Raw genomic sequence first — 57,671 nt, forward strand, 5'->3', positions numbered from 1 at the left:
TGGTTAACTTGTTAAAGAGCGTTTGAGCTGCTGCTCAATCAAGGCCGCGCATTCTACATCGTTCCGCCGCCTTGTCAACCGTTGATTTCGAATAATTTCTGAAGCAATTTTTCGAATACTTTCAATCGGTTATCGCTGAGGCTTTGCTCCGTTTCCGGCGTCGCCCCTCAAGCGAGATGCGCATTCTACAGACCTGGCCGCAGGAGTCAACGGCCAATTTGAAAAAAATTCAGACTGGCCGCCCCATCCCTATTCAGGCAACAATTACCACCCGCGCGATTTTCTTCTTGCCCGCCTGGATAACGCAGTCATCGCCTTCGGCAAACATCCGCTCGCCTTCAAACCGGGCACCATCTATATAAACAGCACCGCGACCCAACACATCCCGAGCGGCCGCGCCGTTCTTGACCAACCCTGCCAAACGCAGCACCGCCGGCATCGGCAGACCTTCCTGCCCTTCCAGCGAAACTTCGACCACCGGAACATTTTCCGGAATCTCGCCCAGCGCCACCCGGTTGCCCGCCGATTTATGCGCAGTTTTTGCAGCTTCCTCATCGTGGAAGCGAGTGATCAACTCTTCGGCCAACACCTTCTTGTAGCCCTGGGGATTGGCCCCTGCCGCTACAGCAGCACGATATTCTTCAATTTCCGCCATCGGGCGGAAGCTGAGCAATTCGAAATAACGCCACAGCAATTCATCCGGCATGGACAACAGCTTGGTGTACATCTCACCCGGAGAATCACTCACACCTATATAGTTGCCCAGAGACTTGGACATCTTCTGAACGCCATCAAGCCCTTCCAGAATAGGTACTGTGAGAATCGCCTGCGGTTTCTGGCCATAGTGCTTCTGAAGAATCCGACCCATAAGAAGGTTGAACTTCTGGTCGGTACCACCGAGCTCGATATCGGCCTTTAACTCGACCGAGTCATAGCCCTGAATCAGCGGATACAGGAACTCGTGGATTGCAATCGGCTGCTCAGAACGGTAACGCTTGGTGAAGTCGTCCCGCTCCAGCATCCTGGCAACGGTATACTGACCCGCCAGCCGGATCATGTCAGCCGCAGACATCTTGCTCATCCACTCGGAGTTGAACACAACCCGGGTCCTGGCGGGATCCAGGATCTTGAACACCTGCTCTTTATAGGTGATCGCATTCTGGCGCACCTGCTCTTCGGTGAGCGGCGGGCGGGTTGCACTTTTTCCGGTCGGGTCACCGATCATGCCGGTGAAGTCGCCGATCAGGAAAATCACCTCATGGCCCAGGTCCTGGAACTGACGAAGCTTATTGATAAGTACAGTATGGCCAAAATGGAGGTCCGGCGCAGTGGGGTCAAAGCCGGCCTTTACCCGCAGGGGGCGACCTTCCTTTAACTTTTCAACCAGTTCCTCTTCGGGAATCAGCTCGTCAATACCGCGCTTGATGATAGCCAACGCTTCGTCTAATGATGCCATGAACCTTTTGTCCCCAGTTTTTAGGTGCAACAGGGCCCGCCGGTTACAGAGATCTACAAAAGAAATCTGCGTGTTACCGGCTCCCTTGGTAAAGTAGCCATTGATCACAAATCGATCAGACTGAATATAATAAGGCCGGCATTATATCAGCGGCATAGCAGGTTGTACGACCAACCAAAGGCGCGAACTGTAATGTTGCGCACTGTCCTGTTTATGTCATATGCGGTAATCTGATGGTCTATACTTGAACTGGCGCTTTAATTAGCCGGCACAAATTACTGGAATACCGATTAAAACGGGTGAGCCACGTGCTGAAAAAATTTCCCAAGACACATATTACTCTGGCTGCAGCCGCCACAGTGGTTGTTACCACCGCTGCGCTCATGAGCCCAAGCGCCGACGTTGAAGCCCGGCGTATGTCTTACACTATCGACCTTGAACAGGGTGCCGCACTGGGCAACCCGGTTCCCATCAATCAAGCCATCAAACAACCGGAGCCTGCTGAAGCTGCCGCAGAAACCGCGGCCGAGACAGCCGAACTGCCGGCCGCCAGCGAAGTGCCCGCGGTTGTTGACGCCGAGCCAACGCTGAACTGGAAAGAGTTTGATATCAAATCCGGCGAGACGCTGTCGTCACTGTTCAAAAAAGCAGGCTTTAACGATGGCGTGATGCTTTCAGTCATTCACGGTGACGGCGAAGCCGACAAGCTTCAGCGCCTGTACGCCGGTGAACATATCCGCTTCGGCATCGATGACGAAGGCAGCCTGGCCGCTATCGAATTGCAACGCAGCCTGCTGGAAACCCTGAAGATTGAAAAGACCGATTCCGGCTTTATTGGCGAAACCGACATCCGCGAACCGGAAGCCCGTCCGGCGTTTGCAACCGGCGTTATCGACGGCTCCCTTTACCTGGCAGCCCGCGATGCCGGCCTTGATGACCGCCTGACCATGGAACTGGCCGGTATTTTCGGCTGGGATATCGATTTTGTTTACGATGTTCGCAAAGGCGACAGCTTTGAAGTGGTCTACGAAGAGCTGTATGTAGACGGTGAAATGTTCAATACCGGCCGCATTCTGTCTGCCCGCTTTATCAACCGGGGCAAAGAAAACGTTGCCCTGCTGTACACCGACACCAACGGTGACAGCGACTATTACACGCCGGAAGGCCAGAGCATGCGCAAGGCGTTCCTGCGGGTACCGATCAACGCCCGGGTATCGTCGCCCTTTAACCTGCAGCGCCGGCACCCGGTTCTGGACGTGGTGCGCCCCCATGAAGGCACAGACTATGCTGCGCCTCCGGGCACACCGATCAAAGCCGCCGGTAACGGTCGTGTTCAGTTTGCCGGTTGGAAAGGCGGCTATGGCCGCACCGTTGTTCTCCAGCATGGTGACAACATTTCCACCCTGTACGCCCACATGAGCAAGCTGGGTAAAGGCATCAAGAACGGAACCCGTGTAAAACAGGGTCAGACCATCGGCCACGTTGGCTCATCCGGCATGGTTACCGGCCCGCACCTGCACTACGAGTTCCGGATCAATGGCGTAGCCAAGAACTCCCGGACCGTAAAACTGCCAGACGCCCAGCCGGTGCCCAGCACCGAGATGGCCCGCTTCAAGCAGTTTACCGAACAGCGCCTGGCGCAGTTCAATGTGTTCCGCGAAAGTGGCCGCCAGCTGGCATTCGCTTCGGATAACTGATCATGACATTCTGGCTCGGCCTGATGTCAGGCACCAGCATGGACTCAGTCGATGCTGTGCTGGTGTCCTTCGGCGAGCCCGGCGCGAACATCCACAGCACGCTCTCCCTGCCCTATCCTGAGCAGCTTCGCCACCGCCTGCTGCAGGCGGTGCGCAATCAGGCCGACCCGGATGAAATTGGCGAACTGGACACCCTCACCGGCCAGCACTTTGCCAAGGCCGCCAGCGACCTTATCCACCAGTCCGGAGTCACCCCGCAAGAGATCCGCGCCATCGGCAGCCACGGGCAGACTATCCGCCATCAACCGTCCGGCGCCGCGCCTTTCTCCATGCAGATTGGCAATGCCGCCTGGATTGCCGAGGCCACCGGCGTAACCACCGTTGCCGATTTCCGTTCGCGGGACATGGCTGCCCATGGCCAGGGTGCCCCCCTGGTTCCGGCCTTTCATCGCTGGCTGTTCGGTTCGGCGCAGCAGGATCGCTGCATTTTGAATCTTGGGGGCATTGCGAACATCACCTGGCTCCCTGCCGGGCAACGCAAACCGGTGATCGGTTTTGATACCGGGCCGGCGAACGCACTGCTCGATGCCTGGTGTCTGGACCAGACCGGCCGCCACTATGATGAGAACGGACACTGGGCCCATGAAGGTGCCACTAACCCGGATCTTCTGGCCAGCCTGTTATCAGATGCCTATTTCAGCAAGGCTCCGCCCAAGAGCACCGGCAAGGAACGCTTCAACCTGGACTGGATTCACACCCACCTTCAGCGTTTTCCGGATTTGCCACCGGAAGACGTGCAAAGAACCCTGCTACAACTGACCACAACCACCATCCTCCAGCAACTGCCCCAGGAGAATGCCGATATGGCCGTGTTCGCCTGCGGCGGCGGCACCTTCAATCCGGTATTGATGAATGAGTTGAGACTGGGTTTGGGGTCGGTACACCTGGCCACAACGGCAGAGCTGGGGCTGGATCCGCAATGGGTGGAACCGGTAGCGTTTGCCTGGCTGGCCTGGCAAACCATAGCCGGCCTGCCGGGAAATCTGCCTGAGGTAACAGGCGCTTCAGGGGAAAGAATTCTGGGCGCGATTTACCCGGCCTGAATGCTCAGATAGAGAAGGAACTACCACAACCGCAGGTGGAACTGGCGTTCGGGTTTTGTACCACGAACTGAGAGCCCTGGAGCCCTTCCTGGTAATCGATGGTTGCGCCAACCAGGTACTGGTAGCTCATGGAGTCCACCAGCAGTTTCACGCCGTCCCGCTCGATCACCGTATCGTCGTCTTCCTGGTTCTCATCAAACGAGAAACCATACTGGAATCCGGAGCAACCACCGCCCGTAACAAACACGCGCAGCTTGAGACCAGGATTCTCTTCTTCCTCGATCAGCTCACGCACTTTGGCAACGGCGTTGTCACTGAAGAACAACGGGGTGGCCATTTGTTGGACTACACTCAAGATCTGCCTCCGGCAACGTATGACTGACTGACGATTATGGTATTCCTGACTAAAACAATCAACTATTCGGATTTACCCTCATCGGCTTCGGCCTTTGCGCCGTCATGGGTCAGCAGGCCACTGTTTTCCGTTTCCCGAACCAGGTTACCGTTTACCGAAGCCCCCATGGCCATTTCGACCAGCTTGTAATAGACATTACCGGTAATCGACGCTTTTTCGGCCAGCTCAAGGTGGGCAGAGGAACGCACGTCGCCGTTCACCTCGCCATTGATGATGATGTGCGGGGCAATCACATCGCCGGTAATCTCGCCAACTTCCGATACCCGGACTACCGCGTCGCTGCCTTCCTCGGCAATGACCCGGCCGCGAATCTTGCCGTCCACATGCAGGCCACCGGAAAAGTGCACATCACCTTCGATGGTGGTCCGGGACGAAATCAGGGTATCGAACTGCCCGGTCGCGCGGCGCGGTTTCTGTTTCTTCTTGCCCATCATCTATTCAGTACTCCGCTATCTGTTGCCAGTCGAAGGTGCGTTCAGCCTGTGACGCCTTGCGCCCTTCAGCCTGAGCCACTACCTGGATTTCAAGGGGTTCAAAGTTTTCAGGAAGCATCAGGCTACCTTCCACATCCTGAAAATACCGGAACCGGAACGCCACGCCGAGGTCTTCGATTTCATCGGACAGGTCCCGCAGCGCGATCACTTCTTTTTCGCCGTCAAGGTTACCGATAACATTCACCGCCACAACCCCGGAAATGTAGCTTTTGTTATCTCCCACCTGGGTCAGCACCAGCTTGAAATCGAAGGCCCGGTTGTCCCGCCCGGGCAGCAGGGTAAAGCGGTCTACCTGCAGGCCCTCAGCCGTTTCTGAGGGTGCCATGATATTGCGGTAAAAGGTCAGGTCCGCTTCCAGTTCGGAAATCCGGGTTTCCAGGTTGACCATAGTGTTCCGGGCTTCCCGGAGCGCGTGTTCGTCAATCGCCCGTCCCCGCTCCAGGTTGACCATGTTCTGCCGGGCCTCACGATATTGGCCCCGCAACGTCTCTACTTCTTCCACCAGTTGTTCGCTGGATGTCTCGACCGAAGACAGCCGAAAGCCGCCCTGCGCCAACCCGGCCACGTAGCCTGCCACGGCAGCAACCACGGTGAAGGTGAGCAGAATCACCGTCCGGCGCAGGCGGTGGCCCGGCCGGTGGCGGATAACAACATATTCTTCGGAAGGTTTGCGTGTATCGCTCACAACTCAGCCTCAGGGCAGCAGAGCAGGTGCTTTCAGCCCCAGGGTTTCATCCAGGCCAAACATGATGTTCATGTTCTGGATCGCTTGCCCGGCAGCGCCTTTAACCAGGTTGTCGATCACCGAGGTTACGATCACGATGTTGCTCTGTTCCTGGCGGTGAAGGGCCATGCGGCAGCTATTGGCGCCGCGCACACTGCGGGTTTCCGGGTGGCTGCCGAAGGGCATGACATCCACGAACGGCTCGTTGCGGTACCGCTCTTCATACAGCGCCTGCAGGCGATCGAAATCAGCGGCATCAGACAACTCGGCGTACAGTGTTGCTTCAATACCGCGAATCATCGGCACCAGGTGGGGTACAAAGGTAACACCCACGCCGGTTCCTGCGGCCTGGCTCAGGCCCTGGCGGATCTCCGGCAGGTGACGGTGCCCGGAAGCACCATAGGCCTTGAAGCTTTCCCCGACTTCACCATGCAACATGCCGATCTTGCCCTGCCGGCCGGCACCGCTGGCACCGGACTTGGCATCGGCAATCAACCGGGACGGATCCACCAGCCCGGACTCCAGCAATGGCAGGAAGCCAAGCTGCACGGCTGTCGGATAACAACCGGGATTAGCCACCAGCTGCGCCTGGCGGATATCATCACGAACCACTTCCGGCAGGCCGTAAACAGCTTTCTCTGCCCACTCCGGGCTTTCATGAGGCATGCCGTACCAGTCGGCCCAGACATCCAGGTCTTTCAGGCGGAAATCCGCCGAAAGATCCACCACCCGCACGCCGGCTTTCATCAGCTCTGGCACTGCGCGCATGGCTACACCGTGGGGCGTGGCGAAGAAGACCAGGTCGCACTCCGCCAGTACCGCGGGGTCCGGCTCGGAGAAAGCCAGGTCATAGTGACCACGCAGGTTGGGGTACATATCAGCCACCGGCATACCGGCTTCTGAACGGGAAGTGATGCAGGTAACTTCCGCTTCCGGATGAACTGCGAGGATTCTCAGCAGTTCCACACCTGTGTATCCGGTACCACCCACAATGCCTGTCTTTATCACACTAACCTCCAAGGTGTTCTGGCCAGAATTTGCCTGTAGTCTACCATGATAATCCAAGGACTTATTGCAGCCTTCAGACCCGGAGCTACAATGTCCGCCCAAACCCATTGACCAAGCCGTGTCAGAAACCGGAATCCCGCGCCAATGCGAAGTATCAGGCAACAGATTACCGAACACCTGATCCCCGTTTTCCGACGGAGACTGTCCGGTGTGGATGCCCTGCCCCAACTGGCAGTTCTGGGCCTGTTATCCGGCATTGTCACCGGTGTGGTCATCCTGCTGTTCCGCCTCGCCATCGAATGGCCGCTGGAGCACTTCCTGCCGGGGACCGGTTCCGAGAACTTCGAGCAACTGGATATCCTTACCCGGGGCCTTCTGCCCCTGGCCGGCGCGCTGGGGCTCGGGCTGCTGCTGCACCGGCTCGCCATCCACGATCGCAAGGTCGGGATTGTGCACATCATGGAGCGCCTGAATTACCACCAGGGCTACATTTCATTCCGCAGTGCCGTGGTGCAGTTTGTCGCCGGGGTGGCGACCGTGGTCAGTGGCCAGTCCGCCGGCCGGGAAGGCCCGGCGGTGCACCTGGGGGCTGCGTTTTCCAGCCTGCTCGGCCAGTGGATGCGCCTGCCCAACAACAGCATTCGCACCCTGGTGGCCTGTGGCTGTGCAGCGGCCATTTCCGCCTCGTTCAACACGCCCATTTCCGGCGTTATCTTCGCCATGGAAGTGGTGATGATGGAATACACCATTGCCGGATTTACCCCCATCATCCTGGCCGCGGTGAGCGCCGCCATTGTCACCCAGGTGGTGTACGGTTCCGAACCGGCGTTCAGCGTGCCTGCCCTGACCATGAACTCGATGCTGGAAATTCCCTGGATTATCGCCATTGCGGTGATTATCGGCATTGCTGCAGCAGCGTTTATCCAGCTGGTGGACAGCATGGGGCGCTTCCATCACCGGCCGGTGCTGTTACGCATTGCCATGGCCGGCCTGCTGATGGTGCCTTTTGCTGTATTCATCCCGGAAACCATGGGCATCGGCTACGACACGGTCAGCCAGACCATTCACGGCGAACTGGCGTTCTGGCTGCTGCTCGGAGTGGGTGCCGCCAAGCTGATCATTACCGGCATTTCCATCGGCCTGGGCATGCCCAGCGGGGTGATCGGCCCCACGGTGTTTATGGGCGCCACCCTCGGCGGTGCCATGGGGCTGATCGGGGCCCAGATTTTTCCGGAGCAGGCATCATCTGTGGGTTTCTACGCCATGCTGGGAATGGGCGCCATGATGGGCGCCGTGCTGCAGGCTCCGCTGGCGGCCTTGATGGCGCTGATGGAACTTACCCGTAACCCGAATATTATCCTGCCCGGCATGCTGGCGATTACCACCGCCAGCCTGGTAACCAGTGAAGCGTTCGGAAAGAAATCCCTGTTTCTTACCATCCTTAAAAACCAGGGCCTCAGTTACCAGAACTCCCCGGTTATCCAGGCCCTTCGCAGGGTGTCTGTTGGCGCCATTATGGACCGGAGCATCTTGCGGACAGAGCGGGAGCTTACCGTCGAAGAGGCGAAGAAAGCCCTGAAATCCGAACCCAAGTGGTTGCTGGTGGATGGCAGTCATGGCCCCACGGCCCTGTTGCCTGCCGTTGACCTGGCCCGGTACCTGGAAGACACCACGAAGCAGGCCGACGAAGAAGGCACAGAGCTGCCAGAAACCGTGGACCTTATGGAGATCCCGGCCAACCGCCGGGACGTTGCCCCGGTCCAGTACCAGGCCACGCTGGAAGAGGCGCTGCACGAGTTCGACAGTTCCCGGGCCGAAGCGCTATACGTACAACGCCATGTGGCTCCGATGATCCAGCGGGTTTATGGTGTGGTACTTCAATCCGATATCGAAAGTTATTACCAATACCGACGGAGCTGACAAATGCTGTGGGTTAAAGCCTTCCACATAATTTCCCTGGTGTGCTGGTTTGCCGGCATCTTCTACTTGCCCAGGCTGTTTGTGTATCACGCGGCTTCCGAAGACAAACCGGGGCAGGAACGCTTCAAGATCATGGAGCGCAAGCTGTACCGCGGCATTACCACGCCCTCGATGATTGCCACGGTGATCTTTGGTGTATGGCTGCTCAGCTATAACGTATCCGGTTATTTCAGCCAGGGCTGGTTGCACGTAAAGCTGTTACTGGTGACCCTGCTGATTGTCTACCACTTCTATTGCGGCCACCTGGTGAAGGTGTTCCGTGATGACAAAAACCACCGCAGCCATGTGTTCTACCGCTGGTTCAACGAAATCCCGGTATTTATCCTGCTGGCCGTGGTGATCCTGGCCGTTGTTAAACCTTTCTGAGGAGGCACAGCATTAACAATTACACCCGCCCCCACGTTCTTGTACTGTCTGGCCTGGACCCTTCCGGCGGTGCCGGCATCCAGGCTGACATCCAGGCCATTACCTCACTGGGCGGCCACCCGTTACCGGTTGTTACCTGCCTGACGGTACAAGATACCCACAACGTGTATGGCGCCGAAGCCGTTGACGCCCGGCTGATCCGCCAGCAATTGCAGTGCCTGGACAAGGACATCACCATCCACGCGGTAAAAACCGGTGCCCTGGGCAACGCCGCCATTGTCGGTGTGCTGAAGGACTTCCTGGACAGCCAGGATGACGAACTGCCCCTGATTGTCGATCCGGTCATCAAGGCCGCCGGTGGTGGCGATCTGGCCGATGACGAGCTGGTCCAGGCCATGAAGGACAAACTGTTCCCTCGCGCGGAAATGATCACCCCGAACGGCGAGGAGCTGACACAACTCGGCGGCAGCGATGATGCCGACCAGGCCGCCTTGAACCTGCTGCAAGCCGGCTGCCGTTCCGTACTGGCAACTGGCGGCCACGGCACCGGCATTCACATTACCAACACCCTGTACAACCACTCCCCGGAACCCATGCACTGGGAAGTCGAGCGGGTTGGCAGTAACGAATACCACGGGACAGGTTGCACCCTGGCTGCCGCGATAGCCACCGGGATGGCCAGTGGTTTATCGGCCCGGGCGTCCATCTCCCAGGCCCAGAACTATGTACACCGCACCCTGCTGCACGCCCTCAGCGTGGGCCAGGGCCAGCGAATTCCGGATCGGGGCATCCTGTGGGAACGCTGAGCCAGAAGCTGCAACCGGGGCTGTATGCCATCACCGACAACCGGCTGACGCCCCCGGAAACCCTGCTGGATTCCGTTGAAGCCGCGCTGCGCGGTGGTGCCGTGCTGGTGCAATACCGGGACAAGGGATCCTCGTCTGCAGAACGGCTGCGCCAGGCTACAGACCTCAACAGCCTGTGCCGCAACGCCGGCGTACCCCTGTTGATCAACGACGACCCGCAGCTGGCACACCGGGTTGGCGCGGCAGGCGTTCATATGGGCCAGGACGATGGCGCTCCGGACGAAGCCCGCCGCCTGCTGGGCCCGGAGGCGATTATCGGCATCACCTGCCACCATCGCCTCGACCTGGCCCGGGCAGCAAAATCCGCCGGCGCCGATTACCTGGCCTTTGGCCGCTTCTACAACTCCGGCACCAAGCCCGGGGCGCCGGCGGCCGATGCAACCGTGTTGACCGAAGCGAAAACACTGGCCTTGCCGATTACCGCCATTGGCGGCATAACCGCCGATAACGCCGCGCCGCTGATTCTGGCCGGCGCAGACCTACTGGCCGTGGTCGGCGGTCTGTTCGGCGGCACCCCAACCGAGATTGAAACCCGGGCAAAGCAATTCTGCCAGCTGTTTGCCCGGCACCATCCGCTTTACACACATTCCGACTGACAGGAGCTCACTGTGACCCATTCTGAAGATCTGTTTGAACAGGCCCAGAAATACATCCCCGGCGGCGTTAACTCTCCGGTGCGGGCCTTCCGTGGCGTGGGCGGCACCCCGGTGTTTTTCAACCATGCCGAAGGCGCCTACCTGTATGATGAAGACGGCAAGCGCTACATCGATTACATCGGCTCCTGGGGCCCGATGATCCTGGGCCATTCCGACCCGCGCATCAAAGCGGCACTGCACGCCCAGGTCGACCTTGGCGTTGGCTACGGCGCGCCTACCGCCATCGAAACCGAGATGGCCAAGAAGGTGTGCGAACTGGTGCCGTCCATTGAGCTGGTGCGCATGGTCAACTCCGGCACCGAGGCCACCATGAGCGCCATCCGCCTGGCCCGTGGCTACACCGGCCGCGACAAAATTGTGAAGTTTGAAGGCTGCTACCACGGGCACGTGGACTCGCTGCTGGTGAAAGCCGGTTCCGGCGCCCTGACCCTGGGCGTGCCCAACTCCCCGGGCATCCCGGCCAGCCTGGCCGAGCACACCATTACCCTTACCTACAACGACATCGACAGCGTAAGGGAAACGTTCAAAGAGATCGGCGACCAGGTTGCCGCGATCATCGTGGAGCCGGTGGCCGGCAACATGAACTGTATCCCGCCGGTTCCGGGCTTCCTGGAAGGTTTGCGGGAAGTGTGTGACGAGCACGGCACCGTGCTGATTTTCGACGAAGTGATGACCGGTTTCCGGGTCTCCCTCGGCGGCGCCCAGGGTTACTACGGCATCACCCCGGACCTGACCGCACTGGGCAAAGTGATCGGTGGCGGCCTGCCAGTCGGCGCCTTCGGCGGCAAGCGGGAAATCATGGAGCACATCTCTCCGCTGGGCCCGGTGTACCAGGCAGGCACCCTGAGTGGTAACCCGCTGGCCATGACCGCCGGCCTGACCACCCTGAACGCCATTTCCGAGCCCGGCTTCCACGACAAACTGATCGAGAAGACCAATAAGGTGCGGGACGGCTTCAAAGCTGCAGCAGACGAAGCAGGCATTCCGCTGACCGTGCAATCCGCCGGCGCCATGTTCGGCTTCTTCTTCACCAAAGAAGACTCCGTTACCCGCTTTGACCAGGTCATGGAATGCGATGTAGAGCGGTTCAAGAAGTTCTTCCAGGGCATGCTGGCCGAAGGCGTGTATCTGGCGCCATCTGCGTTTGAGGCAGGCTTTGTGTGTGCCGCGTTGTCTGAAGAAGACATCGAGTTCACCATCGCCGCTGCGCGCAAGGTGATGGCTACCCTGTAACGGGTAAGCAAGCAGTCCCGGCCCGGGTCATCATCGGGCCGGGGCAACCTGTTGCTTTCAGAATATCCCTTCCAGCGAGACCGTCAGCGTATGCCTGTCGTAGTCATACCGGTCAATTCCACTGTCCTGGTTGCGATACAGCCACTGGTTGCGCACCAGCCACTGCCGGTTCAGCCAGTATTCCGCCATCAGCCCCAACTCCAGACGGGTGTCCTTCCGCCTGCGCTCCACCAACACATCCTGTTCCAGCCACTGGTGTGGTGAATCATAGCGGCTGTGCCGCAGCGCGCTCTCTGCGCCTACCAGCACATCCGGGTGTAACGGGTATATCGCCTCGATACCGATTTCATGGTGGCGGGGCGAGACACTCACCACATAGCCTTCCTGGCTGAAATTGTCCCGGTTGTTGGACTCCCAGCGGTAGAAACCCTCAAGCAACCAGCCTGCAAGGGTCCGGTCCGCCCGGGCTTCAAACAGATACCACTGGCCATCGTAGGCGCTGTATCCGGGGCCGCCGTTTACCTGCTCTGCCGCCAGCTCAAAGGAACAACCGTGCAACAGAGCCGCCCCAGCACAGGCATCGGTGCGGGCCAGTAACGCCAGGCCGGCCCGGGTTTCCAGTTCATCGCCGCCAAGCCAGGCCCTGGTGCCGCCCCCACGTATTCCCAGTTCCCAGACATCGACCACCTGCAAAGCGGTTATCCGAGCCTGCAGTACCGAGGTGTCATAGTCGCTGTCGTGGTGATAGTCCTGGCCATAGAGCACACCATCCCAAACCAGTCGCCAACGCTCCGTGGCCTGGTAGCCAAGGCTGCCAGCCGCCACCAGCTCGGCAAAGGCGCTGCCGCGATTACTGGGTAAATCCTCGGGCACCCCGGCCATGTTGCTGTCGTAGCCCAGACCCGCAGAGAGATAGCCCTGTCGGGCCAACGTGGACTGCTGCCGGGAAGCGTTGTCCTGAACTGACAGGTCCGCAAGCTGGCGCTCCGCAAGCTGCCGCACTTTATCCGGTGCGTCATCGGCTGCCGCCTGGCCAAACCAGTCGCGGGCCTGTCCGGGCCGGCCCTTAGCCAGCGCCACCAATCCGAGGTTATAACGGGCCAGGGCCTGGCTGTCGCCATTGAGTAACGTCGAAAAATGATGACGGGCCGCGGCATAGTCGCCGGTTTTGTAGCAGACCACGCCCAGGTTGTAGCGGAGTGCGGGCGTGTCAGCACCCAGCGCCAGCGAGCGCTCAAAGTGCTCCCGGGCCAGGGGGTAATTGCCTTCGCGGAATTGTTCGATACCGGCGGTCATCGCTTGCCCCAGGGCCAGTTCCGGTGAATGGTCGTCCGCTTCCAGTGAATCCAGCCAGTCTGACTGGCTGTCGGCATCCATCAGGTCACTCACCGGCTGATCCGCCTGGCGACTCTTCTTGCGCAGGCCATCAATAAACTGCCGGTACAGAACCCGGTTCAGCCACGGGCGCAGCTGGTCTACGGATTCGAGTTCATCAAGCCGGGGGTAAAGTTTGACCACCACATCCTGCACAAGGTCTTCGGCATCCTGGCTGTTGCCGGTCAGTCGCCAGGCGAAGCTGCGCATAGCTTGCAGGTGCGGCTGCACCATACGCTGAAAACGCTTCTGGGCTGAGGGGCGAAACGGAAGGATTGCCAAAAAACGACTGCCTGGTTGCGGTTTCGGGAAGCGCGCAGTCTATAACAGCTGCGCCCGCCATGCACTTGCCACGCATTATGGCCAAAACATGTGCAAATGTTAATCAAAGTGACGGAACCCCACCCGCAACGGCTTCGTGAGATCAGTACTGGCGACCACAACGCCGGACTTACAACGGAAAGAATACAAACCGGAGGATTTATGAAGAATTCAACCAAGGTATTCGCAGTTTCCGCCCTCGCCGGCGCCCTGGCTGCCTGCGGTGGCAGTGGCGGCGACGGAGGCAGTACCAGACAAACAGGTACAGTTTCGGTAGGGCTGACGGATGCGCCTGTAGACCATGCCGAGGCCGTAAACATCGAAGTCACAGCTCTTGTACTCAAGCACCAGGATGGTTCTCCGGTGAGATACGAGCTGGAGATTCCGGAGCCGGTCAACCTGCTTGATTACCAGAATGGTCAGGTAAAGGCACTTCTGGACCGGGAAGAGCTGGATGCCGGCGAGTACCAGTGGGTAAGACTGGAAATCGGCGAGAACAACAACATCGTGATCGACGGTGGGGAATACCCGCTGACCACTCCCTCAGCCCGAGGCATTCGGGCCAGTGGATTCACTGTGCCTGCTGGCGGCGAAGTGGCAATCACCATTGATTTTGACGTCAGGAAGTCGATCGTTAACCCCCAGAACGACCCCAACAGTTACAAGCTGAAGCCAGTACTTCGCCTGGTTGATAACGCCCAGGTTGGGACCATTACCGGTACAGTCGCTCCGGAGCTGATCACCGAGTACTGTGGCGGCGTAAGCACCACAGAAGGCTTTCTGGGCAATGTGTATGTACACTCAGGCCCGGATCTTTTGCCGGACGACATTGGCAGCGATAACGAACCACTGGTTGTTGTGCCTGTTGAAGGTAATGACGAATACCGCTATCAGGCAAGCTTTATCCCCGAAGGCTCATACACCGTCAGCTACACCTGCGACAGCGATCTGGTTGAAGATGATGATGAGCTGAACTTCACCAACGGCCAAAACGCTCCCGTAACGGCTGAAAAACCAACCCCTGTAAACTTCTAAACCATTACGGGGCTGCCAATTTGCAGCCCCGTTCAGTTTTACAACGCCCGGGCCCGATCCTCGGCCTGGCTGGCCCCCGCAACATTTCCCCTCGCCCGACGGATATCCGCCAGCAACAGCCAGCCTGAACGCTGCTGGCTTGAGTTATTGCCCGCCAGAGACAGCCCTTTCAGGGTGAACTGCTCCGCCGCTCCCAGGTTGTCACCGGCCACATAGGCTTCTGCCAGCTTGAAATAGACCTCTGCCGAACGCGGCGCAATTCGCTGTGCCCGCTCCAGACTGGAGATTGCTCCGGCAGAATCCCCTTGCTGCAAACGCTGGTCGGCGTCCCGAATCAGGGTGACCGCTGCTGCAGGCAGGGCATCACCGGATTCCCGGTAACTGGGTGCACGGGATGGCTGTTCCGGCTCACTCACGGCGGGCTCTTCGCTTTTGCGCCAGACGCGAGGCTCCGGCTCCTGTTCAGAATTCTGCTCAGGCTCCGCAGTTCTCGGCGGCTCGGGTGCCCGGGAGGGTTCGCCGCCGCCCATCGGCACATAAATGGAGCCACCACCGGGGCCGCTGGCACAACCCGCCAGGGCCAGCGCCAGGGCAAGCGGTGCGAAACGGATACTGGTTACTTTTATCATTGGAACAATCCTTCAAACCAACTGCGAATTTGCCGGCCGATATTGCCGTTGCAATCTGTGCTCATTACCGGCTCGCTGCCGGTGATAAATGGCACCAGCCGCGCATTGGCACAGCCCTCACCGGTCAGGGCCTGGGCCTCGGCATCTACCCAATGATACTGCACGCCGTCCGGCATTACCGGTGAAAACCCGTGCTGCGGAATCTGCGACATCATGGATGACCACACCGGCAGGGCGCCAGAGGCGCCGGTCAGCACCGTTGGCCCGTTGTCGTCACGGCCCACCCAGGCCACCGCCAGCAAGTCGCCGCTGAAGCCGGCAAACCAGGCATCCCGGCCATCATCGGTGGTGCCGGTCTTACCGGCCAGGGTGAGCTGGTCAGGCAAGGTATAGTAGGCGGAGCGGCCGGTGCCTTCCTGCATGGTTTCCTGCATGGCGTACTGCACCAGGTGCACGGCGGCCGGGTCTGCCACCTGGTCTACTTTCAGGTTGTAGCGGGACAACGGCTCGTTGTCGGCATCGGTCACTTCCCGGATGGTCCGCAGGGGGGTGTTGAAACCGCCGGTGGCCAGGCCCTGATACAGCTGGGCCACATCCACCGGAGCCAGGGACACAGAACCCAGCAACATCGACGGGTAATCGGATATCGGCGTGGTTACCCCGAAATCCCGGAGTGTTTGCTGAACATTCGGAATGCCGATATCCAGCCCCACCCGCACCGCAGGCAGGTTATAGGATTTGGACAGGGCCAGGTGCAAAGGCACTTCGCCGCGCTCTTCCTTATCAAAGTTTTTCGGCTGCCAGAGCCGGCCGTCATCGAATTCCAGGGTGAACGCCTGGTCTTTCACCGGCGTGATCAGCGTGTAGCGATCCGGCTGTTCCAGGGCGGTCAGGTAAACAAACGGCTTGATCAGAGAACCCATCGGCCGGTGGGCATCCACCGCCCGGTTAAAGCCGGCAAATTGCGGATCCTTACCACCCACCAGTGCCAGTACCTCGCCGGTATCCTTTGCGGTGACCACCAGTGCGGCTTCCAGTTCATCCGCATTGGCCAGTTTCGGCAGGGTTTTGCTGACCGCTGTTTCCGAAGCATGCTGCACCGCAGGGTCAAGTGTAGTGAAAATACGCAGCCCCTCACTCTGCAGGTCTTCCTGCTGGTAATCCCGGGCCAGGTGCCGGTGCACCAGGTCGATGTAGGCAGGGTAACGGTTCTCGGTAAACGAAGGCTTTGCGCTCACACCCAGCGGACGTGATTTCTGCTTCGCCAGCTCCGGTTCGGCCAGCAGCCCGGCCTCGGCCATTTCATCCAGCACCAGGTTCCGGCGCGACGTGGCCCGTTCCGGGTGTCGGCGGGGATTGTAATAGCTGGGGCCTTTTACCATACCAATCAACAGTGCCAGCTGGTGCGGGGCCAGGTCTTTCAGGCTTTCACCAAAATAGAACTGGCTGGCCAGGCCGAAGCCATGAATGCTGCGGGTGCCCGCCTGCCCCAGATACACTTCGTTCAGATAGGTTTCCAGGATGTCGTCTTTGTCGTAATGCAGCTCCAGCAAAATCGACATCAGGGCTTCGTTGCCTTTACGAACCAGTGTCTGCTCCCGGCTCAGGAAGAAGTTTTTCACCAGCTGCTGGGTCAGGGTACTGCCGCCCTGAACAATCCCGCCCGCCTTGATATTGGCCAGCATGGCCCGGGCAATGGACAGCGGCGCAACGCCAAAGTGATCGTAGAAACGGCGGTCTTCCACCGCCATCAGGCCCAGCGGCAGCAATTCCGGAACCTCTTCCAGTTGCACCAGTACCCGGTCTTCCCGATGGACCGGGTAGATACCCCCAATGCGGGCCGGTTCCAGCCGCACAATCGCAGCCGATGGCCCCGCCAGTACTGAGAACGAGCTGACCCGGTCGCCACTCACCACCAGCGATAACCGGCGCCGGGATTCTTCACCGTCCGGGAACAGGAAACCACGGGTACTGATGACAAAACGGCCACCATTACGCTGATAAGTGCCGGCCCGCACGCCATCACCCGGCCGATAACCGGACAGCTCCAGTTCACGCACCAGGCTCCCTGCGCTTACGCTGGCGCCGTCATACAGTTCCAGTGGCCGGGCATACACCCGGGATGGCACCTCAAAGCGCCGGCCTTCGAAACGGGAGGTGACCACCGCATCCAGGTACACCATCCAGCCGGCCAGCAACACCAGCCCCAGGGCACCGGCCCGGAACATGAAACGCCAGAAGCCGGATTTCTGGTTTCCGGAGCGGGATTTGGGAGATTTTTTACGGGAAGAAGATGATTTACTCATGCCGCGATTATAACGAAGCCACATGGGCGACCGGCAGGCCTGTAATGTGTTATTTCTGTAATCTGCCCGCTATGATAGGCCAAGAAAAATCAACGAGTTCAGGGAACCCAGGAGAACAATGTGAGCGAGAACGCCCCGGATACACTGGTGAAGGCACTGCAGAACCCGGAATTGTACGACCACCCGGTGAAGGATTTCCGGGTTATCGAAACCCATATTTCCCAGGTTCTGCTGACCGGCGACTACGCCTACAAGATCAAGAAGCCCATGGATTTCGGCTTCCTCAACTTCTCTACCCTTGAACGCCGCAAACACTTCTGCGAAGAGGAGCTTCGGCTTAACCGCCGGCTGGCCTCGGAGCTTTACCTGGATGTACTGCCCATCACCGGCAGCCCGGAGCAACCGCAAATCGACGGTGCAGGCGAGCCCTTCGAATACGCCATCCGCATGCGCCAGTTCAACCAGGACGAGCTGTTCGATCGTCGCCAGGAACGGGGCGAGCTGACGGCAGAACTGCTGGCCAGCGTGGCAAGGCAGGCTGCACAGTTTCACGACAGCCTGCCCCCCATTACCGATGACAAGCCCCTGGGCACACCGGAAGCCGTCTACGCCGCCATGCAGGAAAACTTCGACCAGGTCCGCCCCCTGCTGACCGACAAGGCCCTGCTGACCCAGCTGGACGCCCTGGAAGACTGGACCCGCACCACCTTTGAACGCCACCGCGAGCTGATCGCCAGCCGCCGGGGCAACGGCCTTGTGCGGGAGTGCCATGGCGACCTGCACCTGGCCAATATCACCGTATTCAACGACAAGGTAACGGTGTTTGACTGCATCGAATTCAACGAGCCGTTCCGCTGGATTGATGTGATTAACGACCTGGCCTTCCTGCTGATGGACCTGGAATCCCGGAACGAGCCGGCGCTGGCCAACCTGGTTCTGAACACCTACCTGGAATACCGCGGCGACTTCGAAGGGCTGGCACTGCTGCCCCTGTACAAAGCCTACCGCGCCATGGTGCGGGCCAAGATTGCCCTGCTCACCATGGGCAACCCGAGCCTGAACGATCAGGAGCGGGAAGAACTGATGCAGCGCTATCGCGGCTACGCCCAGCTGGCGGAAAACTACGGCGCCATTCCCAACCATTACCTGCTGGCCACCACCGGGCTTTCTGCCAGCGGCAAGACCTGTGTAAGTGCCGCCATGGCCGGCGAGTTGGGGCTGATTCGGCTGCGTTCGGATGTCGAGCGCAAGCGCTTGCATGGCCTGGGGCCGCTGGACAGCAGCAAGTCAGGCCTGGGTGAAGACCTGTACAGCCCGGAAGTGACAGAGCAAACCTATCAGCACCTGGCGAACCTGGCCGGTGACCTGCTGGCCTCCGGCGCCTCGGTGATCGTGGATGCCGCCTGCCTGAAGGAACATGAACGCAACCTGTTTGCCAGTGTTGCGGAGAACCGGGGCGTGCCCTTTGCCCTGCTGCACTGCGAAGCACCGGAACAACTGCGCCGGGAATGGGTGCGCAAACGCAAAGGGGATGCTTCCGAGGCTACCGAAGAGCTACTGGATGCCCAGCAAAGCTGGTTCGAACCCCTGACCACGGAAGAGAAAACCCACACCGTGCACCTGCACACCGAGCAGGAGCATGTGGCCGAGGCAGTGGCAGACCGCATCCGCCAGCACCTGGGCCTGGCTCCGGCCCAGTAAGCCCTCAGGGTACCGGTCAGGGCTCCAGGTTGACCGGTACCGCTTCTGTCAGGTCCAGCCGGCCGGTGGGGTTACCATCGTCACCGGCCAGGGCTGACCGATAAGCCACCACTTCCACCCCCGCTTCACAAGCCTGGCGCAGTAACTGGCCATAACGGGCGTCGATGTGGTCTGCCGGGCGTACTTCTTCGATACCGGTGTGGTTCACCAGGAAGAACAGCACCCCACGGTCGCCCTTTGCCACCTGCGCCATCAACTCACGCAAGTGCTTCTGGCCCCGCTCGGTGACCGCATCCGGAAAATAGCCCCGCCCGCCTTCGGCCAGGGTGACATTCTTGACCTCCACCCAGGCATCCGGCTCACTGGCGTGGCCGGAGAGCAGCAGGTCAATCCGGCTTTTTTCCTCACCGTACCGCACTTCGCTACGGACGGTACTGTACCCGGCCAACTCCTCTACCACGCCGCTTTCAATGGCATGCCGGGCCTGGGCATTGGGCCGCGCCGTATTCACACAGGCCAGCACCCCGGGTGAGGTTTCCACCAACTCCCAGGTGTATTGCAGCTTGCGCCTGGGGTTGTCGCTGCGGCTGAGCCACACCCTGGCGTTCTCCGGCTGGCACCCCAGCATGGAACCGGTGTTGGGGCAGTGAGCGGCTACCTCCTCGCCACCGGGCAGGCGGACATCCGCCAGAAAGCGTTTGTAGCGCCGGATCAGGCGCCCTTCCACCAAAGGTTCAGGAAACTTCACGTGATCTCCCCATAAAGTCGGCGTTACAGGGCTGGCACCCCCGTAACTTATCTGCTATTTTCCGCAAACTCCCGATTCAGGACGAATGCTTTATCCAGGGTTAAACCGCGCAGCCACGCTGGCGCGGCGGAAGCAAAGCGTTCTTGTGAAGTACAAACAAGAGGCCGGGTTCAATGGCAAACACTGCAGAACAACCACGCGAACGTTTTACCAACTTCACCCCTTATGAAATGAAGAAGGGTGAAGAGTATATGAGTGCTGACATGCTGCAGCACTTCAAAGATCTGCTCCTGCAATGGAAACAGGAGCTGATGGAAGAAGTGGACCGCACCATGCACCATATGCAGGAAGACGCCGCAAACTACGCGGATCCCAGCGATCGCGCAACCCAGGAAGAAGAGTTCAGCCTGGAACTGCGCACACGGGACCGTGAGCGTAAACTGATCAAGAAGATTGACCAGACCATCGACCGCATCGACAAAGACGACTACGGTTTTTGCGACCAGTGCGGCGTGGAAATCGGTATTCGCCGGCTGGAGGCCCGCCCGACCGCCGCGCTCTGCATCGACTGCAAAACCCTGGCAGAAATCCGCGAGCGCCAGACTGGCATCTGATCACGCCTCAATGGCCGGCAGCACCCGCTGCCGGCCAGATGACTCCCTATGAAGCAACCCCGCTACCGCGGGCGCTTTGCGCCTTCCCCAACCGGCCCCCTGCACTTCGGCTCACTGGTTACGGCCCTGGCCAGCTGGCTGGAAGCCCGAACCGCTGGCGGTGACTGGCTGGTACGAATCGAAGACCTGGATCCTCTGCGGGAACCACCCGAAGCCACCGGACAAATCCTCCATTCCCTGGACTGCCACGGCCTGTTCCCGGACGAACCGGTACGCTTTCAGTCAAAGCGCCATGACGCCTATCAGGACGCCATCAGCCAGCTGCTGGAATCCGGCAAGGCTTATCGCTGCCGCTGTTCCCGCAAACAACTGCAAGCCCATGGTGGCCGGCACCCGAACCACTGTCGCAACGGCACTGCCGGCGTTGGCAACGAGCCTTTCGCCATCCGCTTTGCCCTGCATGACGAAACCAGCCACTGGCATGACCAGCTGCTGGGCCCGCAGCAACAGCAGGTACATGCCGAAATCGACGACCCGGTCATCCTGCGCAAGGAAGGCTTCTACGCCTACCAGCTGGCGGTGGTGGTGGACGACATCGACCAGGGCATCACCCACATTGTTCGTGGCTCAGACCTGCTGGACATGACCGCCCAGCAGCAACAGATCTACCGGGCGCTGGGCACACAGCCGCCCCACTGGCTGCATATTCCGGTGATCCTGAACGACCAGGGCCAGAAACTGAGCAAACAGACCCATGCCCCGGCGCTGGACGATACCCGCCCGGCAGAGAACCTGGTACAGGCACTGCAGGCGCTGGGACAAAATCCGCCACCGGAACTGGCCGCTCGCGGTGTAGACGAGATACTGGACTGGGGCCGGGCAAACTGGCAGAGACAGGCTATTCCCCTGACATCCCGGCAGGCCCGTGGTATAACCCCCGGTACACACACCCGTTCGGACCACTGAGCCGATGTACATTTACCGTCTGGTTTTTCTGCTGGTACTGGCCATCTATATTTTTTCCCCGAACATCCTTGATTGGTGGACGTCGCCGGATAACGTCTGGTACAGCCCCTATGTGATCTGGGGCGGGCTGATAGCCATCGGCGTCTGGCTGGAATGGCGACGGGATCCCAATGAGTTTTAGTGCCACCGGCCTGTTACTGGCCAGCCTTCTTTACCTTGTCCTGCTGTTCGGTATTGCCTGGGGCACCGAACAGGGCACAATGATGCGCCGCTGGGTGCGTCACCCCCTGGTGTATACCCTCAGCCTCGGGGTCTATGCCGGCATCTGGGCCGTGTATGGCGCCATTGGCATGGCAGCGGAGTCCGGCTACGGCTTCCTGGCCTATTACCTGGGCATCAGTGGTGCGTTTTTGCTAGCACCGGTGCTGCTTAACCCCATTCTGAGAATTGCCCGGGCCTACCAGCTCACATCCCTGGCCGACCTGTTCGCCTACCGGTATCGCAGCCAGTGGGCGGGCACCCTGGTAACCCTCTGTTCCGCCGCCGCTATCCTGTCCTTGCTGAGCATGCAGATACAGGCGGTTACCGTATCTGCCAGCCTGCTGGCGCCGGCCACCTCACCGGAAGCCATCAGCGTGATGTTTGCCCTGATCGTGGTGTTGTTCACCATGTTGTTCGGGGCACGACGGCATCAGAGTTCCGGCAACCATCAGGGCCTGGTACTGGCCATTGCCTTCGACTCGCTGGTGAAGGTCATCGCCCTGCTGGTGCTTGGCGGCGTCATCCTGTTCGGTGTCTTCGATGGCACCCGCGGGCTGGACGACTGGCTGGCGCAGAATTCCCACCCGGAAGCAGCCATGACCATGGCGATCAACGACGGCAGTTGGCGCGCCCTGCTGCTGATGTCCTTCGCCGCCGCCCTTGTGCTGCCACACATGTACCACATGACCTTCAGCGAAAACCCGTCACCCCGGGCGCTGGCCAAGGCCAGCTGGGGCCTGCCGCTGTACCTGCTGCTGGTGGGCCTGCCGGTTCCGCTGATTGTCTGGGGTGCCCAGGCACTGGACGTCACCTCGCCGCCCGCCTTCTTCAGTATCGGTGTTGCCCAGGCGCTGGATAGCCCGGCCCTGACCATGCTGATGTACATTGCCGGTTTGTCTGCCGCCAGCGGGCTGATGATTGTCAGCACCCTCGCCCTGGCCGGCATGGTGCTGAACCACGTTGTGCTGCCTCTGAAAACCCCGAAGGATCAGGGCGACATTTACCGCTGGCTGCAGTGGGTCAAACGCCTGCTGATCGCCGTTATCCTGTTCCTGGCCCTGCTGTTCCACGAAACCATCGGCCAGAAACTGGACCTGTCCATTCTGGGCGCGATTTCCCTTTCCGGTACCCTGCAACTGCTGCCCGGCGCGCTCGGAGTCATATACTGGCCGGAAGGCAATCGCCGGGGGCTGGTCGCGGGCCTGGTTACCGGCCTGACCATCTGGCTGTTTACCCTGGTACTGCCGTTTTCGTCTGCCACGGATCTGTTGTACTGGCTCGACCTGCCCATCAACCCGGGCTACGACAACTGGCACATCTTTACCTTTATCAGCCTGACGGCGAATATCTCGGTCTTTGCCCTGGTCTCGATCATCAGCCCCGCGTCGGCGGAAGAGACCAGCGCTGCCCAGGCCTGTTCCATGGGCGCACTGTCCCGGCCCCAGCGCCGGGAACTGCTGGCGGCATCTTCCAAGGAATTCATCCAGCAACTGGCGGATCCGCTCGGCCAGAGCGTGGCACGGCGGGAAGTAGAACGGGCCCTGGCCCAGCTGAAACTGCCCAATGTGGAGTTCCGGCCGTACCAGCTGCGCCGGCTGCGGGACCAGATCGAAATCAACCTGTCCGGCCTGCTGGGGCCCTCGGTGGCCCGGGATATTGTAAAGCGGCACCTGGGCTTCAAGCCCCTGACCCACGGCGTCACCGGCCAGGATATCCGCTATGTGGAGCGGGCGCTGGGGGATTACCAGAACCAGCTGACCGGCCTGGCCGGGGAGCTGGACAACCTGCGCCGGCATTACCGGCAAACCCTGCAGAACTTGCCAATCCCGGCCTGCTCGGTGGGCGAGGACGGCGAAATCCTGATGTGGAACCACGCCATCGAAGCACTCACCGGCATTTCCGCTGACGAAGTGGTGGGCGCCCGGCTGATGGCCCTTCCCGAGCACTGGCACACCCTGCTGGATGACTTTAACCGGGGCTCGGAGCTACACCGCTACAAGCACCGGCTGGACCTGCGGGGCAAGCCCCATTGGCTGAACCTGCACAAAGCGGCCCTGAGCGGCCCGGACCACACCGAAGGCGGTTCCATTATCCTGGTGGAAGACCAGACCGAAACCCGCCTGCTGGAAGACGAACTGATGCACAGCGAACGGTTGGCCTCTGTTGGCCGCCTGGCCGCTGGCGTGGCCCATGAAATCGGCAACCCGGTCACCGGCATTTCCTCCCTGGCCCAGAACCTGAAGCTGGAAACCGACGACCCCGGCATCCTGGAAACCGCAGACCAGATACAGCAGCAGACCCGGCGCATTTCCGCCATCCTCCAATCCCTGATGAACTTCGCCCGTACCGGCAACCATGCCCACGCAAACCGCTATGAACCGGTCAACATTCACCGCTGCGTGGAAGAATCCATCAACCTGCTGTCACTCAGCGAACGGGGCATGGGCATCCGCTTTGTTAACGACTGCCCGCCCTCCATGCAGGTGCTAGGCGACGAGCAGCGGCTGGTTCAGGTATTTGTTAACCTGTTGGCCAACGCCAGGGACGCCTCGCCAGACGGAGGTACCATAACGGTCAATGGTAAGGGCGACGGCTACTCCGCTATCATCGAGGTGATTGATGAAGGCTCCGGTATACCGGCAGATCAGCTGGACCACATATTCGAGCCCTTTTACACCACCAAGGCCCCCAACAAAGGCACGGGCCTGGGGTTATCCCTGGTGTACAGTATTGTTGAAGAACACTATGGCAACATCCAGGTAGAAAGCCCGGCCGACAAAGCCACCGGCCGCGGCACCTGCATGAGGCTGCGCCTGCCCGCCTACGAGCCAGAAACCGATACCGGCAACAGCAGCCCGAACGAAAGGTCGTGAACGCAATATGCCCCGTATTCTGATAGTTGAAGACGAAGACATTATCCGCTCGGCAGTCCGCAAGCTGCTTCAGCACGCCGGCTACGAAGTGACCGATGCCGTCTCTGTAGAAGAAGCCGAAGGGCTGGAGCCAGACAGCTTTGACCTGATCATCACCGATCTGCGCCTGCCCGGCGCGCCCGGCACCGAAATGATCACCCGGGCGCCGGACACCCCGGTGCTGATCATGACCAGCTATGCCAGCCTGCGCTCCGCCGTGGACTCCATGAAAATGGGCGCTGTGGACTACATTGCCAAGCCCTTCGACCATGACGAAATGCTGGCTGCTGTGGAGAACATCCTGGCCCGCGGCCACGAGCCCGCCAGCAGCCGGGCCGATGAAGGCCCTGACCGAACCGCAGACACCCCATCCGGTGATCCGTCGACCGTCATGTTTGGCACCTGCGAGCCTATGCAGCGGGTATTCACCCTGATCCGCAAGGTAGCCCCCACAGAAACCACGGTGCTTATCCAGGGCGAATCCGGTACCGGTAAGGAACTGGCCGCCCGGGCCCTGCACCTGCTCAGCCCACGGGCCAACAAGCCCCTGATTTCGGTAAACTGCGCCGCCATCCCCGAGAGCCTGATTGAATCGGAACTGTTCGGCCACGAAAAAGGCGCCTTTACCGGTGCGGTTTCAGCCCGTACCGGCCTGATCGAAGCGGCCGACGGTGGCAGCCTGTTCCTGGACGAAATCGGCGAATTGCCCGCCGAAGCCCAGGCCCGCCTGTTGCGGGTACTGCAGGAAAGCGAAATACGCCGGGTAGGCTCTACCCAAAGCCAGAAAGTAAACGTGCGGATGATCGCCGCTACCCACCGCAACCTGAAAGCGATGACCCGCACCGGCGAGTTCCGGGAAGACCTTTATTACCGCCTGAACGTGATGCAGATCCGTATTCCGCCACTGCGGGAACGCCGGGGCGATGTGCTGGGCCTGGCCAGCCGGTTCCTGAAACGGCAAGCAGAGAAACTCGGACGCCCGGACCTCAGCCTGAGCCCGGAAGCCATGCAGGCCCTGGAGCGTTACCGCTGGCCCGGTAACGTGCGGGAACTGGAAAATGCCATCGAGCGGGCGTCAATCCTGACCGATACCGACGTCATCACCCCCTCTGTGCTGGACCTGGACAGTGATTACGGCGACGAATACATCCCCGAAACCCTGGTGGAAGGCGACAACGAACAAACGCCCACCCGCGACGCAGATTCTGCCAACGACTTGTCCCTGGAAGACTACTTCCAGCACTTTGTTCTTGAAAATCAAGATCGTATGAGTGAAACCGAGCTGGCCCAGAAACTCGGCATCAGCCGTAAATCGCTGTGGGAGCGCCGCCAACGACTGGGCATTCCCCGTAAAAAAGGCGCCGGCAGCTGACCATCCGAAAGGTAACAAATGAGCCCCAGTTCATTTGTTACCTCCCTGTTCCTCACGGTAACACTCCCTCTCCAGATAACGTGACACAGGTAACACTTCCACCGGGTACGGGGTAACACCTATGTCTACACTTTTCGTAACTCTCTGTTAATAAACGCTTTTCAAAAACTGGCACGCCCCCTGCAAACTATTAAGCGCACAACAACAAAAACAAGAGTGACAACGCGGCGTCAAAACAAAAACAAAAAGCTGCAAGAGCGTCCGGTAACAAAAACAAAAACAGGACGCGAGCGAACTGAGTGTTTTGGGTACTTTGCTTTTTTAGTGGTCCCACAACATGTGCGAGTTGTAGAAGTGGAGAAGAATCGTCTTCCAGGCGACACCGCAACTGCTGTAAAGCCCGCGCCATGTTTCTGACTGCTCATGTATTCAAAGCTTTCCGTTTGCGTTGCTTATAAGCCCTGACTTTGGGGCAACACGGTGGGGTAGAAAAATCAAAAAGAATCCCGACAACAACAAGAACAATGCAGATCGTCAACGCTTTCAGGGCGGGTTCGTAATCGCGAACCCGCCTTTTGATTATCTGGCTTCCGAAAAAGCCGAACACCTTCCCGAAACACCCCCTGAAACGACTTTATTGCCAGCGATTCCCGCCAAACGTGTGCAATTCCTGCGCAAACCGTTAAAATCCCCGTTTTTGCGGCTCGCAAACACGGAATTCCATGCCTAGACGACTAGTAGAAAAACTCCGCTCTTTCATGCCCGGCAACGGGAAAAAGAAAGCCAGACACTACCAGCGGCAAGAGATCCCGAGGGATCAGCACAACGTGTCCCGCTCGATGATCAGCGAGCCGGCCAAGAAAGTGCTGCACCGTCTGAACAAAGCTGGCTACGAAGCCTACCTGGTGGGTGGCGGCGTGCGGGATATCCTGCTCGGCGGCAAACCCAAAGACTTCGACATTGCCACCAATGCCACCCCTGAAGAGGTCCACGACCTGTTCCGGAACTCCCGCCTGATCGGCCGCCGTTTCCGTATTGTACACGTGGTGTTTGGCCGTGAAGTTATTGAAGTCACCACCTTCCGGGGCAATGCCCGGGATGCCGAAGACGATGTTGCCGACGATGAGCACCGCACCAGTGAGCACGGCCTGCTGCTGCGGGACAACGTATATGGCAACCAGGAAGAAGACGCCCTGCGCCGCGACTTCACCATCAACGCGCTGTACTACTGCATCCGCGACTTCAGCATTATCGACTTCGCCAATGGCGTGGAAGACCTGAAAAATCACCAGATCCGCCTGATCGGTGATCCGGAAACCCGCTACCGGGAAGACCCTGTGCGCATGCTGCGGGCCATCCGCTTTGCCGCCAAGCTCGGGTTCGAGATCGAACCGGAAACCGAGGCCCCGATCCGGGAGCTGGCGCCCCTGCTGAGCCACATTCCGCCGGCCCGGTTGTTTGATGAAGTGCTGAAACTGTTCTCCGCCGGCCATGGCGAAGCCACCTATAACCTGCTGCAGCAATACAACCTGCTGGAGCCGCTGTTCCCGGAGACCGCCCGTGCTATTGAAGCCGGCGAACCCGACGAACTGATCCTCCAGGCCCTGCGCAACACCGATGCCCGCATCGCCCAGGGCAAATCGGTAACACCGTATTTCCTGTTTGCCGCCATGCTGTGGCCTGCCCTGCAGGTGGAATGGCGCCGCCGCCAGGACAACGGCGACCCGGTGCAACCGGCGCTGCACGGTGCTATCGGCAAGGTTATCGGCCGCCAGGTTCAGGCCACATCCATTCCCAAGCGTTTCTCCGGCCCCATGAAAGAAATCTGGGAAATGCAGATGCGCCTGCCCCGGCGCCAGGGCAAGCGGGCCTTTGCCACGCTCACCCACCCCCGCTTCCGGGCTGCCTACGACTTCCTGTTAGTACGGGAATCTGCTGGTGAGATTGAACCCGGCCTCGGCCAGTGGTGGACCGAATTCCAGAGAGTGGACGAGCGCGGCCAGGAAAGAATGCTGTCCCAGCTTGGCTCGGCCACGGCGCCCCGCAAACGCCGGCGCAAGCGCAGCCCGGTGAAACGGCCGCCTCAGTCATGACGGTACTGGCTTACGTCGGCCTGGGCAGCAACCTGCAGGACCCCGCTGCCCAGCTTGCGCGCGCCGTTGCCGAGCTGGCCAGCCTGCCGGACACCACACTGATGGCGCAGTCGCCGTTCTACGCCAGCCGCCCCGTGGGCCCGCAAGATCAACCGGATTTTGTGAATGGCGCTGTCGAACTGCGCACGACCCTGCCGCCACACCAGCTGCTGGACCACCTGCAAACTATCGAACAGGCCCACGGCCGGGAGCGGCTGCGTCACTGGGGGCCACGCACCCTGGATCTTGACCTGCTTCTGTATGGCGACCAACAGCTGGCAGATGAGCGGCTGACGATACCCCACGCCGAGCTGGCAAACCGGGACTTCGTGCTGCAACCCCTGCTGGACCTGAACCCGGAACTGAGCCTGCCCGATGGCCGCCGCGTCGACCAGCTGCGGTCCGAGTGTCCGGACAATCAGCTGCGCAAACTGCCACCCACAGGCGGAAGCAACTGATTAACAGCTGGCAACTCCGTGCTACTCTTGTAACAGGTATACCCCGGCATTCATCTATTCAAAGGCAAGGATTCTATGGCAGTTACCATCAACACCCTGCGGGAATACAAGCAAAAGGGCGAAGCCTTTTCTGCCCTCACCTCCTATGACGCCACCTTTGCACAGGTGGTCAGTGAAGCGGGCGTAGACGTGATCCTGATTGGTGACTCGCTCGGCATGGTTCTTCAGGGCAATGACAGCACCCTGCCGGTAACCATGGAGCACATGGTCTACCACACCGGCTGCGTTGCCAGGGGCAACCGTGGCGCACTGATCATGGCGGACATGCCCTTCATGTCTTACGGCACCGTGGCCGACGCCCTGGACAACGCCGCAGAACTGATGCGTGCCGGCGCCCACATGGTGAAACTCGAAGGCACCGACTGGATGCGCGACACCATCGAGGCCCTGAGCGAACGCGGTGTGCCGGTCTGTGCTCACCTGGGCCTTACCCCCCAGTTCGTCAACAAGTTCGGCGGCTACAAGGTACAGGGCCGTGACGACAAAGCCGCCGAGGCGATGATCGAACACGCCTGCGAACTGGAAGCCGCCGGCGCCGACGTTATCCTGCTGGAATGTGTGCCCGCACCGCTGGCTGCCCGCATCACCCAGGCGGTCAAAGCCCCGGTCATCGGCATCGGCGCCGGCAACGGCACCGACGGTCAGGTGCTGGTGCTGCACGACATGCTCGGCGTCACCACTGGCCGTAAGCCGCGCTTTGTGAAAAACTTCCTGGCAGAGACCGACTCCATTCCGGAAGCCATTGCCGCCTACGCAAAAGCCGTTAAAGACCGCTCATTCCCGGCCGAGGAGCATACGTTCAAGGCATGAGAACCGTACATTCACTGAAAGAACTGCGCAGCATCCTGAAGGCGTTCCGTCAGCAGGACAAAACCATTGCGCTGGTGCCCACCATGGGCAACCTGCATGAGGGCCATATTTCCCTGGTGCGCAAGGCCACAGAAGCCGCTGATATCGTGGTCACCAGTATTTTCGTGAACCCGATGCAGTTCGGTGCCAGCGAAGACCTGGACAAGTATCCCCGCACCCTGGCAGAAGACCAGGCCCAGCTGGAAGCTGCCGGCAACACCCTGGTGTTCGCGCCCACGGTTGACGAGATCTATCCGGAAGGCCTGGCCAACCAGACCAAGGTAGTGGTGCCGGAAGTCAGCGAAGGACACTGCGGCGCCAGCCGCCCCGGGCATTTCGAAGGCGTAGCCACGGTGGTGACCATGCTGTTCAACATGGTACAGCCTGACATCGCCATCTTCGGCGAGAAGGATTTCCAGCAACTGGCGGTGATCCGCAAGATGGCGCGGGACCTGATGATGCCCATCGAAATCATTGGCGCCTCGACCATCCGCGAAGACGACGGCCTGGCCAAGAGCTCCCGCAATGGTTATCTGTCTGACCAGGAGCGAGCCATCGCTCCGGTGGTGTACAAAACGCTCACCAGCGTCGCCAGCCAGCTGGAGCACGGCCGTTCGGACTTCAACACGCTGGAGCAGGAAGCCAAAGAGGCACTGGCCGGTGCCGGGCTGCGCCCGGATTATTTCAATATCGTAAACAGCCTCACTCTCAAACCCGCAGCGGAAGCCGACCGCGAACTCACCCTGCTGGTTGCCGCCTTCCTGGGCACCACGAGGCTGATCGACAACATTTCCGTAACCCGCTGAACCCGGAACTGCCGCCTGCCCGAACGGGGAAGGCGGCAGACAGAAAGGACACTCTGATGGCAGACAACACAGCAGCACTGACCCAAAAGCCCGAGTGGCATGCGCTGATCCGGCACAAAGAAAAACTTGCCGAAACCCCGATGCGAGACCTGTTCCGGGACGATCCCACGCGCGCCACCCGCTACCTGATCGAAGCTGCGGGCCTGACCCTGGACTTCTCCCGCAACCGGCTGACCGATGATACCCTCAGCGCACTGGCCGACCTGGCCCGGGCCTGTGGCCTGGAGCAGCGCACAGAAGCCCTGTTTACCGGCGGCATCGTCAACATCACCGAAAACCGGCCGGCCCTGCACACGGCACTGCGCCAGCCGGCCGATACCGACGTACAGGTAGATGGCTGCAACATCATGCCGGAAGTGCACAGCACACTGGCCCGCATGGAGCAGCTGGTTGAAGCGATACACAGGGGCCAGCATCGTGGCCACACCGGCAAACGCTTGACCGATGTGGTGAGCATTGGCATCGGCGGCTCCTTCCTGGGCCCGAAACTGGTGGTTGAGGCCCTGAAGCCTTACTGGCAGGGCGGCCTGAACTGCCACTTTGTTGCCAACATCGACGGCACCGACATCTCCGAAACCCTGAAGGCCCTGGACCCGGAGACCACCCTGTTCCTGGTGCAGTCCAAATCCTTCCGCACCCAGGAAACCCTTGATAACAGCCTGGTGGCCCGGCAATGGTTCCTGGCCAATGGCGGCTCCGATGCGGCTATCGCCAGCCACTTTATGGCTGTCACCACCAACATCGAAGCAGCAACCGGCTTTGGCATTGCCGCTGACAACATCTTTCCCATGTGGGACTGGGTGGGCGGCCGTTATTCCCTGTGGTCGGCCATTGGCCTGCCCATCGCGCTGACGCTGGGCATGGAACACTTCCGTTCCCTGCTGGCCGGCGCCCATGCCATGGACTACCATTTCCGCAACACCCCGGCCGAGCGAAACCTGCCGGTGGTGATGGCCATGCTGAGCGTCTGGTACAACAACTTCTGGGGGGCCGGCAGCCACGCGGTGCTGCCCTACGACGAGTACCTGAAACACCTGCCGGAACACCTGCAACAGCTGGATATGGAAAGTAACGGCAAGCGGGTAACCCAGCACGGCACCCCGGTGGACTCCGCAACTGGCCCGATTCTCTGGGGTGGCGTAGGTGCCAACGGCCAGCACGCCTATCACCAGCTGATCCACCAGGGCACCCGGCTGATTCCCGCCGACTTTGTGATTCCGCTGAAGTCCCACAACCCCGTGGAACACCACCACGCCACCCTGTTTGCCAACTGCCTGAGCCAGGCACGGGCGATGATGGCGGGGAAAACCCGGGAGGAAGCCGTTCAGGAACTGCGGGATAGCGGTATGGCTGAGGCTGCAGCGCAGGAGCTGGCCCCGCACAAGGTGATCCCCGGCAACCAGCCCAGCAACATCCTGATGATGGAACAGCTAACGCCGGAGACACTGGGTGCGCTGGTTGCGCTGTATGAGCACCGCACCTTTGTGCAGAGCGTTATCTGGGATGTGGACTGTTTTGATCAGTGGGGCGTGGAGCTGGGCAAGCAGATTGGCAACGAAATCCTGCCACGCCTGCTGGGCGAAAAGAGTGACGGCACGGCAGGCGACAGCGCCACCGATCACCTGATTGAGCGGTTCCGGTCAGCCAACGGCCTGTGATAACCGCCGCCCCTGCCAGGTGAAATCCACCGGCCAGAGTTTCTGGTCGGTGCTATAGGCCTGCCACAGTCGTCCATAGCTTTCGCTACACACCGGATGTACATCTTCAGGTGCGATATCCGCCAGTGGACGCAGCACAAAGGCATTCTTCAGAATCTCGGCCCGGGGCAATTCAACGCCATCGGTTACGCCGGTAACATTGCCCCAGGTCAGGATATCCAGGTCCAGGGTTCGCGGGCTGAACTTGGGAGCATCCGGCTTGCGCCCGTTTTCCCGCTCCAGCTGCTTGAAACGGGCTGATAACTCACCAACCGGCAAGTCGGTCTCCACCCCCACCACCAGGTTCAGGAAGTCCGAACCGTCAAAGCCCACCGACTCGCTCTCGTAGACCGGCGAGATCACCAGCTCACCAAACCACTGTTGCAAGGCATCCAGTGCTGCCGTTACGTGCCGGTAGCGGTCGATGTTACTGCCGATACTGATATACACCCTGGCCATCACCGCTCTCCCCTTTCAATTTTTACACCCACCGCCCTGGCCGCCGGCACGGCGCCAGGCTTTCGCAGGGTTAATCGCAACCAGCGTACCCCGAACTCATTCTGCAGCACTCCGGCCAGCTCTTCCGCCGCCCGCTCCAGCAGCTTTGGCTGCAGCGCCTGCAGCACGGCAGTTACCCGCTCGCTCACCGCAGCATAGTCCAGGGCATCGGCCACATCGTCACTGGCCCCCGGGCGACGGTTGTCCCATGCCATTTCAAGGTCTACCAGCAGCCGCTGGGTGACGTCGCGTTCCCAGTCGTACACGCCGATAACGGTCTCTACCGCCAGGCCTTCGATGAAGACGATGTCTGTTGAAGCATCTGCCAAACCGGACTCCAGGATGTTCCACTCAAGGCTGATTGAATAATGCACAGGCAAGCGATACTGTGGCTGTTCGCCTGTCTGCCGGATTTAAGGGGCGGCATTTTCTCACAGAACACCCGGTGCCGTCTGCGCACCTGCGATGCAGCCATGGATGCAACCAGCAACCCGATTGTGATTGTACTGCTCTGCTTCGGCGCCTACCTGGCCGGCTCGGTGCTGTTTGCTGTGCCCGTATGCCGCGCATGGCAGTTGCCCGATCCGCGGGCGCTGGGTTCCGGCAACCCCGGAGCCACCAACGTGTACCGGGCCGGCGGCTGGAAACCGGCGCTGATCACCCTGGCGCTGGATGCCTTCAAGGGCTGGCTACCGGTGTGGCTGGCGCACCTGGCGGGGCTGTCCATCCTGGTGCAGGCCATGGTGGCCCTGTGCGCGGTAACTGGCCATATGATTCCGCTGTTCTACCGGTTCAAGGGCGGCAAGGGCGTGGCAACAGCCCTGGGCGCCGGCCTTGCGCTGGCACCGGTCACAACCCTGATCATGGCCGGCATCTGGCTGGTGATCATGTGGCGCTGGCGTATCTCTGCGCTGGCCTCATTGATTGCCATTGCCAGCGGGCCGGTCATCAGCGCCCTGCTGGAGCCGGACACCCTGCCCCTGTTTGGCCTGCTTACCCTGCTGATTGTGGTGCGCCACCGCAATAACCTGATCCGCCTGACCCAGGGCCGGGAAACCGGTTTGTAATACTCAGTCTACAAGGCCGTTAGCCCGGGGCTCATTCACCGCCGGCAGGGTGTTCATCGGCCAGCGCGGCACCGACACAATCCGTTCACCGTCACGCTGCCCGGCCCGCAGCCGCTGGGCACCGGCGTAGGCAATCATGGCCCCGTTATCGGTGCAGAATTCCGGGCGGGCATAGAACACCGAGCCGCGCAGCCTGGCGGCCATCTTCTCCAGCCCGGCCCGCAGCCGCTTGTTGGCACTCACGCCACCGGCAATCACCAGCCGCTTGCAGCCGGTTTGCTCCAGTGCCCGCTTGCATTTGATGGTCAGCGTGTCCACCACCGCCGCTTCGAAGGCCAGGGCGATATCGGCTTTTACCTGCTCGTCCAGGTTGCCGTTATCCCGGGCAGCATTCACGGTATTCAGGGTAAAGGTTTTCAGGCCACTGAAACTGAAGTCCAGGCCGGGGCGGTCAGTCATCGGGCGCGGGAACCGGTAGATGCCATCGCGGCCCTTTTCGGCCAGCGCCGCCACCCGGGGGCCGCCGGGGTAATCCAGGCCCAGCATCTTGGCGGTTTTATCGAAAGCCTCACCGGCGGCGTCGTCTACCGATTCGCCCAGCATTTCATACTCGCCAATGCCGTCTACCCGCACCAGCTGGGTGTGGCCACCGGATACCAGCAGCGCCACAAACGGAAATTCCGGCGGATTGTCTTCCAGCATGGGCGCCAGCAAATGGCCTTCCATGTGGTGCACACCCAGTACCGGAATATCCAGCGCAAAACCCAGAGCATGGGCCACCGAGCCTCCCACCATCAACGCGCCGATCAGGCCCGGGCCGGCGGTGTAGGCAAGGCCCTCGAGATCCTTGCGGGTTTTGCCGGCCTCGGCCAGCACCTGGTCGCACAGGGGCAACAATTTGCGCACGTGATCCCGCGAGGCCAGCTCCGGCACTACCCCGCCGTAGTCGGCGTGCATGTCAATCTGGCTGAACAGGGCGTGGGCCAGCAGCCCCTGCTCGTCATCAAACAGGGCAACGCCGGTTTCGTCGCAGGAGGTTTCAATACCAAGAATCAGCATAGTCAGGCCGTATCCGCAGGAGGAGAAATGAAAGCTGGCGGCATTTTAGCAGAAACCCGAAAGCCTCCGGCAGTTTCGTTGAACAATGATTGACCTCGGCAGGCCCAGCCGTTATCATTGCCGCCCTAAATTAGCACTGGTCGAGTTTTAGCCAATCTGACCAGGGATCGAGCCCGCATGGCAAAGGCCGGCGGAACCAATTGAAACCGAATCTATCAGGTAGGTGATTTTCGAATGCCAGCTGTTAAAGTGAAAGAGAATGAGCCGTTTGATGTAGCACTGCGTCGCTTCAAGCGTTCCTGCGAGAAGGCCGGTGTACTGTCTGAAGTACGTCGTCGTGAGCACTACGAGAAGCCGACCGCTGTACGTAAGCGCAAAGCAGCTGCCGCCGTTAAGCGTCATCTCAAGAAGCTTCAGCGTGAGCAGCGTAAGTTCGAGCGTCTGTACTGAGTTCAGAACGCATCGACAGCAAGACTGATTGCCGGAACGGCGTTTCGCCCTACCCGGCAAACTGAAAATGCCGCCGAGGCCTGGCTTCGGCGGCATTTTTGGCTATGGTGAATAGCGTTTTACCCCGGCACCCAGGCTGAAGTGGAGCCACCATGAGCGGACTGATCCCTCAACGATTTGTTGAAGACCTGCTGGATCGTATCGACCTGGCGGAGCTGATCGGTTCCCGCATTACCCTGAAAAAAGCCGGCGCAAATTACAAAGCCTGCTGCCCGTTCCACGACGAAAAAACACCTTCGTTCAACGTTCGGCCAGACAAAGGCTTCTATCACTGTTTCGGATGCGGCGCCCACGGCGATGCCATCAGCTTCGTTCGTGAGTTCGAGGGCCTCGGGTTTACCGAAGCAGTGGAAGAACTGGCCAGGCGCGCAGGGCTTGAAGTGCCTTACGACAAGGCCGCCAAGCAGGAAATGCAGCAGGCCCGGACGCTGACCGACGCGCTGGACTTTGCCAATCGCTTTTACCAGTCGGCCCTGGCCGGCCAGCGAGGCGCCTATGCCAGGGACTACCTGACACAGCGCGGACTGGATAAATCGATTATCCAGCAATACCAGATCGGCTTCGCCCCGGGCACAGGCACAGCCCTTTACGACGCAGCCCCGAAAGATCTGAAGGGCCCGCTGATTGAAACCCGGACGGTTTCCGACCAGTACGGCCGCCCCAGAGACCTGTTCCGTAACCGGGTAATGTTCCCGATCCGGAACACCCGGGGCAAAACCGTCGCTTTCGGTGGTCGCACACTGGGCGACGACAAAGCCAAGTACATCAATTCGCCGGAATCGGACGTATTCCACAAGAGCCGTGAAATCTACGGCCTGTTCGAGGCCCGGCAAGCCATCCGCCAGCTGGACAAACTGCTGGTGGTGGAAGGCTATATGGACGTGATCGCCCTGGCCCAGCACGGCATTCACTACGCCGTTGCTACCCTGGGTACAGCGACCAACCAGGACAGCCTGAACGCCCTGCTGCGGCAGGTAAGACACATCGTATTCTGCTTTGACGGCGACCAGGCCGGCTTCCGTGCTGCCGACCGGGCCATGGAAAACGCCCTGGAGCTGATGGCAGACGGTCTGCATCTGCAATTCCTGATGCTGCCGCAAGGCGAAGACCCGGACACCCTGATCCGAAAAGAGGGTGCCGAGGCCTTCCGGAAACGCATAGACGGCGCTACTCCGCTCTCGCGCTACCTGTTTGACCGCCAGAGCGAAGGGCTCGACCTGCAACTGCCGGAACACCGGGGCGAACTGAGAGCCCGGGCCGAGCCGCTACTGAACAAAATGCCCCGCAGCACGCTGCGGGACGCCATGTGGCACGAAATGCTGCGACTGTGCGGCGGCCGCAACCAGTGGCAGAACCGCCAGCAAGGCCAGAACTACAAGGCCCGGGGCTGGCGCAACGAAGGCCAGAACCGGCCGTCAGAAGAACGTATTGACGTAAAACTCAGCAAAGACAGCACCTTGTGCCTGGCCCTGCTGGAGGCGCCGGAACTGGCCACGGAAGTGAAAGCCCTGGCGGACCGCACAAGGCAACTGGAGCAGGCCGGCCGACTGGCCCGCTGGCTACTGGAAAACAACATCCAGACCCGCAAAGCACTGGTAGCGGGACTGGCAACCGATAAGCAGGCCCGCGACAGGTTCTACAACCTGTTCGACGGACTGGAGCACATACCGGCGCGGGAAAGCACACTGGCTGCTGCCAGAGAGCTGTTAAGCCCGAACGAAGAAGCCGCGCGCCAGCAAAGACTGGCAACCCTGCTCCGGAACCTGGCAACGCTCACCCCGGAACAGCGGGAAGAGCTGAGAACCCTCAGCGCGGGTACGTTAAACCCGAAAGCCGGGGAGTAAAAACTTGAAACTATCGCAATTGATCACCATCTAACCGGTTGGTGGCAGCAAAACCAAGCGACAGCTATAATGGCTGTTTAACTTTTTTCCTTTTTAAAAGCGAGTTCACAGGGTGTCTATGTCAGGCAATTCGCAGAAATCACGTTTGAAAGACCTCATCGCACGAGGCAAGGAACAAGGTTACCTGACTTACGCCGAGGTAAACGACCACCTGCCGGAAGATATCGCAGACCCGGACCAGGTTGAAGATATTATCCGGATGATCAACGACATGGGTATCCAGGTGTGCGAAGAAACACCGGACGCCGATACCCTGCTGATGACCGAAGGCGATTCCACCGCAGACGAAGCGGCTGCCGCAGAAGCCGCCGCAGCCCTTGCCGCCGTGGAAACCGACGCCGGCCGCACCACCGACCCGGTGCGCATGTACATGCGCGAAATGGGTACTGTTGAACTGCTGACCCGCGAAGGCGAAATCGTTATCGCCAAGCGCATCGAAGAAGGCATCCGCGACGTCATGGCCGCCGTTGCCCACTTCCCCGGCACAGCTGGCACAGTAATCCAGGCCTACGACCGCATCATCGAGAACGAAGGCCGCATCAGCGACATCGTAACCGGCTTCCTTGACCCGGACGACGCCGAGCCGTTCATGGGCGAAGAAACCACCGAAGATACCTCTTCGGACGATTCCGACAGCGATGACGATGACGACGACACCTCCAGCGATGACGGCAACGACAACGGCCCGGATCCGGAAGAGACCCGCCTGCGCTTCGAACTGCTGAAAGAAAAGCTCGACGCCGCCAACAAGGCCCTGGCCAAGCACGGCCGCAGCCACAAGAAAACCCAGGAAGCCCTGAACGAACTGGGCCAGGTTTTCGCTCCGTTCAAACTGGCCAACAAAGCGTTTGACGAACTGGTGAACGTGGTTCGCTCCACCAACGACCTGGTGCGTGAGAACGAGCGGGCGATCATGCAGATCTGTGTACGCGACTGCAAAATGCCCCGCAAAGACTTCATCAAGTGGTTCCCGGGCAACGAAATCGACCTTGAGTGGGCGAAAGAAATCGCCGCCACCAAGAAGCCATACGCCGCTGCCATCGGCGAGCGCATTGACGAAATCGTACGCCTGCAGAAACGCATCCAAAACGTGCAGACCGAAGTGGACCTGGACGTGGTCGACATCAAGGAAATCAACCGTCGCGTTTCTATCGGCGAAGCCAAGGCCCGCCGTGCCAAGAAAGAAATGGTCGAGGCCAACCTGCGTCTGGTTATCTCCATTGCCAAGAAGTACACCAACCGTGGCCTTCAGTTCCTGGACCTGATTCAGGAAGGCAACATCGGCCTGATGAAGGCCGTCGACAAGTTTGAATACCGTCGTGGCTACAAGTTTTCTACCTACGCCACCTGGTGGATCCGTCAGGCCATCACCCGCTCTATCGCGGACCAGGCCCGCACTATCCGGATTCCGGTGCACATGATCGAGACGATCAACAAGCTGAACCGTATTTCCCGCCAGATGCTGCAGGAAATGGGCCGCGAGCCCACACCGGAAGAGCTTGGCGAACGCATGGAAATGCCGGAAGACAAGATCCGCAAGGTGCTGAAGATCGCCAAAGAGCCGATCTCCATGGAAACCCCGATCGGCGATGATGAAGACAGCCATCTGGGCGATTTCATCGAAGATATCCAGGCCCTGTCGCCGGTGGATTCCGCCACCGCCGAAGGTCTGCGCGAAGCGACCCGCTCCGTGCTGGCCGGCCTGACCGCTCGCGAATCCAAGGTGCTGCGCATGCGCTTCGGTATCGAAATGAACACCGACCACACACTGGAAGAAGTCGGCAAGCAGTTCGACGTAACCCGTGAGCGTATCCGTCAGATCGAAGCCAAGGCCCTGCGCAAACTGCGCCACCCTTCCCGCTCCGATCACCTGCGCGGCTTTATTGACGATCAGGGCAACGGTTAATCCGCAACACAGTAGCGGGCGCCACCCCTCGCGGGTATAATGGCGCCCGTTTTGCTTTCAGGGCCTATAGCTCAGTTGGTTAGAGCAGGGGACTCATAATCCCTTGGTCGCTGGTTCGAGTCCAGCTGGGCCCACCAATAATTTCAACGACTTAGCCTGCTTTCGAGCGGGCTTTGTTGTTTCTGCCTTACTCCCCTTCTGACCAACGCCAATTTGGGCTACCCTGAGCGACACAAAACCACGCAAATCAAGACAGTTGCAAACCGGACGTAACGGCGAGAGCGCATGGACAAGAAAGAGCTCACAGAACGGGATATCTGCACCAAGTTCATCAACCCGGCACTCACGCAAGCCGGCTGGGACATCCAGAGCCAGTTACGTGAGTCGATGAGCTGGAGGCCCTCTGCGACCAGCTCAAGGAACGCCTGAATCTGGTCAGCGAAACCCGCTGCCAGCTGGCCGAAGCCGTGGTGGCCAACGCCCTGAACTAACTGGAAAAGGATGACCGCACAGTGTACGAAAAACCGTGGCTTAGCTACCGCGAGCAGCTTGAGAAACTAAAGAGCCGGGGACTTGCGGTTACCGATGAGCCGAAGGCACTGGAATATCTGGAGCGTATTGGCTACTACAGATTGAGCGGCTACTGGCATCCGTTTCGTGAACGCTCAGGGTTGTTTTGCCCCATCGGTAAGGGCATCCCCCGAGGGAAGAAAACAAAGGAAACCAGCACCGTTCTGGACAGCTTCAAGCCGGGCGCATCTTTCGAGGCGGCCGTACGCCTGTACGTATTCGACAAAAAGCTTCGGCTCCTTGCCCTGGATGCGCTCGAGCGTATCGAAGTGGCATTGCGGGTCGATATATCCCACACCCTGGGTGGGCATGACCCATTCGCCTATCTGAATCCAGGCATTCTGTTCGAGGGATTCGCCAAGGAGGCAGACACTAAAACAGGGTTACCCAGACACGTGGATTGGATGAAGAAGCAGGCCATGCAAATCGCCCGCTCCAAGGAAGACTTCATCAAGCACAATAAAAACAAGTATGGCCACCCTCTGCCTATCTGGATTGCCTGCGAGGTATGGGATTTCAACACATTGTCAGAGCTCTATGATGGCATGCGCCCGGAAGACCAGGACACCATCGCGGACAAATATGGGATTCAGAATGGCCGGACTCTCGCCTCTTGGCTACGAAGTCTGAACTATTTGCGCAACGTATGCGCCCATCACAGCCGCTTATGGAACCGTAACGTTGTAGACCAGCCACAAAAACCTCCCAAGGGCGTTGTGCCGGACTTTGACAATGCCTGGGCGCGCGGCAATGAACATATCCTTGCCCGACCTTTTCTGTTGCTGTGTATCTGCCGGACGCTGTTGAGCTCCATCAACCCAAGTTCCAGCTGGTGGCAACGGCTCTCGGAATTACTGACAGAATTTCCAGAAAACCAATCGATTGGGGTTGGCTGGGGCGCCTTTGGCGTGTCGAATGAATGGAGAGGTTGGGAGTGTTTCCCGAAAAGCAGGCAATAAAAAACCCCGCAGCAGCTTCACCGCAAAGCGGATCCACCGATTGGGGCCGTGTTGCAACAAATAATAGACACGAGTGGTGCATTACTCAAGTGTGGCTTACCACAAATTACAAAAATCCCCCGCGCAACCTCCTATCGGAGCCAAGAGGCAGGGGTCGTGTTAGCGGAAAGATTAAAGCCACAGCAGCTCGGCATGCAAGCAGGAATTCCAGAAGAATGGATGACCTCCGGCGTTATCAACTCACTGTGACGCCAGCGGATACTGGGACAACATGGGTGGCCGTTATAATCGAGGTGCGGGACCAACACATATTCATCAGAGCGGCCGGCCCTGCCAGATGGTTGGCAGCCAGATGCACTGCCCCTGACACGCGAGTCGCAAGGTTAAAAAGGGCTTAAAGCCTGTTAACCCTGCAGCAAGGCAGCTCCACCGTAGGCCACCAAGCAAGCAGGCAGAAGCTAAATTCAAAGGCATCATAATCCCTTGGTCGCTGGTTCGAGTCCAGCTGGGCCCACCATTTCTTTCTATTCTCCCGCTGCCTTCCGAAGCCGCCACAACCACACCGTCAAAAAACTTTACACATCACTTTCAGAACTTCCGAAAACACTCCTGAATACAAACAACTACGAAGCTGGCACACATACTGCTACCTTTCTAGCGAGAAAGGACAAGGTTGCGAACCGCAACGAAGGAGTGTCACGTGAACCGTTCAACGATAACCAAAACACTATTGCTTGCCGGTATGGCTGCGGCCGGCTCGCTTGGCATGGCCGGCGCCCATGCTGCTACCATCGAGATTCTCTGCACGGCATCCGAGCCTTGCGGCCAATCGTCTGGCACTACCGCCGACGGCACCATCTTCGAAGCTGCTGCGAACCCGACAGAGCCTTCCACCGGAACCGGGGTTTTCAAGCCCTTTGTTCGGGTTCAGGCCCAAGGCAATAGCGACACCCAAAGCGGCTACAATACCGACTATTCGCCAGGCAATGGTATAAATTTTGACACTAAATCCGGCATCTGGACCCACTCCGTCTTGTTTGGCGATCTGGGCACCGTCGACATCGGGGGGCTGTCCTACTACCAGTTTTCCATGGACGCCAATGAAGAAGGCGGAAGGAAAAACCAGATTGACCTGACCGAAATCCAGATTTTCCTCGGTGGTGACGACCTTCGAATTCCAGAAAACAATGGCGGCTACACCGGCACCCAGTTCGATGGCAGCGCGTCGGACAACTTCCTGGCGGGCTATGCCCCGGTCTGGAACCTGGATAATGCTCTGAACGGAGACGTTACTGTTATCCTGCAGGCCAGTATCTGCGACAATCCGGGGCAGTGCGGTAGCGGGAAGGGAGACCTCAATTTGTTCATTCTCGACAGCCTGCTGCAGGGCGATGCCGATGATTACTTTGCATTCTACACAGAGTACGACCGGGTGGGCTCTGGCTTCGAGGAGTGGAATTACCTCGCAAGAACCATCCCCGTCCCCGAACCCGGCACCCTGGCCCTCTTCGGCCTGGGCCTTGCCGGCCTGATCGCCTCACGGCGCAAACTGCAGAAGTAACCAAAAGCCTGTGTCGGGAAACTTTACATAGCACCCCGGCACAGGTTTTTACCCGCCTATTACGCTACATAACACCCCGTCACATTTATCAAACAACACAATTTATCCTTTTCTTTTTACCTCGCCCAAGAAACATTACGCTACAAAAAATCACACCTGACACCCGTTATTTCAATGACTTAGCGCTAACTTGAAGTCACGGGCTAGCACTACGTGGTTTTACCGACACTGACCTGTGTCAAAAATGCCAAAGTCCTCATCGGACAAGCCCAATACACTTGCCACTGAACCAATGTAGCCAAACCCGAGGTCCGCGATGGCGCAGGGTGTCAGGTTTGAATACAACAATAACGAGCGAACGGAGTGTATCAATGGCCCCCTCTCCCCGATTTTCCGTACGGGCAGTGTCCCTAGCAGTTGCAGCAGTTTCCGCCAGCCTTACCATGAACGCCTCGGCGAGCATGGGCAACCTGGGCACCACTTACGGCGTAATGCCCATAGATGTGGCAACCGCCCAGTCGCTGTCCATGTTCAACGACCAGGTATCCGTCACCTACTACAACCCCGCGTCTCTCACCAAGGACACCCGGGGTGAGCTGACTACCGGCATACTGCACGCCGAGCAGGAGCTGCGTTCAGCCAACCCCAATGCCAACGGCGATGTACTGGCTAACTCCCCCAGCCAGCACGTGCTGATCGGCATGAAAACTAACCTGGGTTCCCTCACTCGCTTCAAGCACCCCATTTATCTGGGCTTTATTGCCGGTGTGGAGAAGTACGGTAAGGAAATGCTGGCGTTCAACTCGCAAACTTCCGAGAACGGCCAGTTCCTGCAATATGGTAAAGAGCCGCTGTTCCTGAACGTGGGTGGCGCTACGCCGCTGTGGCGCGGCATTTCTGCTGGCCTGTCTGTCCGGGTGACCCTGGATGCGACGGCGCAGCTGGATGCGGTATCCACACTGGGCGGCGAAACCAGCCGCGAACGCCTGGCGGTGAACGCAGAGCCCGCCATGAAGACGATTCTGGGCACCACCGTAGATTTCGGTAGCACCTTCTGCCCGGACAGCGACTGTTTCCTGAACGGCTGGGAAGCGGCCTTTGCTTACCGCACCAAGTCTTCCGCTTCCACCACGGTAGACTCCAACATCATCGTTACCCAGACCATTCCGGACCCGGGCCTTAGCCTGGCAGTTTCCACCATCGACTCCTTCCAGCCGGAAACCTATGTCGCCGGTATGCAGTACGCCGGTGACGGATGGCGCGTAGGTGGTAGCGTGGAGCAGCAGAACTGGTCCGAGCTCGGCGATGCATTTGATAGCGATACCATTCGCATGCAGAACGGCGTGAATGGCCCGAAGATCGAGTTCGATGACATCCTGATCCCACGCATCGGTGCGGAATACCAGCTCAGTGAGCACTTCGCCCTGCGCGGCGGCCTGGCCTATGAAGAATCTCCTCTGAAAACCACCCGTAACCCGGACCTCAACTACCTGGATACCGACAAGATTGTGGTGGGACTGGGCGTGAGCGCCACCTACGACCGTACCCGCCTGCTGGCTTACCCGGTGCGCCTGGACCTGGGCTACCAGTACCAGCAACTGCAGGAGCGCGATTTCACCCTGGTGGATTACGACGGTAACGAAACCGACGTAACCGCAGACGGCGACGTGCACGTAATCAGCGGCTCCATCACCCTGAAGTTCTGAGGAGAAGCAGGCCATGAAACAATTCAAGACCCTGGCACTGATTCCCGCCATGCTGCTGGCAGCCTGTGGCGGCGACAGTGATACCCAGACCATGAAAGAAAAAACCACGCCGGGCGCGATGGTGTATTCCTTCCCGATGGACGGCCAGAACGATGTCAGCCCGAAAGCGGATATCGTTCTGCGCTTCTCCCATGCCGTGGTGGATGATGAAGCCACCCTGGCAGAAAAGATCAAGGTAGAGTCTGACGGCGCTGCCGTAGCCTTCACCGTTAAGATCATTGATGGTGGCAAAAGCCTTAAGCTGGAACCCGCAACTGCCCTGGCAAGCGGCAGCGACTTCAATGTCAGCTTCAGTGAACCCCTCGCCGCAGAAGGCGGCCGGACTATCAGCACACCCAATGCCGTTGGCGAAGATGGCATACAGTTCAATACCCGTGCCGAATTCAGTGGCGTTGCAAGCCTGGGCACCACTTCCGACCAGTTCGGTGTAGCCTGGCAGGTGCCGGCTAACGGCAGCGCTTTCCAGGCCATGAACTTCTCCACGTTCCGGCTGGCCATGACCCAACCGGTCCATCCGGAGTGGGAGCAGCTGGGCGGTAGAATCGAACTGCTGGACCAGAATGGCGAAGCCGTGCCTGCCACCGTACTGGTAAAAGGTAACCGCATCACCGTCGACCCCTGCGTGGCAGACCGTTGCGGCAGTAAGGAAGACATTCTGGCGGCCGGTGAAACCTACACCCTGAAGCTCAGCAACCTGGCCAGCCTAACCAACAGCGCAGAAGACAACCGCTTCTCCGCTGAATACAGCTACACACCGCGGGACACAGGCCCGACGGTGATGCTGGAACAGCAAGCTGTGGACTCCAACGGTGGCGCTATTACGTCCGTTCTGAATGACGAAGCGGTAAACGGGGTTGTTCTGAACTCTGTTCTGCAGGGCGTAACCGACTCCTCCCAGCAAACCGGCTCGCTGTTTGCTGAACTGGCTTACTCACCAAGCTTTGAAGCGAATGAAGCGCTGCCACTGCGGATTCCGAAAGGCAGCGTGCTGGAAAGCACCAGCCTGAACGTTAAAGTAGGCGGCAAGGTTCAGGTTCTGGACGCTGCTACAGGCGACAAACAACAAACCGGAACCATCAAGGTAACCATGCTGTCGGATGCGTCCGGCTACATGAGCCCCAACCCCTACACCGATGACCTGAACGCTCCGCGACACATCACCCTGTTTATGGATGTATCCATGAACACCGAGGAAGCACAGCCGAACGCTGCGCTGTCCCAGGATCTGATGGGCGTGGAACTTCGTGGGATCGCCCTGGTTCAGGACGGCGTACTGACCATCGACGCCATCGGCATGGTTGAACCCAACCTGCTGGGCCAGGAGTTTACCGACTCCACCATCGCCTTCCAGCTAAAAGCTGCTACCGACGTAAACTCGGCACTGGATGCAGAAGATGACTGGCTGCGTGACCTGGACACCACGCCGCCACAACTGGTGAGCTGGATGCCGGGCGCGGAAGATGCCATTCCGGCTACTCGTCAATCCATGCAGCGGCCGGGTGACCCGATGATTCTGTTCTTTGATGAGCCGCTGGATCCGGCTTCAATTGAGAACGGAGTAACGCTCAGTGCTGACAACACACCTGTAGAGAACCTGAATATTAAACTAGACGGCACGGCTCTGGTGATCAACCCGGAAGGTGGCCTTGAGCACGGGGTTGAGTACAGGGTAGATGTAAACGGCATCACTGATCTGGCGGGCAATGTTGCTGCAGTATCACCGCTCAACTTCAAGCTTGACCCGATCGACGATGATAACAGCACTGTGGTGCAGCGGCCTCCGCTGGCCCTGACAACCTACCCAGGGTTCCCCTGTGAGACCAATTTTGAACGCATGAATCTTTTGGAGGGTGCGCTTGGTGAGTGCTATTCGATCAAAGAGCCCGGGCACAACAAAGGTGATGCCCCGCTTGAGGTCGACCTCTTACCCGTCAGCACAATGCCCGAGGATCGCCCGATTACTGTGGTGTTCTCCCAGTCCATGAATCCGGAATCTATTCGACTCGGAAAAGACGGCACCTTTATCGTAGAGAAAATTACGGTGAACGAATCCGGACAACCGAACGAATCCGAAATCGGTAGCGGAGAAATTGTTGAAGGTCGCCTCGAATTCAACAACCAGCAGATTCGATTCTTCCCGAATACGCCATGGCAACCGGGCGAGTTTTATCGCTACACCATGAAATCGGTAGAGGATGATGATGCGAGCACATGTGCGCTGGAGACTCCGACTTCCGTATGTGGCACTAATGGCATCGCACTGAAAACTGACATTCTGGAAGGACTGGATGATGGTGAAGGCGCCAACGGTGCAGACAACCTAACCATTTACTTTGAAGGTACAGAGAAGCTGGAAACAGTTTTCACTCCGCTCAGAAACTTCCCGGTCCGTGATACCAACTCGAACTTCCTGATTGATTGTGAAGATAATAATGACGAAAGCTGCCTCGAACCATTTGGTAAGGCACACTCCGACGGAAGTGACGAAGAGGGTTGGGATGCTTCAGCAAACTCCACAAAATTGTCGGTTATTGGCAGAAAAGCGACCGCTCGGTTGTTCGATACCGGCAGTACAGGTGTTCCTCTTACTGACCCTGCCGCTAGAGTCGGATGTGAAGCCGGGACAACAGGTTCCGCCATATTGGACAGAGGTGAACCACACCCGGACTGTCCTCGGAATAAGTTCATTTATCAGACTTACGCTCTGAACACAGAGGTAGTAGGACCGGGAACTTATGACCCAACTCCAGAGGCCCCAGATAGTGGCGATGAAATTGAAGGAATCAGAGTCAACCTCTATCCCACGCTTCTGACCACAAGCTCTATAAGTGTATTCACACAATTAGAGGTCTTGGGGCTGCTACTCCAAGAGGAGTCCATCACAAACACCCAAGTATTAAGAATGCGCTACGCTAAGGATGACCCCACTTGTACAAGTGACTGCAGTCGCAACTCGCTTATACCTGGGGTTATCACTGAAGGCGATCAGGGGCAGCCTATTTTCGTAACAAGCGCTGAGCTGCTCATTGATGCTCCGGACATGGAAATACCACTAGGTGGTACCCATGACCTTTATGGAAGACCCTTCACCTTAAAGCTCGAGGGTGACATAACATTTTTCGATGATGGTCGCATGCAGATCGAGCAGCGCAATACTAATCGAGTCGGAGATAATGACGAACTCTTGGTGACTGCAGATGCCCTTGGCATCGAAAGCGCCGGAACTGCAACAATACGCCTGCCCCTAGAAATCCCGGTCGGCGGTACCTACCTGAACTTCATCTCCAACCCGGTAAAAGACCTGCCGGCCCAATACGAGCAGCAAACCGCTCAGTAAGTTAACCAGGTAATACGGACCCTCCTCAGGCCAGCCTTCGGGCTGGCCTTTTTTGTCGGGCTTATCGGGTCACATTTACAAAAACCCTTTTCCCATTGCGGTTCTTTTCCTGATAATCTGGTTTCAATTTGAAACCTAAAAACAAGAGTTCCGGAGATTCCTTATGCACAACGGCACCCACTACCGCACCTGCCACCTTTGCGAAGCCATGTGCGGCGTGGCTATCGAGGTTCAGAACGGCAAGGTTGCCGCTATCAAAGGCGACGAAAACGACCCGCTCAGCCGGGGACATATCTGCCCGAAGGCGGTGGCACTGCAGGACCTGCATGAAGACCCGGAACGGCTGCGCCGGCCGGTTCGCAAAACCGCCACTGGCTGGGAAGAAATGAGCTGGGACGAGGCCTTCGACCTGGTCGCCCGGCGGCTGCATGAGGTGCGCAAGGCCCATGGCCGGAACAGTATCGGGGTGTATCTGGGCAACCCCAATGTGCACAACCACGGCGCCGCCATGACCACTACGCCGCTGCTGCGGGCCATAGGCAGCCAGAACCGCTTTTCAGCCACCTCGAACGACCAGCTGCCCCATATGCTGGCCAGCCTGGAGATGTTCGGGCACCAGGTGCTGTTCCCCATTCCGGATATCGACCGCACCGACCTGTTTATCTGTATCGGTGGCAACCCCATGGCCTCCAACGGCAGCCTGATGACGGTGCCGGATTTCCGGGGCCGGGTGAAGGAGCTCAAGAAACGTGGTGGCAAGCTGGTGGTTATCGACCCGCGCCGCACGGAAACCGCCCGCATTGCCGATGATTTCCATTTTATCCGCCCGGGCACCGATGCCCTGCTGCTGATGGCCATGGTGCACACGCTGTTTGCGGAGAACCTGGTCAGTACCGGCGCAGCTACCGGCCTGGTGAAAGACCAGGACCTGCTGCGGCTGGCTGCCCTGAGCTTTACGCCGGAAGCCGTCGCAAGCCATACCGGCATCAGCGCCGACACCATTCGCGGCCTGGCACGGCAGCTTGCCACCACGCCAAGGGCAGCCCTGCACACCCGAATGGGGACCAGCACCCAGGCCTTTGGTGGCACCACCACCTGGCTGGCTTACTGCCTGAATATCCTGACCGGCAAGCTGGATGCCCCGGGCGGGGTGATGTTTACCCAACCTGCGGTGGACCTGGTAGCGCTGGGCGCTCTGGTGGGCCAGGGCGGCCACTTCGGCAACCGTTACAGCCGGGTGCGCAAGTTGCCGGAATTTGGCGGTGAATACCCGTCCAGCACCATGGCCGATGAAATCCTGACCCCGGGCGAGGGACAAATTCGCGCCTTTGTAACCGTGGCCGGCAATCCGGTGCTGTCGAACCCCAATGGTCAGCGCCTGGATGAAGCCCTGGCCGGGCTGGATTTCATGGTGTCGGTGGATTACTACCTGAATGAAACCACCCGCCATGCCGATGTGATTCTGCCGCCCACAGCGGCGCTGGAGCGCAGCCATTACGACCTGATTTTCAGCATGATGGCGGTTCGCAACCAGGCCAAGTACAGCGAAGCCCTGTTCGAACCGGCACCGGACAGCCGCCACGACTGGCAGATCAACCTGGAACTGGCCCACCGCCTTGAGCGGCAGCGCAAGGGCGGGAAGTTGCCATTGCAGGCGGAACTGGGCTGGCAGGCGTTCAAGAAGCTGGGGCCAGACCCGATCCTGGATGTGCTGCTGCGCACCGGCCCCTACGGCGCCAACCCGGGCCGGGTGGGCGGTGTGATCAAGCCGGTGCTGGACAAGGTGCTCGGCATCCTGCCGGAACGCCACCCCCTCAAAGGTCTGGCACGGCTCAGCCCGCTGAACCCGCAGTGGCAGCACATGCCCAAGGGGCTGTCACTGTCCGCCCTGAAGAAATCCCTCAGCGGGGTGGACCTTGGCCCGCTGCAGCCCACCCTGCCCCAGCGGCTGTTTACCCGGGATGGCAAGATCAACCTGGCGCCGCGCCGCTACCTGGCGGATGTGGGGCGCCTTCAGGCCCTGCTGGACCAGCCTGAAGCCAGCGCCAGCCTGCAGCTTATCGGCCGTCGCCATGTACGCAGCAACAACTCCTGGATGCACAACAGCCAGCGGCTGGTGAAAGGCAAAAGCCGCTGTACGGTGATCATGCACCCGGAAGATGCCCAAAACCGCAAACTCGAAGACGGCGCGCAGGTACAAGTACAGAAAGACGGCAGGGCCGTGGTGCTGCCGCTGGAGGTATCGGAAGATATCATGCCCGGAGTGGTGTCGATTCCCCACGGCTGGGGCCATAGCCGGCCCGGCACAGGGCAGTCCATTGCCAGCGCCCACGCCGGTGCCAGCATCAACGATATCCTGGACGACACCGAAACCGACCCGGTTTCTGGCACATCGGTACTGAACGGGCAGGCAGTGGAAGTGAAAGTCTGGCAAACTGGCGCCCAAAGCAAACAGGCCTGACCCACCGGGCAGGCCTCGCCATTCATTGATACGAGGTTCAACAATGCCCAGAGGACTGCAACTGTCGTTTATTGTTGTCGGGCTGGTGGTGATCGGGATTTTGCTGTTCTACATCTGGCGGCAATCCAGGGTGCTGAACGAAAACCGGATGCGCCAGAAGAAGGCGGAAGAGTTCCAGGCCAAGCGGCGCGACGAGATGATCGAAAGCATCCGCATTATTGCCCTCGCGGTGGAAGAAGGACAGGTGGAACATTCTGAAGCCTGCCTGCGCCTGAAGGGCCTGCTGGATTACGTGGCCCCGGAACTGCTGGACCAGGCGCCCTACCAGGTGTTTCAGGAAGTGCACGACAAGATCCAGCACATGCCCACCCACCGCGCCCGAAAGGCCACGGATGCCAAGCTGGTTCAGAAGATGGACAAGGAACGCTTCGCGGTAGAACGGCAGCACGCCGAGGATGTGCGCAAGGCGGCTACCGCCATTCGCCATTACCGGTTCGACTGAACCGTAGTTACCGGGCCAGCGGCATCATTCCGGCCATGGCCATGATGCCGTCCCGGTTATGAACCAGCGCATCAAACTGCTGCTCTACCCTTTGCCGGCTCAGACCCAGTTCTTCAAAAACAGACTGGGGCACCGGCTCTGCCCGGCCCGGCACCACTCCCCGGGCGGTTAGCAACTGCCGGCCCAGCCAGACAATACGGGCCAGGTAATGATGAGGGCCGCTGTAGTCAGCATCCGCCTGGTGCCGCACCGCCAGGGTCACTTCATCGGGCATGCCCCAGTTCTCCAACAGGCGGGCGGCGATCTGTTCCCGGCTGAACCCCATCAGCTTCTGCTCCTGGGCCGCTCGGTCACCGGCCGGGTTATCTCCCTGCCAGCGCATCAGTTGCTCGTGGTAGGGCGGGAACACCTGCACCAGCACCAGGTCGCCAAAGTTGTGCAGCAAACCGGCCAGGTAGGCCAGCCCGAACAGGGGCCGCTTTGTTCTCGGCATCATCCCGGCGAGGATTCCGGCAGACTGGGCTTGCCAGGTGGCTTGCTGCCAGTAGTCCCGGTAGCCTTCGGGCTGATCCAGCGGCGCTTTGAGGGTACGGCCAAGGGCAAGGCCCATGGCCAGGTTCATCACGGTATCGAAGCCCAGTACCCGGGAGATGGCATCGTGCACCGAGCGCACCTGCCCGGCGGAGGCGTAAAAGGAAGACGATGCCCAGCTCACCACCTGGGCGGCCAGGCCCGGGTCGCTCTCCACGATGTCGACCAGGTCTCCCATGACGGCTTTCGGGTCTGACCGAAGGCGCATGATGCGCTGGGTGGTTTCCGGCAAGGGCGGCAGCTCCAGGGTATCTTCAAGGCGCTGCAGAATGCGCAGACTGGTGAATTTGCTGGAGGCCAGGAACTGCATGGTCAGACCTCTCCGTACCGGGTGTTTTCGCCGAGCCAGCGGCGCACCAGGGCTTCGGCCACGCCGGGCTGTTTCACCAGCGCCGGCGCCATTTCCTTGACTGGCTCTATCCAGCCCTTGTCCCGCTCGAAATCAGCCAGGCGGAACTGCATCAGCCCGGTCTGGCGGGTGCCCAGCACTTCGCCGGGGCCACGGATTTCCAGGTCTTTCTCGGCAATAAAGAAACCGTCCTGGCTGTCCCGCAGGGCCTGCAGGCGGGCTTTACCATTATTCGACAGCGGCGGGTGGTACATGAGTACGCAAAAGCTGGCCTGGTCGCCCCGGCCTACCCGGCCACGCAACTGGTGTAGCTGGGCCAGGCCCAGCCGTTCGGGGTTCTCGATGATTATCAGCGATGCGTTGGGCACATCCACCCCCACCTCGATTACGGTTGTGGCCACCAGCAAGTCCAGCTCGCCGTTCTTGAAGCGTTCCATCACTTCGGCTTTTTCCTGGGCTTTCAGGCGACCATGCACCAAGCCCACTTTAAGATCCGACAAGCGCTCGGAAAGTTCCTGGGCCGTCACTTCGGCTGCTTGGCACTGCAGGGCTTCGGATTCTTCAATCAGTGTACACACCCAGTAGGCCTGGCGCCCCTCCCGGCAGGCACTTCGTACCCGTTCTATAATATCGTCACGCCGGCTGTCGGGCAGCACGATGGTCTCTATGGGTTTACGACCGGGGGGCAGCTCGTCGATCACCGACGTATCCAGGTCAGCATAGGCGCTCATGGCCAGGGTGCGGGGAATGGGTGTGGCGGTCATGATCAGCTGGTGCGGGGCCAGCGAGCCGCCTACGCCTTTTTCCCGCAGGGCGAGGCGCTGGTGAACCCCGAAACGATGCTGCTCATCCACAATCACCAAGGCCAGCCGGTTGAACTTTACGTCATCCTGAAACAGGGCGTGGGTGCCGATAGCTACTCGGGCTTCGCCGCTGGCAACCGCCTCCAGGGCCTCCTGCCGGGCCTTGCCTTTGACCTTGCCAGACAACCACGCCAACCGGATGCCCAGGGGCTCCAGCCAGCCCCGGAAATTATTGTAGTGCTGTTCGGCAAGGATTTCCGTGGGCGCCATCAGGGCCACCTGGGCACCGGCTCCGATGGCCTGCAGTGCGGCCAGGGCCGCCACCACGGTTTTACCGGAACCGACATCCCCCTGCACCAGCCGCAACATGGGCAATGGCTGGCTCAGGTCCTGCCGGATTTCCTTCATCACCTGGCGCTGGGCGCCGGTCAGGCTGAAGGGTAATTCTTCCAGAAAACGTTCGGTCAGATCACCGGTAGGCAGCAGGGGCAAGGCCTGCCGGGCCTGTATCTGTTCCCGCACCTGCAGCAGGCTGAGCTGGTGCGCCAGCAACTCTTCCATCACCAGCCGCTGCTGAGCCGGGTGCCGGCCTTCCACCAACTGGGGTACCGGGGCACCGGCCGGGGGCTTGTGGACCAGTTTTACGGCTTCGGTAATGCCCGGCAGCTGGTAGTCCGCCAGCAGTTCCGGTGGCAACCAGTCTTTGATGGGGTAACGGTCCAGGTACTGCAGCGCCTGCTGGCACAGCCCGCGCACCCGGGGCTGCTGTATGCCTTCAGTGAGCGGATACACCGGGGTAAGCGTGGCTTCATCACCCGCCGGCATGGGCGGCGGGTTCACCTGGTATTCGGGGTGGTAAAACTCGTAACCGGCGCGGCCCGGGCGGACTTCACCAAAACAACGTACCCGGGAGCCCTCGGTCAGCTGGTTACGCTGGGCGGCATTGAAGTGGAAAAACCGCATTACCAGAAAACCGCTGTTGTCCCTCAGGGTGACCTGCAGGCTACGGCGCCGGCCCATCACCAGGTCGGTTTTCATAACCTCCCCTTCCACCACCGCAACATCGCCAATGCGCAGGCTGCCCATGGGGATTACCCGGGTGCGGTCCTCATAGCGGTGAGGAAGGTGGAACAGCAGGTCCTGTACGGAATGGATGCCGAGTTTTGCCAATGTTCCCGCCAGGGCGTTTCCTACGCCCTTGAGCTGGGTAACGGAGATGTCTTCCAGTGACGTCATAGTGGCACTCAGGCGCCTTTGGCAACCGCCGGCGTTTCGGTTTTGGCTTTTTCGATCACCCGGCACTGGCTGGCCGCCAGCGACAGCACATCAATGGCCTTGGGCCGCGGGAAAGTCACCCGCCAGGCCAAAGCCACGGTCCGGAAAGGCACCGGCGCGGCAAACGGGCGAACCGTCAGGATATCTTCGTGGTATTTCATTCCGGTGGCCGCAGACAGCGGCAACACGGTAATACCAAGGCCGGATGCCACCATGTGGCGGATGGTCTCCAGGGAGCTACCTTCGGTCACCAGGTCCGGTTTGTCACCATCTGCCCGCTTGGTAATGGCATCCACCAGCGGCGGGCAGGATTCCAGTACCTGGTCCCGGAAGCAGTGGCCCGGGCCCAGAAGAAGCAACTGCTCACGAGACAATTCGTCTGCGGTTATCTCGTCTTTTGCAGTGAGCGGATGATCCGCCGGCAGCAATACCACGAAGGGTTCGTCGTACAGCGGCATGGTGACCACTTCCGGCTCTTCGAACGGCAAGGCGATGATGATAGCGTCCAGGTCTGAATGGCGAAGCTTCTGGCGCAGGTTAGCGGTGTAGTTCTCTTCGATATACAACGGCATTTCCGGCGCCGCCCGGCGCAGTTCCGGCAGCAGGTGGGGGAACAGGTAGGGGCCGATGGTGTAGATGGCCCCCACTTTCAGCGGTGAGTTCAGCTGGTTTTTGCCGTCCTGGGCCATGTCTTTGATCACGCCCACCTGGTCCAGCACCCGCTGGGCCTGCTCGATGATGCGCTGCCCGGTTTCGGTTACCCGGATGCTGCTTTTGCTGCGTTCGAACAGGGGAATACCGAGTTCGTCTTCCAGCTTCTTGACCGCCACACTGAGGGTGGGCTGGCTGACGTGACAACGCTCGGCCGCGCGGCCAAAATGCCTTTCCCGGGCAAGCGTAACAACGTATCGTAACTCGGTGAGTGTCATGGTGAGCTCCGGTCGGATCGATCAGGTCGAAGTTTCACATACTTTATCAGCCAAAGCATAAGGATTGAAATTGTCTATGGCAATGACAGATCGCAACCCATCTGCACGAATTCTGGTGGCCGGCTGCGGCAAGCTTGGTGGCGACATTGCCCTGGCCCTGACCGGCGCCGGCCAGGTGTACGGTTTACGCCGCAATCCGGACAAGGTTCCGGCGGGAATTACCGGGATCGGCGCAGACCTCACCCGGCCGGAAACCCTGCAAGGCAAGCTGCCGGACAACCTGGACATTGTGATCTACTGCCTGACACCTTCAAGCTATGATGGCGAGGGCTACCACAACGCCTATGTCGCTGGCCTGCAGAACCTGCTGGATGCCATCGGCAACAACCCGCTGACCCGCCTGTTCTTCATCAGCAGCACCAGCGTGTACGCCCAGGACGACGACAGCTGGGTGGATGAAACCAGCCCCGCCGAGCCGGACCGGTTTACCGGCCAGCACATTCTGCAGGGCGAGCAAACGGCACTGAACAGCATTCACCCGGCTACCGTGGTGCGCTTCAGCGGCATCTACGGCCCTACCCGCCAGCGGTTCCTGGAAGAAGTGCTGGAAGGCCGGATGAACCCGCAACCACCGGCACCGTTCAGCAACCGGATTCACGAACAGGATGCCGCCGGGGCCATCGCGTACCTGGGCCAGCAGGCATTGCAGGGCCAGGAGCTGGAAAACCTGTATATCGGCAGCGATTGCGAGCCGGTGCGACTGGATGAGGTGGTGAACTGGGTTCGGCAGCAGGTGCCGTGCAAAGATCCGGTAGAGGGTGCCCGTAAGGGCGGACGTGCGGGGAGTAAGCGGTGTAACAACCAGCGGTTGCTGGCCAGCGGTTTCGAGTTCCGGTACCCCGACTACAAGGCGGGATACCGGGAGATGATCAACAACCTCAGCTGAGCACCATTACCGCTTCCATTTCCACCGGCACGCCTTTCGGCAGCGCTGCCACGCCTACGGCGGCGCGGGCCGGGTACGGCTCCTGGAAGTAGGTGGCCATGATCTCGTTCACCGTGGCGAAGTTGGCCAGGTCGGTCATGTAGATGTTCAGTTTTACGATGTCTTTCAGTTCACCACCAGAGGCTTCGCACACAGCCTTCAGGTTTTCGAAGACCTGACGGGTCTTGGCGGCAAAGTCACCGGGCACCACTTCCATGGTTTCAGGGTCCAGGGGAATCTGGCCAGACAGATACACGGTATCTCCGGCTTTGACTGCCTGGGAGTAGGTACCAATCGCCTGCGGGGCGTTTTCGGTCTGGATAACAGATTTATTGGTCATGACCTGCGTTTTCCTCTCGTTCAAAACGCCAATCCTCTCCCTTCAGCGTGGCGACTGTCAACCACGCTAAAGTCGCACTCAGTGGCGAACCCGGCTGATGTGAGTAACCGCACGGATATTGCGCACCCGGCGCATCACCCGGGCCAGGTGCCGGCGACCATTCACGTGCACCACCAAGCTGACAATGCCGAACCTGGCATTCTGGTCTTCCACATTGATGCGTTCGATATTGCCGTCGGCCATGGCTACGGCGTTGGCCACTTCGGCAATCACACCGCGCTGGCGCTCCAGTTCTACCCGCAGCTCTACCGAGAATTCATCGGTGATGTCCTTGGCCCACTTCAGGTGGGTCAGACGGGCGCGCCCTTCGTCGTCTTCCGGCAGGCTGGAGCAGGTGTCGGAGTGGATTACCATCCCGTTGCCGGAATCCATAATACCCACCACCGGGTCACCCGGAATGGGTTTGCAGCAACTGGCAAAGCGCACCAGCATGCCTTCGGTTCCGCGAATAGTCACCGCGCCCTGCTTTTCGGCCGGGGCGTTTTCCAGGTTGGCGGTGGTTTCCAGCCCTTCACCGCCACTGACCAGCTGCCGCGCCACCAGGTAAGCCATTCGATTACCCAGGCCGATGTCACTGACCAGGTCATCAAAACTGTTCACCTGGTTATGGCTGACCACGGCCTGGCGCTGGACTTCGGTAATGTCCGAAAGCTTGGCGCCAAAGCCTTTCAGGGAACGCTTGAGCAGGGTACGGCCCAGCTCCAGGGATTCTGCACGCTTGCGGGTTTTCAATACGTGGCGGATGCTGCTGCGGGCCTTGCCGGTTACCACAAAGCTGAGCCAGGCCGGATTGGGCCGGGCGCCCGGTGCCGTAATGACTTCTACCGTCTGGCCGCTTTGCAGGGGCTGGCTCAGGGACGCCAGGTTGCGGTTAACACGGCAGGCCACCGTGGCGTTGCCAATGTCGGTATGGATGGCGTAGGCGAAATCCACCGGCGTTGCCCCGCTGGGCAGCTCCATAATCCGGCCTTTGGGAGTAAACACGTAGATTTCGTCCGGGAACAGGTCGACCTTCACGTGTTCGATGAACTCCATGGAGTCGTCGGCCCGCTCGCGCATTTCCATCAACCCTTTCACCCAGCGGTCCACACGGCACTGGTTGATGTTGGTGACGCCGGATTCCTCGTTCTTGTACATCCAGTGGGCAGCAATACCATTGTTGGCGATGTGCTCCATTTCCTCGGTACGGATCTGGATTTCAATGTTCACATGCATGCCGAACAACGTCGTGTGCAGCGACTGGTAGCCGTTCGCCTTGGGCATGGCTATGTAGTCTTTGAAACGGCCCGGCAGGGGCTTGTACAGGCTGTGCACGGCGCCCAGGATGCGGTAACAGTCGTCTTCCGTGTCGGTGATGATGCGGAAGGCGTACACATCCATGATTTCATGGAAAGATTTCTGTTTGAACTTCATCTTGTTGTAGATGGAGTTCAGGTGTTTTTCCCGGCCCAGTATCCGGCCCGGCAGGCCGCGCTCTTCCAGCTTTTCCTGCAGTTTACCCCGGATATCGTCGATAATTTCCTTGTGGCTGCCCCGCAGCTTGGCCACCGCTTTCGAGATGTACTTGGAGCGCATCGGATACAGCGAGGAAAAGCCCAGGTCTTCCAGCTCGGTAGAAATAGAATGCATACCCAGGCGGTTGGCAATGGGGGCGTAGATATCGAGGGTTTCGGTGGCGATGCGCTGGCGTTTTTCGTAGGGCATGGGGCCCAGGGTGCGCATGTTGTGCAGGCGGTCTGCCAGTTTTACCAGGATCACCCGAATGTCCTTGGCCATGGCCAGGGTCATTTTCTGGAAGTTCTCGGCCTGGGCTTCGGCCCGGGAGCGGAATTCGATCTGGGTCAGTTTCGATACGCCGTCAACCAGTTCGGCCACGTCTTCACCGAACTGTTCGCTCAGGGCGTCTTTCGGGATACCGGTGTCTTCGATAACGTCGTGCA

The 57,671-nt window shown here is 59.6% G+C and carries 47 protein-coding genes, 1 tRNA gene and 1 pseudogene (1 of these 49 running past the window's edge); 32 read left to right on the plus strand and 17 right to left on the minus strand.

All coding sequences use genetic code 11. The features are described from left to right. Positions 1 to 253: 253 nt before the first annotated feature. Positions 254 to 1,456, minus strand: a complete 1,203-nt coding sequence (gene tyrS / locus AC13DJ_RS11800; RefSeq protein ID WP_482933940.1) for a tyrosine--tRNA ligase — start codon at positions 1,454 to 1,456, stop codon at positions 254 to 256. 308 nt (positions 1,457 to 1,764) lie between these two features. On the opposite strand from tyrS, the gene AC13DJ_RS11805 reads away from it, so the two are divergent. Both AC13DJ_RS11805 and AC13DJ_RS11810 read left to right on the plus strand, forming a co-directional pair. Beyond that, entirely contained in the window at positions 1,765 to 3,153 is a 1,389-nt protein-coding gene (locus tag AC13DJ_RS11805) for a peptidoglycan DD-metalloendopeptidase family protein (RefSeq protein ID WP_482933939.1), read from the plus strand. Between the two features lie 2 nt (positions 3,154 to 3,155). After that, positions 3,156 to 4,256 (plus strand): anhydro-N-acetylmuramic acid kinase, encoded by a 1,101-nt coding sequence (locus AC13DJ_RS11810; protein WP_482933938.1) that lies wholly within the window; start codon positions 3,156 to 3,158, stop codon positions 4,254 to 4,256. A 4-nt stretch (positions 4,257 to 4,260) separates the two neighbouring features. On the opposite strand, the gene erpA is transcribed toward AC13DJ_RS11810, so the two are convergent. The 4 genes from erpA to argC form a co-directional block, all read right to left on the minus strand. Further along, entirely contained in the window at positions 4,261 to 4,593 is a 333-nt protein-coding gene (gene erpA, locus AC13DJ_RS11815) for an iron-sulfur cluster insertion protein ErpA (protein ID WP_022990255.1), read from the minus strand. Positions 4,594 to 4,673: 80 nt separating this feature from the next. Further along, the gene (locus AC13DJ_RS11820; RefSeq protein ID WP_482933937.1) at positions 4,674 to 5,105 is read right to left on the minus strand and encodes a bactofilin family protein; all 432 of its coding nucleotides are present in this window, start codon (positions 5,103 to 5,105) and stop codon (positions 4,674 to 4,676) included. Positions 5,106 to 5,109: 4 nt separating this feature from the next. Continuing rightward, positions 5,110 to 5,850: a DUF6776 family protein gene (locus tag AC13DJ_RS11825; RefSeq protein WP_482933936.1), complete on the minus strand. Its 741-nt coding sequence runs from the start codon at positions 5,848 to 5,850 to the stop codon at positions 5,110 to 5,112. A 9-nt stretch (positions 5,851 to 5,859) separates the two neighbouring features. After that, the gene (argC, locus tag AC13DJ_RS11830) at positions 5,860 to 6,897 is read right to left on the minus strand and encodes an N-acetyl-gamma-glutamyl-phosphate reductase (protein WP_482933935.1); all 1,038 of its coding nucleotides are present in this window, start codon (positions 6,895 to 6,897) and stop codon (positions 5,860 to 5,862) included. A 144-nt stretch (positions 6,898 to 7,041) separates the two neighbouring features. Between argC and AC13DJ_RS11835 the strand changes: the two genes are divergently transcribed. The 5 genes from AC13DJ_RS11835 to hemL are packed head-to-tail and all read left to right on the plus strand — an operon-like array spanning position 7,042 to position 11,998. After that, complete coding sequence (locus AC13DJ_RS11835) at positions 7,042 to 8,817, plus strand: chloride channel protein (RefSeq protein ID WP_482933934.1); 1,776 nt, start codon at positions 7,042 to 7,044, stop codon at positions 8,815 to 8,817. A 3-nt stretch (positions 8,818 to 8,820) separates the two neighbouring features. Next, the gene (gene hemJ / locus AC13DJ_RS11840) at positions 8,821 to 9,243 is read left to right on the plus strand and encodes a protoporphyrinogen oxidase HemJ (RefSeq protein ID WP_482933933.1); all 423 of its coding nucleotides are present in this window, start codon (positions 8,821 to 8,823) and stop codon (positions 9,241 to 9,243) included. Between the two features lie 44 nt (positions 9,244 to 9,287). Continuing rightward, on the plus strand, positions 9,288 to 10,049 hold the full coding sequence (gene thiD / locus AC13DJ_RS11845; RefSeq protein ID WP_482933942.1) for a bifunctional hydroxymethylpyrimidine kinase/phosphomethylpyrimidine kinase: 762 nt from the start codon (positions 9,288 to 9,290) through the stop codon (positions 10,047 to 10,049). Beyond that, positions 10,037 to 10,705 (plus strand): thiamine phosphate synthase, encoded by a 669-nt coding sequence (gene thiE, locus AC13DJ_RS11850; RefSeq protein WP_482933932.1) that lies wholly within the window; start codon positions 10,037 to 10,039, stop codon positions 10,703 to 10,705. Before thiD ends, thiE begins: the two co-directional genes overlap by 13 nt. 12 nt (positions 10,706 to 10,717) lie before the next feature. Next, a complete protein-coding gene (gene hemL, locus AC13DJ_RS11855) occupies positions 10,718 to 11,998 on the plus strand; it encodes a glutamate-1-semialdehyde 2,1-aminomutase (protein ID WP_094625265.1) in 1,281 nt (426 codons plus the stop codon). Positions 11,999 to 12,055: 57 nt separating this feature from the next. Here the strand turns inward: hemL and AC13DJ_RS11860 are convergent, their stop codons facing one another. Beyond that, positions 12,056 to 13,654, minus strand: a complete 1,599-nt coding sequence (locus tag AC13DJ_RS11860; protein WP_482933931.1) for a sigma-70 family RNA polymerase sigma factor — start codon at positions 13,652 to 13,654, stop codon at positions 12,056 to 12,058. A 201-nt stretch (positions 13,655 to 13,855) separates the two neighbouring features. On the opposite strand from AC13DJ_RS11860, the gene AC13DJ_RS11865 reads away from it, so the two are divergent. Beyond that, positions 13,856 to 14,728, plus strand: a complete 873-nt coding sequence (locus AC13DJ_RS11865; RefSeq protein ID WP_482933930.1) for a DUF4382 domain-containing protein — start codon at positions 13,856 to 13,858, stop codon at positions 14,726 to 14,728. A gap of 38 nt (positions 14,729 to 14,766) precedes the next feature. Here AC13DJ_RS11865 and AC13DJ_RS11870 read toward each other — a convergent pair whose 3' ends face one another. Both AC13DJ_RS11870 and mrcB read right to left on the minus strand, forming a co-directional pair. Beyond that, positions 14,767 to 15,357, minus strand: a complete 591-nt coding sequence (locus AC13DJ_RS11870; RefSeq protein ID WP_474540401.1) for a tetratricopeptide repeat protein — start codon at positions 15,355 to 15,357, stop codon at positions 14,767 to 14,769. Beyond that, the gene (mrcB, locus tag AC13DJ_RS11875) at positions 15,354 to 17,663 is read right to left on the minus strand and encodes a penicillin-binding protein 1B (protein WP_482933929.1); all 2,310 of its coding nucleotides are present in this window, start codon (positions 17,661 to 17,663) and stop codon (positions 15,354 to 15,356) included. The genes AC13DJ_RS11870 and mrcB overlap by 4 nt, the downstream gene beginning before the upstream one ends. A 120-nt stretch (positions 17,664 to 17,783) precedes the next feature. On the opposite strand from mrcB, the gene AC13DJ_RS11880 reads away from it, so the two are divergent. Further along, entirely contained in the window at positions 17,784 to 19,364 is a 1,581-nt protein-coding gene (locus AC13DJ_RS11880; RefSeq protein ID WP_482933928.1) for a bifunctional aminoglycoside phosphotransferase/ATP-binding protein, read from the plus strand. Positions 19,365 to 19,380: 16 nt separating this feature from the next. Here the strand turns inward: AC13DJ_RS11880 and sfsA are convergent, their stop codons facing one another. After that, positions 19,381 to 20,112: a DNA/RNA nuclease SfsA gene (sfsA, locus tag AC13DJ_RS11885; RefSeq protein ID WP_482933927.1), complete on the minus strand. Its 732-nt coding sequence runs from the start codon at positions 20,110 to 20,112 to the stop codon at positions 19,381 to 19,383. Between the two features lie 173 nt (positions 20,113 to 20,285). Here sfsA and dksA point away from each other — a divergent pair, with 173 nt between their 5' ends. From dksA to pgi, 10 genes are all read left to right on the plus strand, one after another. Next, a complete protein-coding gene (gene dksA / locus AC13DJ_RS11890; protein WP_474540405.1) occupies positions 20,286 to 20,726 on the plus strand; it encodes an RNA polymerase-binding protein DksA in 441 nt (146 codons plus the stop codon). Positions 20,727 to 20,774: 48 nt separating this feature from the next. After that, positions 20,775 to 21,692, plus strand: coding sequence for a tRNA glutamyl-Q(34) synthetase GluQRS (gene gluQRS, locus AC13DJ_RS11895; protein WP_474540406.1), 918 nt, complete (start codon positions 20,775 to 20,777; stop codon positions 21,690 to 21,692). Between the two features lie 4 nt (positions 21,693 to 21,696). After that, positions 21,697 to 21,873 (plus strand): hypothetical protein, encoded by a 177-nt coding sequence (locus tag AC13DJ_RS11900; RefSeq protein WP_022990235.1) that lies wholly within the window; start codon positions 21,697 to 21,699, stop codon positions 21,871 to 21,873. Further along, positions 21,863 to 24,826: an ATP-binding protein gene (locus AC13DJ_RS11905; protein WP_482933926.1), complete on the plus strand. Its 2,964-nt coding sequence runs from the start codon at positions 21,863 to 21,865 to the stop codon at positions 24,824 to 24,826. Before AC13DJ_RS11900 ends, AC13DJ_RS11905 begins: the two co-directional genes overlap by 11 nt. A gap of 7 nt (positions 24,827 to 24,833) precedes the next feature. Next, on the plus strand, positions 24,834 to 26,237 hold the full coding sequence (locus AC13DJ_RS11910; protein WP_482933925.1) for a sigma-54-dependent transcriptional regulator: 1,404 nt from the start codon (positions 24,834 to 24,836) through the stop codon (positions 26,235 to 26,237). A gap of 722 nt (positions 26,238 to 26,959) precedes the next feature. Further along, positions 26,960 to 28,330 (plus strand): polynucleotide adenylyltransferase PcnB, encoded by a 1,371-nt coding sequence (gene pcnB / locus AC13DJ_RS11915; protein ID WP_036220063.1) that lies wholly within the window; start codon positions 26,960 to 26,962, stop codon positions 28,328 to 28,330. Next, the gene (gene folK, locus AC13DJ_RS11920; RefSeq protein WP_094625254.1) at positions 28,327 to 28,827 is read left to right on the plus strand and encodes a 2-amino-4-hydroxy-6-hydroxymethyldihydropteridine diphosphokinase; all 501 of its coding nucleotides are present in this window, start codon (positions 28,327 to 28,329) and stop codon (positions 28,825 to 28,827) included. Before pcnB ends, folK (AC13DJ_RS11920) begins: the two co-directional genes overlap by 4 nt. Positions 28,828 to 28,902: 75 nt before the next feature. Further along, the gene (panB, locus tag AC13DJ_RS11925; protein WP_474540409.1) at positions 28,903 to 29,697 is read left to right on the plus strand and encodes a 3-methyl-2-oxobutanoate hydroxymethyltransferase; all 795 of its coding nucleotides are present in this window, start codon (positions 28,903 to 28,905) and stop codon (positions 29,695 to 29,697) included. Then, the gene (gene panC, locus AC13DJ_RS11930) at positions 29,694 to 30,542 is read left to right on the plus strand and encodes a pantoate--beta-alanine ligase (RefSeq protein WP_482933924.1); all 849 of its coding nucleotides are present in this window, start codon (positions 29,694 to 29,696) and stop codon (positions 30,540 to 30,542) included. Before panB ends, panC begins: the two co-directional genes overlap by 4 nt. 56 nt (positions 30,543 to 30,598) lie before the next feature. Beyond that, positions 30,599 to 32,260: a glucose-6-phosphate isomerase gene (gene pgi, locus AC13DJ_RS11935; protein WP_482933923.1), complete on the plus strand. Its 1,662-nt coding sequence runs from the start codon at positions 30,599 to 30,601 to the stop codon at positions 32,258 to 32,260. On the opposite strand, the gene folK (AC13DJ_RS11940) is transcribed toward pgi, so the two are convergent. Both folK (AC13DJ_RS11940) and folB read right to left on the minus strand, forming a co-directional pair. Further along, a complete protein-coding gene (gene folK, locus AC13DJ_RS11940) occupies positions 32,243 to 32,758 on the minus strand; it encodes a 2-amino-4-hydroxy-6-hydroxymethyldihydropteridine diphosphokinase (protein ID WP_474540412.1) in 516 nt (171 codons plus the stop codon). The genes pgi and folK (AC13DJ_RS11940) overlap by 18 nt on opposite strands. Beyond that, positions 32,758 to 33,126 (minus strand): dihydroneopterin aldolase, encoded by a 369-nt coding sequence (gene folB / locus AC13DJ_RS11945; RefSeq protein ID WP_058340008.1) that lies wholly within the window; start codon positions 33,124 to 33,126, stop codon positions 32,758 to 32,760. The genes folK (AC13DJ_RS11940) and folB overlap by 1 nt, the downstream gene beginning before the upstream one ends. Before the next feature lie 144 nt (positions 33,127 to 33,270). Here folB and plsY point away from each other — a divergent pair, with 144 nt between their 5' ends. After that, on the plus strand, positions 33,271 to 33,864 hold the full coding sequence (gene plsY / locus AC13DJ_RS11950) for a glycerol-3-phosphate 1-O-acyltransferase PlsY (RefSeq protein ID WP_288372487.1): 594 nt from the start codon (positions 33,271 to 33,273) through the stop codon (positions 33,862 to 33,864). A gap of 3 nt (positions 33,865 to 33,867) precedes the next feature. Here plsY and tsaD read toward each other — a convergent pair whose 3' ends face one another. Continuing rightward, positions 33,868 to 34,923 (minus strand): tRNA (adenosine(37)-N6)-threonylcarbamoyltransferase complex transferase subunit TsaD, encoded by a 1,056-nt coding sequence (tsaD, locus tag AC13DJ_RS11955; protein WP_474540413.1) that lies wholly within the window; start codon positions 34,921 to 34,923, stop codon positions 33,868 to 33,870. A gap of 234 nt (positions 34,924 to 35,157) precedes the next feature. On the opposite strand from tsaD, the gene rpsU reads away from it, so the two are divergent. From rpsU to AC13DJ_RS12010, 11 genes are all read left to right on the plus strand, one after another. Beyond that, positions 35,158 to 35,373, plus strand: coding sequence for a 30S ribosomal protein S21 (gene rpsU, locus AC13DJ_RS11960; protein WP_007153483.1), 216 nt, complete (start codon positions 35,158 to 35,160; stop codon positions 35,371 to 35,373). 152 nt (positions 35,374 to 35,525) lie between these two features. Next, positions 35,526 to 37,277 (plus strand): DNA primase, encoded by a 1,752-nt coding sequence (dnaG, locus tag AC13DJ_RS11965; protein WP_482933922.1) that lies wholly within the window; start codon positions 35,526 to 35,528, stop codon positions 37,275 to 37,277. Positions 37,278 to 37,395: 118 nt separating this feature from the next. After that, a complete protein-coding gene (gene rpoD, locus AC13DJ_RS11970; RefSeq protein ID WP_482933921.1) occupies positions 37,396 to 39,243 on the plus strand; it encodes an RNA polymerase sigma factor RpoD in 1,848 nt (615 codons plus the stop codon). A gap of 60 nt (positions 39,244 to 39,303) precedes the next feature. After that, a tRNA-Ile gene (locus tag AC13DJ_RS11975) sits at positions 39,304 to 39,380 on the plus strand. 148 nt (positions 39,381 to 39,528) lie between these two features. After that, the gene (locus AC13DJ_RS11980) at positions 39,529 to 39,672 is read left to right on the plus strand and encodes a hypothetical protein (RefSeq protein ID WP_482933943.1); all 144 of its coding nucleotides are present in this window, start codon (positions 39,529 to 39,531) and stop codon (positions 39,670 to 39,672) included. Between the two features lie 83 nt (positions 39,673 to 39,755). Further along, positions 39,756 to 40,772, plus strand: a complete 1,017-nt coding sequence (locus tag AC13DJ_RS11985) for an Abi family protein (protein WP_482933920.1) — start codon at positions 39,756 to 39,758, stop codon at positions 40,770 to 40,772. Positions 40,773 to 41,472: 700 nt separating this feature from the next. After that, a complete protein-coding gene (locus AC13DJ_RS11990) occupies positions 41,473 to 42,333 on the plus strand; it encodes a PEP-CTERM sorting domain-containing protein (RefSeq protein WP_482933919.1) in 861 nt (286 codons plus the stop codon). Between the two features lie 371 nt (positions 42,334 to 42,704). Next, positions 42,705 to 44,039, plus strand: a complete 1,335-nt coding sequence (aupA, locus tag AC13DJ_RS11995) for an alkane uptake protein AupA (protein ID WP_482933918.1) — start codon at positions 42,705 to 42,707, stop codon at positions 44,037 to 44,039. 13 nt (positions 44,040 to 44,052) lie between these two features. Then, complete coding sequence (locus AC13DJ_RS12000; RefSeq protein ID WP_482933917.1) at positions 44,053 to 47,436, plus strand: Ig-like domain-containing domain; 3,384 nt, start codon at positions 44,053 to 44,055, stop codon at positions 47,434 to 47,436. 163 nt (positions 47,437 to 47,599) lie between these two features. Then, positions 47,600 to 49,897 carry a molybdopterin-dependent oxidoreductase gene (locus AC13DJ_RS12005; RefSeq protein WP_482933916.1) on the plus strand — a complete coding sequence of 766 codons (2,298 nt, stop codon included), beginning with the start codon at positions 47,600 to 47,602 and terminating at the stop codon, positions 49,895 to 49,897. Between the two features lie 43 nt (positions 49,898 to 49,940). Next, positions 49,941 to 50,399, plus strand: coding sequence for a DUF2489 domain-containing protein (locus tag AC13DJ_RS12010; RefSeq protein WP_482933915.1), 459 nt, complete (start codon positions 49,941 to 49,943; stop codon positions 50,397 to 50,399). A gap of 7 nt (positions 50,400 to 50,406) precedes the next feature. Here AC13DJ_RS12010 and AC13DJ_RS12015 read toward each other — a convergent pair. From AC13DJ_RS12015 to AC13DJ_RS12025, 3 genes and pseudogenes are all read right to left on the minus strand, one after another. Beyond that, positions 50,407 to 51,288 (minus strand): annotated as a pseudogene (locus tag AC13DJ_RS12015) (HDOD domain-containing protein); the annotation flags it as partial. A 14-nt stretch (positions 51,289 to 51,302) separates the two neighbouring features. After that, positions 51,303 to 53,378 (minus strand): ATP-dependent DNA helicase RecG, encoded by a 2,076-nt coding sequence (gene recG, locus AC13DJ_RS12020; protein WP_482933914.1) that lies wholly within the window; start codon positions 53,376 to 53,378, stop codon positions 51,303 to 51,305. Between the two features lie 8 nt (positions 53,379 to 53,386). Continuing rightward, positions 53,387 to 54,346, minus strand: coding sequence for a hydrogen peroxide-inducible genes activator (locus AC13DJ_RS12025; RefSeq protein WP_474539858.1), 960 nt, complete (start codon positions 54,344 to 54,346; stop codon positions 53,387 to 53,389). Positions 54,347 to 54,422: 76 nt separating this feature from the next. On the opposite strand from AC13DJ_RS12025, the gene AC13DJ_RS12030 reads away from it, so the two are divergent. Further along, positions 54,423 to 55,292: an NAD-dependent epimerase/dehydratase family protein gene (locus tag AC13DJ_RS12030; protein WP_288371217.1), complete on the plus strand. Its 870-nt coding sequence runs from the start codon at positions 54,423 to 54,425 to the stop codon at positions 55,290 to 55,292. Here AC13DJ_RS12030 and AC13DJ_RS12035 read toward each other — a convergent pair. Both AC13DJ_RS12035 and AC13DJ_RS12040 read right to left on the minus strand, forming a co-directional pair. Further along, positions 55,285 to 55,671, minus strand: coding sequence for a RidA family protein (locus tag AC13DJ_RS12035; protein WP_022988806.1), 387 nt, complete (start codon positions 55,669 to 55,671; stop codon positions 55,285 to 55,287). The genes AC13DJ_RS12030 and AC13DJ_RS12035 overlap by 8 nt on opposite strands. A gap of 78 nt (positions 55,672 to 55,749) precedes the next feature. Continuing rightward, on the minus strand, positions 55,750 to 57,671 hold the 3' portion of the coding sequence (locus AC13DJ_RS12040; protein WP_482933913.1) for a RelA/SpoT family protein. The gene runs 220 nt beyond the window's last position; only the last 1,922 of its 2,142 coding nucleotides appear in the window; its start codon lies beyond the right edge, outside the window — the gene reads right to left on this strand; the stop codon is at positions 55,750 to 55,752.

It is taken from the genome of Marinobacter sp. L-46, assembly GCF_056859535.1.

What these genes read in the sequence shown, in the direction of transcription:
- tyrS (WP_482933940.1), bottom strand. Translation starts at nt 1,456, where the DNA reads ATGGCATCATTAGACGAAGCGTTGGCTATCATCAAGCGCGGTATTGAC.
- AC13DJ_RS11810 (WP_482933938.1), top strand. Translation starts at nt 3,156, where the DNA reads ATGACATTCTGGCTCGGCCTGATGTCAGGCACCAGCATGGACTCAGTC.
- erpA (WP_022990255.1), bottom strand. Translation starts at nt 4,593, where the DNA reads ATGGCCACCCCGTTGTTCTTCAGTGACAACGCCGTTGCCAAAGTGCGT.
- AC13DJ_RS11820 (WP_482933937.1), bottom strand. Translation starts at nt 5,105, where the DNA reads ATGATGGGCAAGAAGAAACAGAAACCGCGCCGCGCGACCGGGCAGTTC.
- AC13DJ_RS11835 (WP_482933934.1), top strand. Translation starts at nt 7,042, where the DNA reads ATGCGAAGTATCAGGCAACAGATTACCGAACACCTGATCCCCGTTTTC.
- hemJ (WP_482933933.1), top strand. Translation starts at nt 8,821, where the DNA reads ATGCTGTGGGTTAAAGCCTTCCACATAATTTCCCTGGTGTGCTGGTTT.
- AC13DJ_RS11865 (WP_482933930.1), top strand. Translation starts at nt 13,856, where the DNA reads ATGAAGAATTCAACCAAGGTATTCGCAGTTTCCGCCCTCGCCGGCGCC.
- AC13DJ_RS11870 (WP_474540401.1), bottom strand. Translation starts at nt 15,357, where the DNA reads ATGATAAAAGTAACCAGTATCCGTTTCGCACCGCTTGCCCTGGCGCTG.
- mrcB (WP_482933929.1), bottom strand. Translation starts at nt 17,663, where the DNA reads ATGAGTAAATCATCTTCTTCCCGTAAAAAATCTCCCAAATCCCGCTCC.
- dksA (WP_474540405.1), top strand. Translation starts at nt 20,286, where the DNA reads ATGGCAAACACTGCAGAACAACCACGCGAACGTTTTACCAACTTCACC.
- gluQRS (WP_474540406.1), top strand. Translation starts at nt 20,775, where the DNA reads ATGAAGCAACCCCGCTACCGCGGGCGCTTTGCGCCTTCCCCAACCGGC.
- AC13DJ_RS11900 (WP_022990235.1), top strand. Translation starts at nt 21,697, where the DNA reads ATGTACATTTACCGTCTGGTTTTTCTGCTGGTACTGGCCATCTATATT.
- AC13DJ_RS11905 (WP_482933926.1), top strand. Translation starts at nt 21,863, where the DNA reads ATGAGTTTTAGTGCCACCGGCCTGTTACTGGCCAGCCTTCTTTACCTT.
- AC13DJ_RS11910 (WP_482933925.1), top strand. Translation starts at nt 24,834, where the DNA reads ATGCCCCGTATTCTGATAGTTGAAGACGAAGACATTATCCGCTCGGCA.
- pcnB (WP_036220063.1), top strand. Translation starts at nt 26,960, where the DNA reads ATGCCTAGACGACTAGTAGAAAAACTCCGCTCTTTCATGCCCGGCAAC.
- folK (WP_094625254.1), top strand. Translation starts at nt 28,327, where the DNA reads ATGACGGTACTGGCTTACGTCGGCCTGGGCAGCAACCTGCAGGACCCC.
- panB (WP_474540409.1), top strand. Translation starts at nt 28,903, where the DNA reads ATGGCAGTTACCATCAACACCCTGCGGGAATACAAGCAAAAGGGCGAA.
- panC (WP_482933924.1), top strand. Translation starts at nt 29,694, where the DNA reads ATGAGAACCGTACATTCACTGAAAGAACTGCGCAGCATCCTGAAGGCG.
- pgi (WP_482933923.1), top strand. Translation starts at nt 30,599, where the DNA reads ATGGCAGACAACACAGCAGCACTGACCCAAAAGCCCGAGTGGCATGCG.
- folK (WP_474540412.1), bottom strand. Translation starts at nt 32,758, where the DNA reads ATGGCCAGGGTGTATATCAGTATCGGCAGTAACATCGACCGCTACCGG.
- plsY (WP_288372487.1), top strand. Translation starts at nt 33,271, where the DNA reads ATGGATGCAACCAGCAACCCGATTGTGATTGTACTGCTCTGCTTCGGC.
- tsaD (WP_474540413.1), bottom strand. Translation starts at nt 34,923, where the DNA reads ATGCTGATTCTTGGTATTGAAACCTCCTGCGACGAAACCGGCGTTGCC.
- rpsU (WP_007153483.1), top strand. Translation starts at nt 35,158, where the DNA reads ATGCCAGCTGTTAAAGTGAAAGAGAATGAGCCGTTTGATGTAGCACTG.
- dnaG (WP_482933922.1), top strand. Translation starts at nt 35,526, where the DNA reads ATGAGCGGACTGATCCCTCAACGATTTGTTGAAGACCTGCTGGATCGT.
- rpoD (WP_482933921.1), top strand. Translation starts at nt 37,396, where the DNA reads ATGTCAGGCAATTCGCAGAAATCACGTTTGAAAGACCTCATCGCACGA.
- AC13DJ_RS11980 (WP_482933943.1), top strand. Translation starts at nt 39,529, where the DNA reads ATGGACAAGAAAGAGCTCACAGAACGGGATATCTGCACCAAGTTCATC.
- aupA (WP_482933918.1), top strand. Translation starts at nt 42,705, where the DNA reads ATGGCCCCCTCTCCCCGATTTTCCGTACGGGCAGTGTCCCTAGCAGTT.
- AC13DJ_RS12000 (WP_482933917.1), top strand. Translation starts at nt 44,053, where the DNA reads ATGAAACAATTCAAGACCCTGGCACTGATTCCCGCCATGCTGCTGGCA.
- AC13DJ_RS12005 (WP_482933916.1), top strand. Translation starts at nt 47,600, where the DNA reads ATGCACAACGGCACCCACTACCGCACCTGCCACCTTTGCGAAGCCATG.
- AC13DJ_RS12010 (WP_482933915.1), top strand. Translation starts at nt 49,941, where the DNA reads ATGCCCAGAGGACTGCAACTGTCGTTTATTGTTGTCGGGCTGGTGGTG.
- recG (WP_482933914.1), bottom strand. Translation starts at nt 53,378, where the DNA reads ATGACGTCACTGGAAGACATCTCCGTTACCCAGCTCAAGGGCGTAGGA.
- AC13DJ_RS12025 (WP_474539858.1), bottom strand. Translation starts at nt 54,346, where the DNA reads ATGACACTCACCGAGTTACGATACGTTGTTACGCTTGCCCGGGAAAGG.
- AC13DJ_RS12030 (WP_288371217.1), top strand. Translation starts at nt 54,423, where the DNA reads ATGGCAATGACAGATCGCAACCCATCTGCACGAATTCTGGTGGCCGGC.
- AC13DJ_RS12035 (WP_022988806.1), bottom strand. Translation starts at nt 55,671, where the DNA reads ATGACCAATAAATCTGTTATCCAGACCGAAAACGCCCCGCAGGCGATT.